This window comes from Nostoc sp. (genome assembly GCF_036917235.1).
Lineage (GTDB): Bacteria > Cyanobacteriota > Cyanobacteriia > Cyanobacteriales > Nostocaceae > Nostoc.
On the sequence record NZ_JBALDU010000021.1, the window covers coordinates 115,343 to 173,013 of the forward strand.

Genomic DNA, 57,671 nt, shown 5'->3' on the forward strand with positions numbered 1-57,671 from the left:
AATATGTCCATCCCCATTTTCGTCAGCAGCACTAAAAACTCTTTCGGGAGATAACCAACGACTTTCTAATAAATCATGAAGGCGTAAGAGAGACAGCTCTAGCTCTTTATTTTGGTTTGACATTGCAATGTTATACCTAAGATAACTATGTATTTTGAATGGCTTTACTTGTGACAAGTGAGACTAAATCAATAGCAAAAGTGCTATGTCTTTTATAAGGAGACATTTTCTTAGAATTATGGCGAAGATGCAAGGACAGTTAATACAGTTAAGAAAGTTAAGCAAACATTTAATAAATGCTTAATAATTAATTGGTTTTTAAACTCTTGAATTTTTTGAGTTGTCTGGGACTATCTTTGACCATCCTTGACAGGTTAGGAAAAAGTATATTTTGTCAATCAACTATTTAGATTCCAGTTTTGGGACAATGGAAGAATCTGTTATTTGGGAAAAAGATGAAGTTGTTGAGCGGGTATAAAAATGCGTATTGCTAATCGTTTCATTCTTCCTGTTTTCCCAAATATACTTCAATCACACGAGAGTCATTTTGCACTTCTTCAAAATTACCTTCACACAATACCGAACCTTCGTGTAATACTGTTACTTTCTTGGCAATTTGACGCACAAATTCCATATCATGTTCAATTACTAAAATTGAATGACTCTGCGCTAGTGCTAAAAGTAATTCGCCGATGTTGTATGTTTCTTCATCTGTTAAACCAGCAACAGGTTCATCAACAAGTAATAAATCTGGAGACTGTGCTACTAACATCCCAATTTCTAAACGTTGCTTTTCTCCGTGAGAAAGTAAAGCTGCTCTGATATCTGCCTTTGGCGTTAAACCAATAGTTTCTAATAATCCTTTAATATTATTTTTTTCAATAGCATTAGAATGTTCAAACAAAGTAGAAAAGACATTTTTCTTCTTGTTACTGGTAATTTCTAAATTTTCACGGGGTGTTAAGTTCAGGTAAATTCGGGGTGTTTGAAACTTGCGCCCAATTCCTAATCGGGCAATTTTATATTCAGGTAAAGAACGCAGATTTCTTCCTTTGAATAAAACTCGCCCCACCGTTGGCTGAACTTTCCCCGTAATCACATCCAGAAAGGTTGTCTTTCCCGCACCATTGGGGCCAATTACTACTCGTAATTCACCCACATCCATACTAAAGTTAAGCTGGTTTAAAGCCTTAAAACCGTCAAAACTAACAGTTACATTTTCAGTTTCCAATATTTTCGCGTTCATGTTGCACTTCCGGGTCTTCTTCCAAGGTGGGATATGTAGAAATTTCTTGACGGCGGTTGAAAACAGAAATATTCTGACTACGCAACCATCCCACGATGCCGTCGGGAAGGACTGTGACGACTATCAAAAATAATGCGCCTTGGAAAAATAGCCAGATTTCGGCAAATTGTTCGCTTAGAAAAGTGCGGGCATAATTTACTAACAAAGTTCCGACAATCGCCCCAATTAAAGTAGCGCGTCCGCCTACAGCTACCCAAATCACCATTTCAATGGAAAAGGCAATATCCATTGCTCTGGGTGATACTGAACCACTCTGAATGGTGTAGAATGCTCCTGCTATACCTGCGATCGCACCTGAAACTGCGAACACTAACACCTTAAAATCTGTAGGGTCATAGCCAGAAAATCTTACCCGACTTTCATCATCCCGAATCGCTATCAACAACCTCCCAAAGCGTCCAGTTGTCAACCAGCGACAAATTCCGTAGGTGATTGCGAGAAACACTACCGTCAGCGTATAGAAAATAAACTGTGTTTTGGCATCGCTGACCGTTGCGCCAAACAAAGTTGTAAAATCTATCAGTCCATTCGTACCGTTGAAAAATTGTTGTTGACCATTAAAGAAGTTGAAAAATACAATAGTTCCGGCTTGAGTCAAGATGGAAAAATAAACACCCTTGAGGCGATTTCGGAAAACTAAATATCCCAACAATCCCGCCAATAACCCTGGAATTAGTACCACCAAAGCTATTGTCAAAGGAAAAGAATAAAAAGGTTGCCAAAAGGCGGGAAGTTCAGTAACCCCATAAAGTCCCATGAAATCAGGCAATTCTCCAGTCGGGACTTGGAGTTTCAGGTACATTGCGATCGCATATCCACCCAAACCAAAGAAAATACCATGTCCCAAACTTAGTAAACCAGTATAACCCCAAATCAGATCGATACCCAAAGCTGCGATCGCCAGCGATAAAAATCGCCCCAACAAATTCAGGCGAAACTCCGACAGTACCAGTGGCATAATAATTATAAGGAAAAGTGCGATCGCGATCGCCACCCCCACCTCAATTAATAACCCTCCTCCCTTCTTCCTCATTCTTTCTTCGCGTCCTTTGCGTCTTTGCGGTTCGTTTTAAACATCAACAGTACGTCCCTTCTGCGGAAAAATCCCCCCAGGCTTCCACTGCAAAAACACAATAATTAGCGCAAACACCATCACCTTAGCCATACTTGTCGTGGCAAAAAAAGTAAACAAATCTGCCAAAGGTTTAACAGGAGTCAACAACAAAGCCAGAGTTCCAGAACCAATTAAAAAATTAGCTGTACCAATACCTAAAGCAGCCACAATCGTCCCGGCTAAATTGCCCACACCTCCAACGACAACCACCATAAAAGTATCAATAATATAGTTTTGTCCCGTATTTGGCCCTACAGAACCAAGCAAACTAATCGCACATCCAGCCACACCAGCTAAACCAGAACCAAGTGCAAAAGTAATCGCATCAACCTTTTGAGTTGGGATACCTAAACAAGCACTCATACTCCGATTTTGCGTCACAGCCCGAATTCTTAAACCCCAGCTAGAACGTTGTAAAAATAAGTAAATTCCTGCCACACAGATTATTGTTAAAGCAATAATAAATAATCTGGCAAAGGGCAATTGCACACCACCTAAAGATATCCCTGCTTGTAACCAACTCGGTGCTGTAACATCCACATTTTGAGCGCCAAACCAAGGTTGAGTTACTGCTAACTGATAAGTTTGACTCAATAAATTGCCTGTTGTAATTGTCACCCCCAGCGATAATAAAAATATCACCGCCACAATCCAGTTACGAACCCTTCCCAAATCTGTGCGAGAATTTAAAATCCATAAACCTCCAAAAAACAGCAGAGAAAATAAGCCGATACCAATTATCAATACCCAATTCACACTGCGAACAAACTGCTGAAAAATTAAACTTACCCCCCAAGTTGCCAATAGAGTTTCTAATGGGCGTCCATAGAGATAACGAATCACGCCTTTTTCTAGAATTAATCCCACACCAGCCGTGAATATAAACGCGATAATCAAAGCCAAAAATATATAGACTTCAAACCACACCCCACCCAATTGTTTGCAGACATTTTGCACAACATAAGTTGTATAAGCGCCGAACATCATCAATTCACCATGCGCCATGTTTATAACGCCCATCAATCCAAATATAATGGCTAGTCCCAACGCGGCAATCAATAATACAGCGCCAATACTAATACCATTAAATACAGCTTCTAAGAATCCTGCTAACACTTATTTCTCCACATACTAATTCGTAATTAGGTATAAACTGTGTTACAGCGCAAGTCACTAAACATAGTGACAATAAACATTTTTGTCGTAACGCACCGAGATAAATGGTGCGTTGCACTTCGCCATAACACACCATACAAAGTTAAGATTGACTAATTCGTAATTGGTAATTAATTACGAATTACGTTAGCGTAGCGGGGCGAAGCCCATTACAAATTACGAATTATTTAGGTTTTCTTGTACTTACCACCCTTAGCAGGGTCACTCCAATCACAAGCAAATCCTTTAGTTTCTTTCACAAATTGATTCCAAGGAACTGGCTCAACTGCTGTTGGAGTAGCATAGACAATATCAAATAAACCATCTTGTCTAACTTGACCAATCCGCACAATTTTGGATATGTGATGATTGGCATCCATTGTCACTTTACCTTCAGGCGCATCTAGAGTTTGACCATAAGCCGCAGCACTTACCTTAGCTATATCTGTAGTACCAGCTTTTTGGACTGCTTGTTTCCACAAATAAACTGCAATGTATGCTGCTTCCATTGGGTCATTTGTCACCCGATTTTCACCGTATTCTTTTTTGAAAGCTGCTACAAACTTCTTATTAGCAGGTGTGTCTACTGTTTGGAAATAGTTCCAAGCTGCATAATGACCTTTGAGATACTCTACACCAATTGCTTTAACTTCTTCTTCGGCAATACTTACAGACATAGAGGGATATTTATCTGGTGTCAATCCAGCCCCTTTCAATTGTTTGAAGAAAGCAACATTACTATCACCATTTAAGGTGTTGTAAATCACGCCACCATTAGGCAAAGCTTGCTTTATTTTAGTGATAATTGGTGTAACTTCTGTGTTACCAAGAGGTAAATAATCTTCACCAACTGTTTTTCCGCCTAAAGCTTCTAGTTGAGCTTTAATGATGGTATTAGCTGTTCGGGGAAAAACGTAGTCAGAGCCAACTAAGAAGAATTCTTTGCCCTTATTTTTTAACAGCCAATCAACAGATGGTTCAATTTGTTGATTTGGCGCCGCGCCAGTGTAGAAAATATTTTTAGAACACTCTTGACCTTCGTATTGCACAGGATACCAGAGCATGTGATTTTTGCTCTCGAATACTGGCTTAACATTCTTGCGGCTAGCAGAAGTCCAACAACCAAAGACTACAGCTACTTTATCTTGGTCAATTAGCTTAGTTGCCTTTTCTCTAAAAGTATCCCAGTTAGAAGCACCATCTTCAGTAATTGCTTCAATTTGTTTACCTAAGACACCACCAGCAGCGTTAATTTCTTTGATTGCTAATTTTTCAGCATCGACAACGCTTTTTTCACTAATAGACATCGTACCACTCAGAGAGTGCAAAATACCTACTTTGATGGTGCCACCAGCAGTAGCCGCCGCTGGGGAAGCAGCTGGAGGCGCGGCTGGACTTTCTGTAGCAGTTGGAGGATTATTCGCGCAAGCCTTCAAAAAAAAGCTGCTTCCAAAAGTTAAAGAACCGTAGATTATAAACTTGCGTCGGTTAAATTGTCTTCTCATCTTTTTATGAATTTTCCTCTTGATGAATCAGCTAACTGATTGGAAGCTGACAATATCAATCTTTAAAGTGTGATATTAGTGCGATAGTTTACTAGTAAAAAGTGACGCCTTATACAAAAAAGTTTGTTTTCGTAATAAAAAACAAACTTTTTAATATTAAAGTTTGTTAACTTTATAAAGATTCTCATATCTATGCAATACGTTATGGAGAAGAAAAATTTTTCTCATCCACGAACATCTGATATTGTAAAATGTTAAAAACAGTTATATTTTTTCAAAATCTAGTCGGCGCTGAACAGATAGCTGGTTAATACAACAATAGTTTTAAATATTAAGTCAGGTCATGCTACTACTCAGATATTCCTGGCTCAATCCGTGCTCCAAGTTGAAGAACCCGTCCAAGATCGTCAGCGTTTCGCCAGGTTTCGACGATCTTACCATCAACAATATAATGAATGAACGTAGCGGTGAATGTCTGCTGACGACCGCGACCAGGTATGCCAAGAAAACTCTCTTGGATGCAGGTATTAGTCGCACGCACAACAACTTTATCACCTTCAGCGATTACGTCTTCAATTGTCCATTTCTGATCGATAGGGCCAAATGAACCAAAGAGTTTACGTACCCCTTCAGGACCAAGGGGAAGTCCTGGTAAACCACCATGCATTTTCCAAGTGGGCGCAGTTATCTGGCAAATATCTTCAATCTTATGCTCGCTAATAAATTCAAACCACTGTTGAGCAATTATTTTATTGTCCTCAATGGAAGACATTGCTGTTGTTCCTTTACTGAAAATTAGGCGAACTCTAATTATTTATTTAGACAGACAAGATGCACAATTGTCAATTAACCAAGTATGAGATTGAATTAAAATCAGCGCACCACATATCCCTCTCCTGTCACTTTCCGAATATTATAAATAAAAGAATCAAAAGATGAAACTCTACAAGGTAAGTAGGGCAATGGATGTAGAATTACAAATCCTGAGACATTTGGCAAGAGATGCCTACCCAACAGTTGCGCTCGTAGATGGATATTGTGCAGAGTATAAAGACTTATTCAAAGAAGTAAGAAATTATGATTTTAATTTTCTGTATAGTTTATTTTCTGGAAGTCCCTTAGCGCATCTTTTGCTCAAGGAACTCTAGAAAGACCTTGACTTTCGTGGGAATATATTTTCGGCTAGGATAAAGTGCGTTAATTGGGACTGGAGCCAGTGACCATTGAGGCAAGACGTTTACTATATCCCCACCCTGTAACTCCTGCTGAAACAGAAATTCCGGCAGCAGCCCAATTCCTACTCCAGCAACGATTGCTTGATAAATGGGGGCAACGTCATTGCTGAGTAGTCGTGGACGAAAGGAGAGCGTTACTGTTTCCTGCTGTTCATTGTGCAATGTCCAGGTCACATTGTTCTGACGATGAGCCATACAAAGCAGCGCATGACTGGTCAAATCAGCAATTGCTGTTGGTTCGCCAGCGGTTTTGAGATAGGTCGCGCTGGCAAAGAGTTTCATGCGATCTGTGCTAATCCGCCGCACGATCAGGGATGAATCGTGCAATTCCCCAATCCGAATCGCTAGATCATACCCTTCTTTCACAATATCTTTGTATTCAGTCGTGGCATGGAGAATCACTTGAATATCGGGGTAGGTCAGCAGAAACTCCGGCAAATTGGGTGCGAGAAAAGACTGCACAAACAACACGGTGGCTGTCACTCGCATAATACCCTGCGGATGCTCCTGTAAGCTAGCGATCGCATCATCACCGTCATGTAACGCATCGAGAATGGGTAAACAGTTTTCGTAATACAGCCGTCCTTCTTCAGTTAGAGAAACCCGCCGCGTGGTGCGATGAAATAATCGGACTTTTAGCCGTTGCTCGAGCTCATTGACCTTCACACTGACGGTAGATTTAGGCAAGTCCAGCGATCGTGCTGCTGCGACAAATCCTCCTAGTTCCGCGACTTTGAGAAATACTAAAACAGCATTCAAATCGTCCATAACCTGCACTCACTGCGATGAGAGTATCTGCACTCTGCTATTGTCCAATATTACAAACAATCAATTCATAAAAACCCCCTTTATCTATACAGGTTGATTAATCATACTAAAAGATGTCAAGTACAGAGAAAACTTTAAATCGAAGCGATCGCACGTTATGAAATCAAGCCTTGAATGAAAAATACTACGGTGGGTTCACATTGTTTTGAGCATCCCAGCGGACACTCAGTCGCCACCGAAATGAAAGCCCGTTTGAAAAACACCTTCCGTGTTACCCTTTGGACCTCCGATTCGATCGGAGTTTACAAGCAAGCTAAATAGAGGTTTTATATGCAATATCTTGTTATCTTCACGCCCAAACAGAAATTCGGAAGCGATGAAATGCCCTCTGACTTCCCGCAACTGTTACTTGAGGAAGAGGCGCGAGCGAAACATCTCTACATGCAGGGACTTCTGCGGCAATCGTGGGTGCTGGGCAAGAGGGATCATGGCGCAGCCGTTCTCTTTGAAGCGGAGTCACCGAAGCATATGCAAGAGATAATCGACAGCTTTCCACTGATCGAGGCTGACTACTCTAACACCCAGGTCTTCCCTCTCGCCCCAGATCCTGCATTTGCAGAGAAGTCTTGATCGAGACCGCATTTCTATGACCGAAAAATCCACTAAGCGTTACATAGGAGAGTTAAAACATGAAAGTCTTAGTCATAGGAGCCGCTGGCAAGACCGGTAGAGCTGTAGTCGAACAGGCTGTGGTCGCTGGTCATCAGGTCACGGCCTTCGTTCACAAAGCTGACGAATACGAGGTCTCGAACGTTCGCATCATCGAAGGTGACGCCACCGACAGTACCACGATGGACGCAGCAGTCCTTGGTCAAGACGCTGTTCTTGACACGATTGGCGGCAAAAAGCCTTACAAGGCAACTACGCTCGAATCGAGCGCCGCCAACACAATCATCGCTTCCATGCAGCGAAACGGTGTGCGCCGTCTGGTGGTAACTTCGATGATTGGCGAAGGGGAGAGTGAAGCGAATGCCACTCTGTATGAGCGTTTACTGATTGCGACCTTTTTGCGCGGCGCGGACAAGGACAAAGCGGCAATGGAGTCTGCTGTCAAGTCGAGCGGTCTGGAGTGGGCGATTCTTCGCCCAACCATCCTCAGCGACGACCCCGCCAAGGGGAACGTTCGAGTCTTCGATCCCGAAACGGGTGAGAAGGCGCATAAGATTACCCGTGCCGACTTGGCTGACTTCATGCTTGCCCAGCTTGACAGTAACGAATACCTTCATCAAGCCGTGACGATCGCAAATAGCTAAGAACTCTTCGGCTTACGCTCTCTTTTTGGGGCCGGCAGCGTGTTTGTTGAGTATCCAGGACAGTTCTGGACAAACAGATGGAAATTAAAGAGTTGAGGCAACACAACCCTTCGTAATGCCCGTTCACTAGAGCCGATGGCGACGATTTGGGTACAGTTCGCTGGTGTTACAAGGCTATTTCCCCAGGTGGCACTCAAGGTGCTGCGCTCCTAAGCGGTAGTTCTTGAATACAAATCATTAGTGAGAACAATCATTATGTCTACAACAGAAACCAGTGCAAAGGATGAAGCGGTAATCAAAGCAATGATGACAACGTTTGCCGAGGCGTGGAACGCTAAAGATGCGGAGCACTTGGCGACGTTGTTTGCCGAGGATGGCGATTTCGTGGACGTCATAGGTCGTTGGTTTAAAGGGCGAACCGAGATCAAACAAGCACACGCGCAGGCGTTGGCGTCGTTCTTAAGCGATAGCCAGATGACTATTACTGACACCCAAATTAAATTCCTCACCCCGAATGTGGCAGTCGCACATACCACTTGGAAAACTACTGGACAGAAGAGTCCTGATGAAGTACATCGAATAGAAAATACAGGTGTCTGGACAGCCGTAACAACCCGCAAGGAGAACACCTGGCAGATTACCGCTTTCCACAACACAGGGACTGTGCCAATTTCTGAATGAAGTTTTTACAACCAAGTAAGCTAAATAGAGGTTTTATATGCAATATCTTGTTATCTTCACACCCAAACAGAAATTCGAGACTGATGGAATGCCCTCTGACTTCCAGGAACGGGAACTCGAAGAGCAGGCGCAAGCGCAAGTCCTTTACGCACAGGGAGGTCTGCGTCAAGTGTGGGCACTGGACACGAAAAATCGCGGCGCAGCCGTTCTCTTTGAAGCGGAGTCACCGGAGCATCTGCAAAAGATGATCGACACCTTTCCGCTGATCAAGGTTGATTACGCTGACTACCAGATTTTGCCGCTCGCGCCGTATCCAGCATTTGCGAAGAAGTCCGTCTAATCGCACCGCCGGAAGCAGTGCGCTCCAGCGAACGGAGGCTGGCGCTTGGGCTTTCTCTGCTTGTCGGCTCTTGTGTTGCCAGTCGCCGTCTCAGAGCCTCGGTTTGGGCGGCTGCGGGCCAGGGCAAACGCACCACACTTAAACAGAATTGTTCGAGACGAAACAATAGCATGAATGATACGAAACTTGAAATTGCCTTCGGGGAATACGACCGGACTCGCATTTTGGCGGATGGCACTGTCAAAATTGATGGAGTGGATGCCATTTTTCACAGCAACCCCATCGTCACCGAAGTTTTTGAAGGCATGATCCGAAAGCGTGCCTTTGACGTGTCAGAACTTGGAATGACGTATTTTCTACGTACGATGGATTTTGAAGAACCGCCTTTCATCGCCATTCCTGTATTCCTGAATCGCTGTTTCCGGCACTCGGCGATTTACATCAACAAGGCGAGCGGCATCAAAACACCGAATGATCTTGTGGGCAAAACCATCGGCGAGTTTGCGGTCTACGGTCACGACGCGGGTGTGTGGTCCAAGGGGATATTGTCGGACGACTATGGCGTGACGCCCGACCAGTGCCGTTGGATCGTTGGCACGCTTGACTGGCCCTTGAAGCCGGTTGACTTCATTCCGCACCCGCACCCTGCGAACGTTGAAGTTGAACAGGCTCCCGAAGAAACGGATTTGGGAGAAATGCTCAAAGAGGGAGAAATTGATGCGCTGATTGCTGCGGATGTACCCAAGTGCGTGCTGGAAAAGTCGCCGAAGGTCGCCCATCTGTTTGAAGACTATGAGGCGATCGAGCGTGCCTATTACCAGCGCACGGGTATTTTTCCAATCATGCACGTGGTCGTCGTTCGCAAGGAACTGGCCTCGGAGCGGCCCGAAATTGTGAAGGCAGTTTACAAAGGCTTCTGCGATGCTAAAGATGCCGTCCGGGAGCAGTATAAAAAGGGCATGATTTTCAACAACATGGCGACCATGATGCCTTGGTTCAGCAAACTTGTGGACGAGGATCGCACCTTGCTGGGTGACGACTGGTGGCCCTACGGCCTGGAGGCGAACCGCAAGGCTGTTGACACTTTCCTGCGATATCATTTTGAGCAGGGCTTGTCAAAGCGGCGGCTCACTTGCGAGGACATTTTCGTACCCGAGCTTCTCGGGACATGACGCTGGTGATGATCTCAAGAAAATCAGAAGCATCACTTCACTAACTATTAGCCGATCTCTGGGGGTGTGGGGGTGGGGCAATCAAAGTTCTGCGTTCCCTCGCGAATCCCCCGCCTAACGACGCGCTCTAGCGAACAGAGGCTAGCGGTGAGCTTTCTCGCGTATTACCACGCTTGACGCCAGCCTCTGTCACTGAGCTTGGGTTCGTTAGCCCGTCTTTACTGGCAACTTAGCACAAACTGCCAAGCGGTGCCCGAACGAATTGTTACCAAGCAATGGAGAAAAAAGATGCAGTCCAACAATGAGAAGCTTGAACACAGCAATGCTTATGCAGCCGAGATCCACCATCCGCTTGCCGAAAAGGATGGTGAAGCCATCGCTGCGATGCGGACGGAGGTTCCTCCCTCCAAAGGCAAGCTGAGTGGATCGGCTGCTCGCGGTGCCTTCGACGAAATCCAGGAGAAAACCCCGGACGCGCCGGGTGTAAGCTACGAACAAGGTGTAGTCGGGGGTGTCGCAGGCGTTTGGTGCCACCCGCAGAACTCACATCCGGGCGTCGCTATCCTTCATCTTCACGGAGGAGCCTATGTGCTAGGTTCGGCGCACGCGTATCGGCATCTCGCCGGTCAGGTTGCCGCGCACACGAGCGCATCCGCGTTCGTCGCAGACTACAGGCTCGCGCCGGAACACCCCTTCCCAGCCGCCTTGGACGATGCGAAGGCGGCTTACCGCGGACTCGTCGAACAGGGTGCTCAGAAAATCGCGATCGTCGGAGACTCAGCCGGTGGCGGTCTTGCTCTCGTCCTGTTGTCAGTCGCACAATCCGATGCTCTTGCACGCGGTGGCGTCGCCCCATCCGCTGCCGTTGTAATGTCACCCTGGACGGATCTGGCCTTGACAGGACTGAGTTTACAGGATCGTGCAGACGACGATCCACTGTTGACGAGGGAGGTGCTGTCAATGGCTGGCGCGAGCTATCTGCAAGGGCACGATCCACACGATCCGCTGGTCTCGCCGCTTTACAGCAGCTTCACTGGCCTGCCCCCGATTCAAATTCACGTCGGAACGAGCGAGGTGCTTCTCGATGACACGCGCCGCTATGCCAAGCGTGCCCATGCCGAGGGGGTTGATGTGACGGTTCATGTGTGGGAGGGAATGACGCACGTCTTTCCGGGGAACGTCGGAACGCTGAATGCAGCGGAGGCGGCTTTGGGCATGATAGCTGCCTTCCTGAAGGGTAAGCTAGGTACCTGCTGAACAAGCACCACATAGTGGAGACGGGTTAATGACTGGAGTTTAGACTAGATTAGTATTTTTGTAATAATTTCATCTTCCTGACTAGTTGCAAAATTAGCAAAGCGCTTCGCCAAAGGTGGTATAAGTACTAAGGGATTACTAAACCCAGAGAAAATATGAACGCCTTCCAATCCTGGAATAGCACCAATCAAGGGAAGTTGATTGCTACTAAATGCTACTAAGCAGTGATACCAAGTCCCTGGTAAATTACCCAATGCTGGCAAAACTTGACCAACACTTCTTCGCAACCATTTTTCGCTTACGTCTGAGTTTACCTTGGCATGAGGATCTGCGATCGCACGGCTAATTTGACCAATGCGGATACTACCATCTTGAAACTGAATTGCACCCACATCTAAAATCGGTGGTACTAACTCATTACCAAGTTCATCCCATAATTCATCAACTTGAGTAGATTCAGCTTCTAGTTGAAACCGTTGCTGATTCGCTGGCATAACTAAGGTGCGTAACTTGACATCAACGGCTGGGGTTTCAATAATTTCTGCGTGGGTAAAATACAGCTTGATGGAAACACCAGCAGACTTGAGAAGCTGGCGGCTGAGTCCACCCGCGCAAACGACAACGTTAGCGCTGTGGAAAGTTGCAGTGGTGGTTTTTACACCATGTTGCAATACTTGCAATACTTCGGTAATCTGCATTTCACCCCCAGCCCGTTCAAAAGCTTGGATGTAAGCAAGTGATGTTTTTTCTGGATGAATATGACCGTGTTTGACAGTTAACGCACCAGATATCGCCTCTCGATTTAGCTGCGGTTCCAACTCACAAGCTTCTTGAATACTGAGTAAACGGGGTGTAATGGCACAATCATTATATGATGCCGCAGTTGTTTCTGGGTCGCTATGGGCTGAAATAGTCAGTAATAAATCTAATTCCCGAAATTGGATATCAGCGTCTAACTCTTGAGATAAGATATGGTAACGTGCGATCGCTTCTTTGCACAATAGCCGAGTTAGTGGTGTAGTACCCGACCAATAGGCAAGCCCACCATAACTATAGCGAGTTGCATTCTCTGGTCTACTGTATTGCTCCAACAAAAGTACAGAAAACCCACTTTTAACCAGTTCATAAGCGAGTGCAGCACCCGTAATTCCGCCGCCAACCACAATCCAGTCGTAGGTTTTCATATTAAATGTCTTTCTTAATTACGTTAGCGTAGCGGTAGCGAGTCCGCGTTCGCTTTTAGCGTCTGTCTTCGACACGCTGCGCGAACGTAGAGAGCGTCATTACGAATTACCATAAGTTGCTTGTAAACGGCTTAAAAGATATTCTCCCGCCAGGATAGGGGGATAAATAGGCGATCGCCCGGCGCTATGGCTGCTACACTATGTTCAATTACTGCTATTAGTTCCTTAGCATTCAAAGTTAATAAAGTCAAGCTATTGTTACCAATGAAGTCCTTGCGCCCCTACTTAACCTGGTGGGACTGCTTCTTCAAAGGGACGGATAATCGCCGGGGCTGGTGTAACTTCTGGTTTAAAGATTCCCTGCAATGCTTGTTCTAAGGTTTGTGCCATGACAATCCGGTTTTCGTAAGCAACTACTACCCGTACCAAAGTTGGCAGACTATTCTGTGTGGCTTCTAGATAGATTGGCTCGACATACAGCAGTGATTGCTCAATGGGAATTACTAGTAGATTGCCTTGAATCGCTCTCGAACCCTGGCGATTCCATAAGGAAATTTGCTGAGAAATTACTGGATCTTGGTTAATCCGCGCCTCGATTTGCTCTGTTCCGTAAATCAGGCGTTCTTTAGGAAAGACATATAGCACCAGCTTACCGTAGTTTTTGCCATCCGATCGCGCCGCTAACCAAGCGATTAAATTAGTCCGCTGTCTGGGAGTATAGGGTAAAAACAGAAGAAATTCTTCAGAGTCTACGGTGGGTAAACTAGTAATCAAATAATATGGCTCTACCGGACGGGGTTCACTGCCATAGATTTCATTAGGAATCTGCCACTGGTCTTCCCGGTTGTAAAATACTTGGGCGTCGGTCATGTGGTAGGTCATCAACCGCTCAGATTGAATTTTGAAGAAGTCCACTGGATACCGGATATGACTGCGGAGAGTCACTGGCATAGTACTGAGCGGTTTGAAGGTGTTGGGAAATATCCTTGACCAAGTGGCAATGATTGGATCGTTGGGATCGGCAATATAAAAATTAACGCTGCCGTTGTAAGCATCAATCACTACCTTGATCGAGTTACGAATGTAGTTGATCCCATCGCTACCAGTGTCTGAGTAAGGATAGCGATCGCTCGTTGTGTAGGCATCAACAATCCAGTAAAGATAACTGGGATTACTGGGGAAATCTTGATTAGCGTTAGTAGCAACTAAATAGGGGTCGCTGTCAAATTTTAGGAAGGGTGCGATCGCTTGAATTCTTTCCTTGACATTTCGCCGCAATAGCACCCTTGTCTCTGGCAAAAAGTCCCGCGTCAGCACCATCTGCCAATCTTTCAAATACGTGGCAAATAGCCAGCGTCGCCATGCTGAACCGATTTCAACACCACCCAGACCATCGTAAGAGTTGTAAACATTGTCACTACCGCTAGGATAGTCTAACTCTCTAACTCTTGTGCCAGTCATTACATAGGCATTGGCGATTTCACCGTAATAAATTCGTGGTTGCCCAATCGGAATACTTTCACGAATGGCTTTACTAGAAGTTGTCAGAGCGCTACTATCACCGCTAATATCTTTGACAAAATATTCTGGTAGACCACCCGCCCCAACTGTATTAACTGGACTAACAGTAAACCCAAAACCGTGGGTATAAATTAAATGGCGGTTAACCCATGTTTGAGCTTCCTGTGGTACGCCAGTATAGTCTAATTCCCGTGCGGCAATCAGTACCTGCCGCCGTTCTGTTGATTCAACTGCTTCCTGCTTAGGTTCTGGTAGCTTTCGTGGGGTAGAGGGTCGGCGTGAAGTTGCATCTGTTTTCAGAGTATATCGATCGATATCGGCATCGGGGAAGCGATAATATGGTCGAATTTGTTGCAGTTGACGGTTAGTTTCTAAGAGTGGTCGTTCATCCCATAGGCGAATATTGCGAATTGTCGAGTCGTTCTTTTGGATGTCAGCTTCAGTCAGTGTTCCTTGCGGGTTGAAGGTTCTAACATCGATCGCCTCTAAATCGAATGCTTGACGAGTTAAGGCAATAGTCCGCTGAATGTAGGGTTGCTCTCGTTGCAACTCATTAGGTTGAACAATTAAATATTGCACCACAGTAGGTAAAACAACATTAGCAGCTACAACTAATACTAAATAAACCCCTAACCCGTAAAAGACAAAGCGACGATACCGAGATTTGGGTTTCCAGAAAAACGTTCGCCAAAGGAGGTAAAAGGCGATCGCTACTGCCACAATGCACAAAACGGTATAAGCTGGCAACTGGGCTGTCACATCGGTATAGCTAGCACCATAACTCACTCCCCGGCTAGAATACACGAGTTCGTAGCGACTCAGCCCATAACTCAAAGCCACTACCAGCATCAACAAGCCACCCATACCGAATAAATGACGCTGCTGCTGGGGCGAAAAACCAGGGAAAATTCCTTGACTCAAACTATCCCCCGACAAGAGATAAGTGAGAGTAACGGCGACGAAGCCATACAAACATAATCCCATCAGCCAGAGTTCTAGCAGTTCCCAAAAGGGTAAGGAAAATACGTAAAAGCTGATATCTCGACCAAATAAAGGCTCAGTGCTGTTGAAAAGGGTAGGGTGCAAATATTGCAGCACCTTGGGCCAGTGTCGGAATATGATGAAGGCAAAAATGGGACTAGAGAGAATTGCGATCGCAGTGAGTAAAAATTGGGGATAGATTAAGATGGCGATCGCTACTCCCCCAATTAAACCGAGATACCAGACTTGAGAGACAATCTGCCTCAAAAGTTGCCAGATTGTCTCCGGTCGAAATAGAGCGGGAATGGGTAGAATAGCCTGATTAACTGGAGAATGCCAATAGAAAAGAGCAATTTGACCATAGTGAGCCAGCATTAACCCAATCAATATAGCGGTTATCAGAGTTAAGGGTAATAACCAGTGCAATTTTAATGCTTGAAAGGTTTGTGGCGCAAGTATCTGGGTTTCGTTGCGTCTTGGATAATTAGGACTGAGAAAATTTGTTAATTCACTATTGAGTTCTGCTTGCTCAATCTTTAGAGACTGGGAATATTTTAGCCGTTGTGCTAAAGCCAGGTTTAACAGTAGATAGGCAGCAGTTATTCCAGCCACGACTACCCACAAAATACCACGAGTCAGCAGCCTCAACAAAAATACTTGCAGATAGCCGACTTCCCGAAACCAAAAAATTTCTGCTCCCAGACGGGAACCCAGATCCAGAAGTAGCCACAGCCCCAAAAATCCGATTAATAGCCTAAAGCCCCATTTCCAATACATTGATATGTAATTTAAGAAGAACGCCAATTCTCTATTTGCAAGCTGCTTACTCTTTGAAATTCTCGAATATTAGATGTTACAACAATATGATTGTGAGTTAGTACTGTTGCTGCGATCAATACATCATAAGAACCGATAGGAGTACCCGCTGTTATGAACTATCCCACAGTTGGCTTGACTTCGTGACGCTCCGCGAACGCCTGAACTGCGGGTTTCTACATCCCTCAGTTCATTACATACCTTATGGTTTTTCAGCTAGTTCGATTTTGCCGTTTTTATAAATTCCTTCAATGGTTCGTAGCATTGTTTTTACCTCCTATCGAAATTCTAGTAGTATTTATTACCGAACTGGTGGTTCATGATGCCTTATCAAACTCAATATAGAGGTGCTTCAGTGTCCGCATGAGTACGTTCGGTAAATATTGGTATCCTTCTTGTGCCAAGCGAATGTCCTTCAACCGTAGCAGCAAACGCTGATATGCGATCTGCATTTCCTTACGAGCAAGCATAGCGCCCAAACAAAAATGAATCCCATGACCAAAAGATAGGTGGTTGCTGGCATTCTGGCGGCGCACATCGAAACGCTCACCCTCAATAAATTTTAGCGAGTCGCGGTTAGCAGCATCGAAGCGGAGCATCACTAAAGACCCAGCTTTGAGATCAACGTCTTGGAGCTTTGTATCTTCCGTCACAACTCGCCACATTCCTGCTGTCGGACTTTGCATTCGTAAAACTTCTTCAACAAAGTTCTCTACCAGAGAAATATCTGTTTGTACCAACTTCGTCTGCTCTTTGTTGTTTGTCAGCAACAACATCCCACCTGCGATCGCACTGGTGACAGTCTCATTTCCTGCCACTAATATTTGCTGAATTATACTCAGCAGTTCAGCAGTGTCAAGCGATCGCTCTCCATCCACTTTTGCTTGTACCAAGTCAGTGATCAAATCATCTTGAGGCTGTTTTTGGCGTGACTCTATGACATCATGAAAATAATGCTGGAAAGCGACAACATCTTTAGCACACTCGATCTCCTGCTCTCTAGAAAGTAAGTTACCTAAACGTGCAATAAAAGAATCAGACCATTGCTTGAACTTTGGCAAATCTGCTTGCGGCACACCTAACTGTTGAGCAATAACTTTGAGCGGTAAGGGTACAGCAAACTCACTGACGAATTCACACTTGCCGCGATCGATAAAGCTGTCAATCAGTTCATCAACAATCTGCTCAATCAAGTCACGCATTTTGTTGATACGCGATGAAGTGAATGCCTTATTCACCAGCGAGCGAAATCGCTCATGTTCTGGTGGATCTGCTGTCAGTAAGGTGTTCATCTGAGGCCAACCTTGAGCAGCAATTTTCTGCAACTCCCCATCATGTTGTTCTTTGCCAGCTAGTAAAGTCGAGAAATTGCTAGAGAATACTCTTGTATCCTTAAGAATTTCGATCGCTAAGTCATAGCGAGTAACGAGAAAGAGTTTTGCTTCTGTTGTGGGACTTGGTAGCTCCATAATTGGTGCTTGCTCCTGTGCCAGCTTGTAGAATTCATAAGGGCACACAAGCACTTCTGGATCGAAGAAGTTGTAGTCTGACAGATGCTTCATGCTTCTAATGGTGGTCAGTGATGGTTTGCTTTGACTCAAAATGAATCAACATCATCTTAACAAGTTACTCACCGTCGGCTCATTGGCGATCGCAGTTTAGGTGCAACGAAAACTGCAACGGTCATCAATGCAAATTCTGATGCAGTCGTAGCGCGATGCCTGCGGCGGGCGCAGCGATCGCAACTCCTAACTTCCAACTCCTAACTTCCACCAACTAGCTGGTGAAGTTGTAAATTGAAGTCGGAAGTTACTGCAACGCTTTCTCGCAGCTAAGAGCCATCTTAGATCGATCGCCTATTCATGTTGAACACAATTTTTTTGAAGCCATTCGGCTATTGATTCTTGAGTTTCTTTACCAGTTGCAAGTCGTTCCATCATTAAGACAACTTCCGTCTCTGGAATATTCAGTGAATATCCATTTAATTCAAGAAAGGTAGCCATCGTTACGAAAGCTACCCGTTTATTACCGTCCACAAATGCATGGTTTTTAGCAAACCCATAGCCATAAGCAGCAGCTAAATCAACTATCGTGGGTGTTGGCTCACCAAAGATGAGCAAATTCTTCGGTCTATCTAAACTAGCTAAAAACAAATTGTTATCTCTTATACCAGTAAGACCGCCGTGCTGTGCTAATTGGTCTTCATGCATAGCTCTAACAATTGTTTCATCTAGCCAGAAAGGCTCGTTCACTTCGCTAACTCATGAAGTGCATTCCTGTATTTAGTACTCACTTTTCTGTAAGCTTCCATCGCCTTTTCAAAATCAGGGTTACAGGCACTTAGGTGAACACCAGAGGGAGTTTCAGTGACAAACACGTTGTCCCCTTCTTTAACTCTAAGTTTTTGTAGAGCTTCTTTAGGTAGTGTTACACCCAAGGAGTTTCCAACTCTACGAATTTTTAAGGTGTACATAAATCAATAGGCTCTTTAAAGGAGTAATACTTTTGTAATAACACATTTTTGTAAACAGTTTACAGAAATTTTCTAATATCCTTACAAAATCAAAAATCATTGCAGCGCGTCCCTTTAGGTGAGAGACTTTCGTTAAAAAGAATCAATTACCGACAAGTGTTCTGTTGTGTGGGGATTCTAGCCAGTTGCCCTCGCCTGACAAGCGTGCTATACCAATCTTGTAGCCACTACAGCACTCTCATAACTGGCCCACGCCAGGACAATGGAACGACGATGAATTCACTTGGATCTCAGTCGAGGGTTGAACTACAAGATCGAGGGATGTCTCCTTTGAACAACCCCAAGGATTGGTCATGGCCATTCTGGGCTGCTGTCCCACTTTACCCCTACGGCACACGGCGGACACTTCGTCAGGAAATAGTTAAGGATACTATCTGGACATTCGATCAGCTTCACGGCATTCTCTACACCATCGTGCCGATTCGCATGACTATCGTCAAACTCGCTGCTGGAGGACTTCTGGTCTATGCACCTGTTGCTCCAACAACTGAGTGTGTCCGCTTGGTTAATGAGTTGGTAGCAAAGCACGGTGAAGTTAAGTACATATTACTGCCAACCAGTTCTGGTTTGGAGCATAAAGTCTTCGTTGGCCCTTTTGCTCGTCGCTTTCCTCAAGCACAAGTCTTTGTTGCCCCGCACCAGTGGAGTTTCCCGTTCAACCTGCCGCTTAGTTGGCTAGGCTTTCCCCAAAAACGAACTCAAGAACTCCCAGAAGACTCAAGCCTTGCTCCCTTCGCTCTGGAGTTTGACTATGCAATATTGGACATCAACTTGGGACGAGGATCTTTTGCAGAAGTTGCATTGTTTCACAAGCGATCGCGCACTCTGCTTGTAACTGATTCTATCCTTTCCGTGCCAGTTGACCCACCAGAAATCCTCCAATTAGATCCTTATCCCTTACTGTTTCATGCCAGGGACAATGCCTGGGAGACTATCGAGGACAATGAAGACAACCGCCGCAAGGGATGGCAACGCATTTCACTATTTGCACTTTACTTCCGTCCAAGTGCCTTAGAAGTTGCTTTAATCGGACAGATGTTTCGTGATGCTCTCAAAGCACCACAGCGATCGCTAAAAACGTACTTTGGTTTATTTCCTTTTCGCTGGCAAGAAACCTGGAAGCACGCATTCGATGCTCTACGAGGTCAGGGACGACCATTTGTCGCACCGATTTTGCAAATCCTCATTCTTCCTCAAGCTCCAAAACAAGTCCTCAAATGGGCTGATACAGTTGCAAGTTGGGATTTTCAGCAGATTATTCCCTGTCATTTTGACTCACTAATTAAAGCAAATCCGCGTCAATTCCGGCAAGCATTTGCTTTTCTGGAAAAAAATCTTTGTTCTAGCGAAAGCCAGCTTTTATTGGAGGAAGACTTAAAATTCATAAAGGAACTAGAAGCGGATCTAGTTAAACGCGGTATCGCAACGCCAGCTAAAGAGAAGTTGTAATCAACTAGCTGAATTATTTAAAACCTCAGCGATCGCCTGGGAAATCGGTAAGCCAGGACAGCGTTCCAGCCAGAAGAACTCACCAACTGGGTTAACTACCAGAGTTACTTAAATTAGCCTGGAGTTGGAGTGCGATCGGAAACTTATCAGTATCAAGACGAAATGGCTGTGCGCCTAGTTTTGATACTGCTTCTGCAACTCTATCTATTGTAAAGTAATCACCACTATGGGTGATTAATAAAACTACATCACGATTGAGGTGCATAAAATATTTTTATTAGTTTTTGCATTTTCAGTATTGTCAACTCTTGAGAAAGCAAAATATTAAAAAATTGACATCCTCACCGACCTAAAGGCGCGGTGATTCTGGAGTAATGAGTAATGAGTAATAAGTAATGAGTAAATACCCATTTTTCATCCACTCATTACTCCTTACTCATTACTTTAAAGCATTGCGTGAAGCACGGGGCTTCAGACCCAATTCTTTGGTGAAATTAATTTTAATGGGAAGCCAACCCCTAAATGAAGTTGGCACTAAATGTATTTTTATTCTGACAATAGTTCTAAAACCGCATCTCTGGTGTAGTCAAAAGTATGCAGCTATGAAGGTCAAGACGGCGAACTGTCATCACCATCTCAAGGATACTTCTGAGTAACAGCGTAGTCATCATACAGCGGATTGGTTCCTGTAGTGCCATCTTCTTGATCGGATGGAAACTTCAGAGTTTGGACAAGTTCATCATTATTCTTGTTTGTGGCATTATTGCATCCACCGATAATCGCTTTTGATTGTTCATCAGAAAGGTCTTCAAGGCTTTGCTCTTCCAAGAATCGAGCAAAGAATGGTACTGCTTGTGAATTCAACTTTTCTGGTTTTTTTTCAGACACAATCTTCCTCCTATAACAAGTGAATCTAAATTTATACTGTACCTGTATGATATGACATAATACTTACCAATATCTTTGCCAAAATAAGAGTTTATACATCAACTCACCCTCGGAAAGTGGCAAAGATATTGACTTACCAAAACAAGTATTAATTCATCCTTTATAAATATTTACTTTTGCGGGATTATGCTTGTATAAAGTTAAAAATATAATAATTTTTCTTAAGCAAGTATGTACGGGGCGATCTTTAAAAGCGCGATATTTCCAAGAATTATTCACTTCAAAATAATTCAAAATATTCTCTTTGCTCCCAGTTAGTCACCTGTTTTAAATAGTCTTCTGGTGGCTGATCGGCGACGGACTGCAAAAAGCGATTGATTTCACTCTGTTTCATCTTAATGATGAAGTTGATGAACTGCTGCCCCATTTTTTGAGCAAAAAGTTCGCTTTGGCTCAAATATGAAATCGCCTCTGGCAAACTTTTGGGTAAGGTGGGACTTTCTGTAGCGTAAGGTGACTCTGTTGGGGAGCCAGGGTCAAGTTTACGATCTACACCATCTAGCCCAGAAATCAATTGCGATGCCATATACAAATAAGGATTGGCTGCTGGTTCTCCAACTCGGTTTTCAATGTGGGTGGTGGGGTCATCATAACCGCCTTGTAATCTAATCATTGCCCCTCGATTTTCCAATCCCCATCCGGCACGGTCAGGAGCTAGAGAATAAGGCCTAAATCTTTTGTAGCCGTTAATTGTTGGGGTTGTGAACACAGAAGCAGGATTGGCGTGTTTAAGAAGACCACCAACGAAATGTTTACCTAAATCTGACATTAGGGTTTTAGAAGTTGCAGACATGAAAGCGTTCTCGCCTGTGCTTCGGTTTACCAGGGATTGGTGCAAATGCCAGCCATTGGAAGAAGAACCTTGTAATCCTGGACGACACATAAATGATGCGATGTAACCTTGTTGACGGCAGATTTGCTTGGTCGCCATTCGGAATATCATCATTGTATCCGCAGCTTGCAACGCCGGAATCGGGTCAAAGGTAAATTCAAATTGACCGGCACCTCCTTCGTTTTCTACACTCCTTAAAGGCAATCCCATTTCAACTAAGTTTTCTGCCAGAATACGCAGCAAATCGTGAATCTCTGGATTGTGCGATTCTAAAAGATATTGGAAGCTATGCTCTACAGCGCTAACTTTGGCAGGTTCACCAGGTTTTCCAGAAGTACCAACATTAGCGATCGCTAACATCGGATCTTCCAACTTTGCCAGATACCACTCAACTTCTAAGCCGACAATATGCTCCAATCCTCTTTGATGTAACTCTACCAATGATTGGCGCAAAATACCGCGACTGGAAAAGGGCATCGCCTGACCATTTTGAAAGTACTCGTCACAGAGAATAAAGCCAGTACGTTTTGCCCAAGGCACAATTTTGAAGGTATTAGGGTCAGGAACAGCCACAAGATTTGGCGCACCTGTCATCAAAGGCATATCTAAACTACCGCCAGGAACAAACGGGTTAAATACTATTGCACCACCAGTATCAAACAGGAATGTCCCTGTGCTGATTTGCATACCGTTTTCTAAGGCACTGAAAAATGTCTGAGGTAAGAGCGATTTACTGCGAACAATCCCATGCTGGTCTGACCAAGCGGTACGAATTAATAATAGATCCCGCTCTTTGACAACAGCCTCGATCTTTTCAGATGCTTGTTTTTGGATTTCTGTCCACAGGTGATGACGCTCAATAAATCCAGGTCTTTTCATTTGGATTGCCTAATCATGTTCAACTGCTTGTGCGGTTAGTTTGAAATTAGCTTTCTTCAGGCGCTTCCATTCTTAGCGATAACCGCGAATTGCTAACTCATATCATGTCCGCTTGATTGCTTATTAAACCCGAAGAACCCCACCCCGCCAAAGCTACGCTTTGTCTCCCCTCTCGAAGAGCGGGGAGGGGTTGGGGTGGGGAGTAATGACTGTGGTTAGCATAACTAATTATGCGGACATGATATCATCTGTCACAGTCCCGGCGATCGTACCATCAACATCTACATGATGGCGATCGCTAATGCCAAACCCGCACATAATAGGAATCTCGTGAACGTATCCTGTGTTGGTTTCTGTATCAGTGATTGTGTAGTTGATACTACTCTCTAGCTAAGGGATTGTACCACTGATCCTTTGGCAAGAGCAGTCGATCTGACTCAGGTGGCCCCCATGTATTTGGTTCATACTCATAAACAGGTGTGACGTTATCGAGAATTGGCTGGACAATCCGCCATTCCTCTTCTACAGTATCTTCCCGTACAAACAAGGTGGGATCGCCCCGCATAGCATCAGCTAACAGGCGTTCATAGGGTTCCATCTCGTCGCCACCTCCATAAAAGGCCAGGAGTTCAACCCCAGAGCCGATCATATCTTCTCCAGGAATTTTAGTGCGAGCGCCCAATCCCACAATTACCTCTGGATCTAGTAAAAAACGAACATAATTAGCGTTTTCTTTTGCTCCCTCTTGGAACACATCTAAAGGTGGACACTTGAACTTGACCATCACCTCAGTACTTTTAACAGGCAATTTCTTCCCAGCCCGGATGTAGATGGGAACTCCTGACCACCGCCATGTATTAATAAATAACCGCACGGCAACAAAAGTTTCTACTTGGGAGTCAGGTGAAACACCTTCTTCGTTGCGGTAATCAGAAAATTGACCGCGAATAATATCATCGGGTTGCACTGAAGGTATAGCTTTGAGAATACGCTCTTTTTCATCCCGAATGGAATCGGTAGCAGTACTGGCGGGAGCATCCATGCACACTGAAGCCAATACTTGCAGCATATGGTTTTCCACCACATCTCGAATTGCACCAGTCTCCTCATAGAAGCGCCCCCTTCCTTGAATGCCAAAGTCCTCAGCCATCACAATCTGGATGCTTTCAACATAGTTGCGATTCCAGATGGGTTCGAGAAAAGAGTTGGCAAACCGAAAATAGAGTAAATTCAGCAGTGGTTCTTTGCCCAGGTAATGGTCGATGCGATAGATGGCTGATTCGGGAAAAACTGATGCCAGAATTTGATTTAACTCGCGTGCTGATTTCAAATCCCGTCCAAATGGTTTTTCAATTACCACCCGCGCATTTTTAGCACACCCTGATTCGCCCAATCCTGACACTACTTGTGCAAACAAGCTCGGTGGAATTGCCAAATAGTACAAGGGATGAGTGGCATCACCAAGGGCTTGACGTAATTTTTCGTAAGTTTCTGGTTTGTTGTAGTCACCAGCAACGTATTGGAGTAGTCCAGAAAGTTTCTCAAATGCGGCTTCATCTATACCACCATGATGTTCTAGGCTATCACGTGCCCTTTCTCTAAGTTGCTCCGTCGTCCAAGGTCGTCCGGCAACCCCAATCACTGGGACATTGAGATTGCCCCGTCGTCCCATTGCCTGAAGGCTGGGGAAGATTTTCTTGTAGGCCAAGTCACCTGTTGCCCCAAAAAATACCAGTGCGTCTGAATCAGGAGTTCCCATGACTAACCTCTTTAGGAATTAGCTTTTTTATGATACCCGCTAAACTGATAGCGTATGGCTGACAAAAGTTTGTTGGTCTGGAATGATTTTTTCCAAATCCGCGATTATTTAGCAAAATCATGGAGTTAAACTCAACATTACCAGATCCTCGTTTGCAACTAATTGCCACTGCTCGGTATTTTTACCAACAAGCTTGGATGATAGGAACTGCCGGCAACCTCTCGGCTCAATTAGCTGATGGTAGTTTTTGGACTACAGCTAGTGGTAAATCTAAGGGTGAGTTATTACTCAACGATTTTGTTCTGATTGCTCCAGATGGCAAAATTAGACGGGTCTTGATCTCGTCGATGCTTAGTGGGAATGGGGGCTGGCTGCCCATCACCTGCAAGGGCTGCGGTTTTTTCCAGGGATTCTCTCAATCGCTTTGCTGCGTAGATAGACATATCTCGTGGTACATTAATGCGATCGCGCAAATATCGGAGAGCGACATCAGATCCCGATGGAGGTACACAGTCTTCCCCTGTCATCATGTGTGTTAAAGCACAACGTAGCGCTCGATCGAACAATTTATCATCTAAGGGGTTGACTCGGATAATATTGATCCGGTGCTTGATAGTTCGTTTAAGAGCTTCCATGCGGGAGTTTTCGGGTTCTGGATAAGTAACATCTGGTAGCCCGAACCAGGGGCCGTTATCCACCCGCGCTTTATTGAGAAGCATCTGGGTTTCGCCGTTTTCCCAACAGCCTCCCATCTGGGGCGGCAAATCATGTGCGTGGGTGTGAAAGTCGCTTTGGGTACCGCAGTAGGTCGGTCGGCTTTCCATTGCCGCAAACCATGCGCTCAAACGAGGGTTTTCCTCCCGCAGTGAGTAGCCCTTGTAGTAGTAAAGGCTCGCATTCATCCGTTCGAGATATGGCGTAAAAATGACATCGACGATGCCGAAACTATCTAGAAAGTAAGGGCTTGGGGTGCTACCCAGAGCCAACTCTACCCTAGCCACCACTGTGATAAATTGTTCTCGGTTGCGTTGTTCTTGTTGAGAGGAATCGGTTCTAGAGCATAGCCAAGCGCACCAAGCTCTAAATAAAAGTCGTTCTAATTGACGTAAAGGAAGCACCGTGCGGTCTTCCATCCCTTGGTTCAATGGAGCAAATACCTTTTCCAAAGCGATCAAAATATCATCGCTTTCCTTAATAATCCGTCCATCTAGCTCGATCGCGGGGAGCATTCCTGATGGTACCTTACGTTTGTACCAACTTTCTTTCTCCCCATAGCAGAACATTGTCACTTTTTCGATGCGGTAGGGGATCTGTTTTTCCTCTAGCCATAACCAAACTTTTTGACAGTAAGGACACCAAGCGTGGTTATCGCGGTACAGCGTTACCCGCACATCAGATTCCGCCTGACCAAACAAGCGCAACCTGGCTCTAGCATTGGTGAGACCATTAACGGTATCTATTTGATAGTCCGTGAGGGTTTCTAGTTCTTCCCAGCTTAAGGGTGCGGTAGTCATAGAGGGAGTTGCGTAGGGCAATACTTAGGGCAATTCTATACTCTACAATATTTTCAATTACACCAAGGCTGAATTTAACCGATAGGTTCGCCCATCAATTATTTCCATTTCTCTTTTAAGAAAAAGTTGAAGTGACGATACCGCGTTCAAAGGTTTTGGCAATTTGGCATAACTTGTTTCTGAATTGCCGTTTAAATGAGATATCAACAGAACAGACGCAAATCGCCAGTTGTTGACCCAACGCTGTAGAAGAACTCAGCAGCCCACCCACAGCGCTCGGTCATCGCTTCTCTACAACTGGCTAGTAATGTACTAGAAAATACATACTGAATGTACAATGGCAATGCCTATGGCCATAAAGTACGCTCTTTTCCTACTTAAATTTGGCTGAATTTTTGAGAGTAAAGTTCATCAGACACTTTTTTTAGTTCTGGTTCAACTACTGTCAAATGTTGCTCCAAAATTGCCAAATTCCGAATGTTGGACTTATAGAACGCATCAAACAAATCACCCACTAAAGGCACAGTACCAACAACTGTTTCCAAACCTACATTAAAAATCATTTTGGCTAAGTCTTGACGCGGGATGCCAAACCGAGTAGCTAAAAATATTATGTAAGCTGAAAACGCTGTACTGATTAAATCACCAGCACCTGGAACTAGACCAATGATTGGGTCTATGCCAATGCGAAAACCTGTCAAAGGAATACGTATTGATGTATCCATCAGACGGCTGAGTTTGCGGATGCGATTTAGAGTAGCAAGGCGTTTGGCAGCGTCCATAATTGACCATATTTACACTACTTTTAAATTGCACCATTTTTAGTTCTTTGTCTTGTACCGTTAGAAATAACAAGTATGAATAAAAATCCTGAATACTACCTAAAAAAGCATTATAACTAATTAGCCAGACATGATATAGGACTAATACAGGAATCATATTTGATTTTTGAAAAAAACTAAGAGATAATACTTAGAGAGTTTACAAGTATAACGAAGAACAATAATAAGTCAGCACTTACAATATGCGATCGCTGAACTAGAGGAATTTATAGTTCAAAACCCAAATACCCGTGAGGTGAGAAAAGGATTAGCAGTAAAGCTGGTTTATCAAGGTTACTTATATGAGGAAATCCAGAGAATTCTTGGTGTTTCACTCGGTTCAATAACAGGTTGGAAACAAATCTATAAGGAAAATGGAAAATTAGAAATTTCTTAGATTGCTGGGATTCAATCAATTAATTAGTGAAATGAATCAATTTAAACCCTATTATACTTCAGGGAGTTTTACCAATAACCTGTGTAAAATCATCGTTCCAGCTAAAATGCTCTGACCAAAGCTGCTGACGAAGATGAAGTTTTTCGTCTTCTTTGCCCTCCCTGAACGCTTACGCCATTTGTCGTGCCATCAGATTAGCAAATAAGCCCTTTTGATTCACTAATTCTTCAAACTTACCTTGCTGAACAACTCGACCAGCTTCAATCACATAAATTCGGTCGGCGTTGCGAATAGTGCTGAGGCGATGGGCGATAATTATGCGTGTTACTCCTAACTGGTCTAAGCTGGTACTAACTATCGCTTGAGTACGATTATCTAAAGCACTGGTAGCTTCATCAAAAATTATAATTCTCGGTTTTAAGACTAAAGCACGAGCAATTAGCAGCCTTTGACGTTGCCCACCAGAGAGATTTGTACCCCCCTCCGAAATGACTGTGTGCATCTCCATTGGCATTGATTTAATATCATCGGCAAACCCAGCCATACGTACTGCTTCCCAGGCTTCTTCCATTGTCACCAATGCGCCACTAGAAATATTTTCAAAAATTGAGGCGCTATTGATGCGACCATTTTGCAGTACTACACCAATCTGTCTACGCACGGACGATATATCTAACCCTGATAAGTCCTGACCATCATAGTAAATTGTGCCATCTTTTGGCGTTTCAAATCCCAATAACAGCCTAATAATCGTTGATTTGCCGCTACCAGAAGGCCCTACCAAAGCAATCAACTCTCCTGGTTCTGCCTGAATTGTCAGATCGTCTAAATTCAGGGGGCCATCTTCGCGGTAGCGGAAAGTCACATGATCGACTTTTACTTTACCCGTTAACCGTCCTGGATCGCTTTTGCTCAAGTCGATTTCTGGTTGAGCCTGAAAGATGGGCTTGGCACGTTCCCAGAAAATGCTGATATCTAATATGCTGACTATGGTGTTACTCAGCTGAGTTGCCCCAGCGATAAATATGGCAAAGGCAGCATTAAATGCTAAAAATGTACCTGTAGATAATCCTATTCCGCTTTCAGATGGGGCTTGGGCGATTAATGTAACTGCTAGCCAAAAGATAATTATTGAGCTGACAGTTGGCATCGCAGTGTTAAATATCGCTAAAACATCTTCAATTACCTCTGTACTCAGCTTGAGTTGTAGCTGCTGACTATACTTTTTTGCCCAGTAGGCAAAAGCGCGGTCTTCTGCATTGGTGACTCGAAGTTTGGATACGCCAGCAACCATCTGTACAGTAAAACCAAAAATTTCTCCCTCTATTTCTTCTAAAGAACGCAACTTTTGGCGGCTAAGTAAACCTGAGATCGTAGTAAAGGCGATCGCTATCAACGCTACTGCTACTACAACTAAAGCTAGACTGGAACTGTAGATAAACAATAGTCCCAGATTTAGTAGAGAAAAAAAGCTGGTAAAAACAGTGCGTAGCACTGTGTCGTTAAGTTTCTGGCGGATTTGAGTGATTGCAGAAACACGAGATTGCAAATCCCCAATTGAATATTCACGAAAGAAAGATACCCGCAGATTAAACAATCTATCCCATAAGGCTGCTTGGGAGTCTAAACTAGCTTTACTTTCTAATCTCAGACCGGCAAAACCTTGGGCGATTTGAAAAATTATCGTCCCAAAGCTGGCGGCTATCAAACCCAAGCCGATTTGGACTAATAACCCTCTATCTGCATCGGGAATGACGGAATCGATGAGGATAGCAGTTGCTAAGGGGGTTAACATTCCCAACAATGCACCCACAACGCCAGTGAGGAAGATAACAATGAGTTCTCGAATTTTCCCCTTAAAGGCAAATAGAAGTAAGGCGATCGCACTTAAATTGTTTTCGGGTATGGGACGATAAAATACATAGGCAAAGGGAGCTAGTTGTTGAGCAGTACGATTGTTTACAGGTATGCGAACGTGCTTCTCTGGGTCAAAGATTTCGTACTTTCCTGACCCTGCTGGTAGCAGTGCAACAGGAAAATTATCTTGATTAGTATATGCTAATAAAGGACCGCTATCTTTTTGCCACCATCGGTCATTGAGCAATACCCGTCGGATGCGAATTCGGGATGCACGGGCGATCGCTTCTAATGGTTCTTTAATCCGCTTCATGTCTTCAGAACGCACAGGTGGCAGGATCTTAATTCCTAATGCCCTTCCAACTGCACCTGCGGCAATCAGCAACGGTGTACCTGACTGCATCAGTTCGGCTTGCTTAGGTTTGAGGACTGAGGCTAACTCTCCTAAAGCATTAACTTTTACCTGAGAGTTAAGTTGTTGCCGTGCTTGGAATTGAGTCCATTTTGCTGCCAAATCTTCCTGTTCTGTTTGAGTCAGAATTTCGCAAAAATCGCTGTGTAGTTTGCTCAGAGTAACTTGGATCTCGTTCCAGTTAGTAAGTTTTTCAGTGTTAGAAAAAACTGGCACAATAGAAGATTGATCGCCTACACAACTTTGAATATTTTTCTCCCAAGTCTGCACTAACTTAATAAAACTTTCTGCCTCGTCTTTTTCCTGACTTATCCATTGTTCGCATTCTTGTGCAGGTATTTGTAACAACACAGTATCTTCTATCGATACCGCCAAAAGTTTATGATTATCAGCAGATATCCCAAACAATGCTTCTCCCGCATTGACACTGAATAGATAACGGCGAGTCCCCTCAATACCTTCGTCAATCAGAATAGCAAAAATAGCGATCGCACCGGATTCAATTTGCCAAACTGTTAGGGGATTATCTAATACTAGGGATTGATTATCTGTGAGCAGTAACTTGGAATTACTCATCTGGAGTTAGAGGTGCAATGGTTCTTTGGCGGAGGCGTAGGGCATTAAATTGCCCTTCCACTTCAAGGGGAATGTTAGTAAAACGAATATAAAAACTATCTGGTTCTGCCGTTTTTTCTAAGACTTTAGCATAGATATCTTCACTAATTTTGGCATTACCCTGCATCAATAAGTTCAATTTCAGATTAGTAAAGGGCTGTAAAACCAGATAATTTACTCTAGAGTCATAACATACTTGCGCTCCCTTAGCTGAAAGCTTTACTAACTTTCCCTCAATCACAATGTCATTTACATCTTTTCCATCTAAAACTGTATATTTTAAGGGAATTGCTTCTGGCAGTTCCCAGAATACTTTATCTTCGTCTTCAGCAAGATATAAATTGTATTTTCCAGTAATTCCACCTACTTCATAAATTTTTATGGGTTGCTTCACCCCTTTTGCTTGTACTTCTTTGTGTCCAATAATTTTGACAATGGAACTAGTCTCATTAATCGTTGATTGCGAAGCAAAAATTTGTCCGCCGACTGTATACGATTCAATCCGATAGGTTAAATTAACTTGATCGCCGATAATTCCATATTTAGTCCGTTTTTCCGAACCAATATTACCGACAACTACTTCTGCTGTATTAATACCAATCCCCATTTCCAGCTTTGGAAATCCCATTTGCTGGAGTTTTTTGTTCACTGGTTCCATTGCTAGTTGCATTTCCACAGCACAAGCAATCGCTCTTGTAGAATCATCTTTTCTAGTGATGGGAGCGCCAAACAAAACTAAAATTCCATCACCCATAAATTCATCAATTGTGCCTTGATACTGAGTAATTACATCTGCCATATATCCTAAATAAAGGTTAATTATTTTAATTACTTCTTCAGCAGATAATCTCTCAGAAATAGCTGTAAAACCTCTTAAATCAGAAGTAAGAATAGTAATCTTTTTACGTTCACCACCAAGTTTTAAACCTTCTGCGTTTTCTAATAAATTAGCGACGACTTCATCGGTGAGATAACGACCAAAGGTTTTACGAATTGCTCCCGCAGTCCTGGCAATATAGGCAGTAACAGCAATTGCCGAACCAATTAATGTCAGTAATGGTGGGACAACAGGAATCCACCAACCTGCTATAAACGCTAGATAACTACTACCCACAACACAGCATCCAGCTAGCAAAATACTAATCAAAGGTAATAATGATTTTATTTTATAACTGCCGCTATATCTTTGTTGCCATATTAATATTGCACCAATCACTGACCAAACAAAAATCCACAACCATTCCTCTAATTTAGCCCATGTTCTGATTAACGGGCGGTCATCTAAAGTAGCACTTAAAATTTGACTGAGGGCATTAGCGTGAATAGTTACACCAGCCATTCGTTTAGGTGCTGTTAATATAGTACTGCTGTATGGTGTATAGAATAGGTCTTTGAGACTTTCGGCTGTGGGGCCAATCAACACAATGCGCCCTTTTACTAAGTCCTTGGGTATCCGCTTATCTAACACATCCATAATAGATATGTGTTGAAATTTTTCTTTAGAACTACGATAATTTATTAGTACTTGATAACCTTGGTCTTCAGCCCGAATATAACCACCATCATTACCTTGAAATAATGGGTAAACAACATTACCTGTTTTTACCAAATAATCTTTTGTTTGTCCGACATCAATTTGGCGATCGCTCAAATAAAGATAGGCAAGTTTAAAAGCAAAACTAAACACATTTTCGCCATTTTTATCTGCCAAATACATCAAACTGCGGCGAATTTTTCCATCCCCATCTAAGGGGAAATCATTTGCACCCACTCGATCGAGTTTTTTCAGCGCTGGTGGTGGTGCTACCGCCGAGCTATCTTCACTCTGGGCTACTTTTTGTACGCCAACTAAATTTGGTGTAGACTCAAACACCTTAACTAACGATTGATGTCCAAAACCTACTGGTAAATCTCGATATAAATCCAAACCAATAGCACTGGGTTTTTGTTGTTTTAAATTCTCTAAAACTTGTGTCAGCAAACCGTCAGGTAAAGGCCAATAACCGCGCTTACCAAGTTTTTGCACATCAGATTCATTAATTTCTACAATGACAATTCGCGTATCAACAGGTTCTGGAGAACGTAACAAAAACATTTGATCCAGCGCTGCCAATTCCAACATTTGCAATAACCCACTCAAGCGCAGGATAAACACTAATGCTGCCGCACTGGGAGCAGCAATGAAGATACCGCGATATTGCCAAAGTTGTTGCTTGATATGACTCCACATAAATTATTTAGTCTTGGGATTCAAGATATCTACTTAAAGGTTTGGAAACTAAATCTTTTAACCCCACTGACTCCAATAATTCTTGCCAATTAGCTATGACTGTGCGTTCGCTCGGATCGCTAAGACGTTGCTGTACTAATGTATGTAGCACTTCATACCAAATTCCAGATGCGGCATACACTTGGGAAAGTTGCTTAGGATTTGTTCTCGCTAGCTGCTTTGATAAATCAGTAGTAGGTTCGATTCGTTCTACCCAACCATCGACAGTGATTCCCTCTCCTACTTCCTCTGAACTGGAAGCGATTGAGAGATACCAGTGATATTTCTTACCTACTTTCAGACTTGGCGCTTTTGACGGGAGAGTAAAACCAATAATTCCTAATTGTTTAGGAAGTTTAAAAGTCGTCTCGTAAACTATATCGTCACCATCTAAAAGTGAAAAGCGAGCAGTTTCTACTGGTATCTGCGGTATAAACCAGTAAAATGTTGGACGTTCTGCAAGAGTTAAACCTGATTTATTTAGAGGCATTAAGGCAGTTAAAGTTTCTTTACCCTCTAAATAGTAAGAAGCGCCACGAGTTGCCCCACCAGAAGTAGTCTGTGGTGCATTTCGATTTGGTGGGATAAACTTCTGACTAATTTGCCAACTCTGGAATCTTGGGAATTTAAGTGCTACTGGTGATTCAGCTATCACGATTTTGGGCAAACTAGAGATTACCAATACTGTCATAGATATAGGAACTGCTGTCATGTTTATAAATTTTTGTATCCAACTCATATTAAGTCCTATTAATTTTCAAGTATCTAACAAAGATAAATATTTGTGATAGCACAAAGACGTGATATTTAGTTAAACTACCAATGATAAAATCTCTATTAACTTTTGTCTAAAAGTTTTGTTAAAGATTTTGCCAAAAAGAACGAACTAAGTATAACTTAGCACATTATTGTCTTAAATGAAGCGAAACAAGCTTCGCGCTCCTCTGCCCTCAACTCTGCGCCGCTACCCTATGGGAAGTCCTTTGCGTACCGTCTCGTAGAGAAGCGCCTATGGGTTTTTTCAATTTCAAACCTTAAATTGACTACGAATTTACGAACTTGTGTACTTAGTATAAGCAAGAAGTTAGTTGTCTGGTAATTCTAGCTTCTCATGCAATTCCATCCCTTTTCTAAAAAACCTTGTTTTTACTGACTTTTTACTACTTCTTTCACCTAGGTTTAAAACTTCCATAAAACTAACAATAAGCTGTGTTTTACTGCAACAAATGATTTAGTTCCACTCCTAATCAAGTTTAAATCCTATGCTTAGACAAATGCTGGTTAATACTCCTAATTTCGGTGACTTTAGGGAAACTGATATCGATTGGATGCTCAGTGTAGGCACATTTAGAGAGTATCGTCCTAATCAAGTTCTTATTCAAGAAGGTAAAGAAATTATTGATACAGTAGAAATTTTGTTAGAGGGAGCATTAAGCATTTGTGTCTCTCCCACAGGCGATATCAAAGATGTACAAGAAATCGATCGCGTATCGCCAGGGGAAATTGTAGAAACTTTATCTTTTATAGATAATCGTCCTTCATCTACTACTTTTATAGCTCTGGAATCCTCACGGGTATTAGCACTGCCGAGAGAATCATTACTCAATAAACTTGAGCAAGATACAGAATTTGCCGCGCATTTTTATCAAATAATGGCTATTTTGCTGTCACAGCAGTTGCGGGGACTCACTGATTTTCTTGCCAAGAACAAAGTAGTTCCAGGAGAATCACTGCGAAAAGTTTTGTTTGTGTTTGCTATTTTGAACGATAGCGATATTGATTGGATGATTTCCCAAGGAGTAAGAACTAAAGTTAATCCAGGTAAAGTAATAATTGAAGAAGGGAAACCTGTTGAAGCATTATATATATTGTTAGATGGAAAGTTAGGGATTTTTGTTTCCACCCCACAGAATCAAGTTGCCGAAAAAGAAATTGCCCAATCCGTCAAAGGCGAAATTTTAGGGGAAATGTCCTTTGTAGAAGCAACAACTGCCTCTGCCACAGTCAAGGCGATAGAATCTTCTATATTACTAGCTTTACCACAACAGAAACTAGCTAAACAATTAAAGCAAAATACAGGATTCACAGCCCGTTTTTATCGAGCGATCGCTGTAGTTTTAGTAGATCGGATTCGCGATCGCCTCTTCCGCCGTGGATTTGGGAAATTGGCTTATCAACTAGACCAACTCTTAGCAGAAGATATCGAAGTTGAAGATGAACTCAACTTCGATACATTAGACAACACCGCCCTAGCAGGTGCTAGATTTGACTGGATGATTAAACGTCTAAATCGGGAATCTTAAAGAAGACAGGAGAAGAGGACGCAAAGAGGAGACGCACTGAAAGAACTTTCTGTACGCCCCAATCCCCAGTCCCCAATCCCCAATCCCCAATCCCTAATCCGAATGGCTGAAGAGCAAGATAGTATATTTCGCAAAGAATCACTGGAGCGTTTATCTTCTCCAGAAAGATTGGATCAGTTAATGCAGGTAGTCAATCCCGTAGATTGGCTACCTTTGGCGACGCTGGGTACTTTTGTCTTATTGGGGTTAATTTGGAGTATTTTTGGACGTATTCCCGTCACAGTCACGGGAAAGGGAATACTTATTCAACCCAATCAAGTTGTCACTTTTGAGTCGCCAATCTCAGGACAGTTAAAAAATCTGAATGTGAAAACAGGACAATGTATAGATCGAGGATATGTCATAGCAACGATCGATCCGACGGATCTCAAACAGCAATTGCAACTGCAACGCTCAAAACTGGGGCAATTACAAACACAAGAACAAAATTCATCCCTGCTTCAGCGACAACGTACCGCTAAAGAAAAAGAGGCGATCGCTTCTTCTAAAGCTAGTTATATTCAACGTTTGCGGGATACTCAAACTCTCACGCCTGCGTTTTATGAAAAAGGTTTAAATGCCATTAGCGAACAGCGCCTTAGTTTGCAGCAACGGCTCAATGATGCTGTAACTGTCGTACCTATACTGAAAGATAGATTGGAAAAGCGCCAGCAACTCGTAGATGCGGGAGCCATTGCCAAAGATACATACTTACAAGCAGAGCAAGAATATAAACAGGCAACGCAAACCGTCTCTGATATCAAAGTGCAGCTCAAGCAATTAGATGTACAAGAAACAGAAGCCCAGCAGAGATACTTACAAAATTTGAGTTCTGTAGGCGAACTGCAAGCGCAGTTAAAAGACTTAGAGACTAAGAGCCAACGTATCGATCAAGAAAATGTAGAAACTCTGAATACCAAAATTAATCAGATTCAAGAAGTTAATCGAGCGATCGCTCAACTAGAAAAACAAATATTAGAAAATAGCCAAATCATTAGTCCTAGTAGCGGTTGTGTATTAGAAGTGACTGCTTTTGTGGGGCAAGTTACTAGTCCGAAAACTCCGCTTGTCACCTTAAACGTCGGTGACAAAAAGACTTCACTAATCGCCCTCTCCTACTTTCATGTCCAAGATGGTAAACAAATTCAACCAGGAATGATCGTGCAAATCACGCCCACTTCCGTCAAAAGAGAACGCTTTGGCGGTATTGTCGGCAAAGTTACCTCTGTTTCCCCCTTACCTGTGACTAAAGAAGGTGCAAAGTCTGTGATTGGCAACGCCGATTTAGTCACAAACATCTTGTCAACTGGCGGTGGAGACATAGAAGTGCGAACAGAAATGGAACTAGCTCCATCCAACTTTAGCGGTTATCGCTGGTCTTCTTCCCAAGGGCCAAAATTAAACATTTCTGCCGGTACAACTACCAGCGTTCGGGTTAAAGTATCAGAGCAAGCACCAATTACTTATGTCTTGCCTATTCTCAGAGAATTTACTGGCATTAACTAAAGTTTTAGGGGAATGCTCTTGTGCAATTGATTCAGCAGTTAATATCCTTAATTCAAAACCTTAATCCCTTACGCCAAAAAGCCCCATTATTAGATTTAGAAACGGCAGCAAGTCACATTAATTCTCGCGTCAAAACTCCCACTTTATTGCAAATGGAAGCAGTGGAATGTGGAGCCGCAGCTTTCGGGATTATTTTAGCCTACCATCGTAAAATTGTGCCTTTAGCAGAATTGCGGCAAAATTGCGGTGTTTCTCGTGATGGCAGCAAAGCCTCTAACATGATTAAAGCTGCGAGAAACTATGGAATGCAAGCCAAGGGTTTTAAAAAGCAATTGGTGCAATTACAACAACTTCCTCCGCCATACATTGTATTTTGGAATTTTAATCATTTTCTAGTAGTAGAGGGATTTAAAAAAGATTGGGTTTATCTCAATGACCCAGCTACCGGGCCGAGGCGAGTCTCCTTAAAAGAATTTGATGAAGCCTATACAGGGGTTGTTCTAGTAATGGAACCAGGCCCAGAATTCCAACGTGGGGGTCGCAAACCGAGCTTAATCGGCGCACTCTTTGACCGGTTGCGGGGTTCTTGGGGAGCCATTCTCTATTGTTTCCTAGCAGGATTTTTTCTAGTCATTCCAGGGCTAATTTTACCAGTCTTTAATCAAGTTTTTGTTGATAACATTTTGGTAGAAAATCGCACAGACTGGTTGCGTCCATTGCTTTTGGGAATGACAATCACAGTCATTATTCAGGTGTTACTGACATTACTACAAAGACGTTTTCTGAGAAAACTAAATATTAAATTATCGGTGGAAATGTCCGGGCAATTCATCCACCATATTCTTCGCTTGCCAGTGGCGTTTTATGCCCAAAGATTTGCCGGAGAAATTAGCAGTCGAATCAATATCAATACTAAAGTTGCCGAAGTGCTATCGGGACAATTAGCCAGAACTGTAATTGATACTGTCATGGTGGTATTTTATGCCTTAGTCATGTTTGCTTATGATGGAGTGCTGACTGCGATCGGTATCTGTTTTGCTGCGATTAATATTTTAACTTTGCAGTGGATTTCCCGACAGCGCACAGATATTTATATGCGAATCATCCAAGACCGGGGCAAAGTTGCAGGGACAGAAATTGCTGCCCTTCAGAGTATGGAAACTCTCAAAGCATCAGCGTTGGAATCTGATTTTTTCTCCCGTTGGTCAGGCTACTATACAAAATTTATTAACGGTCAGCAAGAGTTAGGTATTACTAATCAAGTACTAGGCGTTTTACCTGTTTTCTTAACTAGTTTAAGCTCCTTAGCAGTTTTAGTTATTGGTGGTCTACGAGTCATGGATGGGCATCTCAGCATTGGGATGTTGATTGCTTTCCAAAGTTTAATGACTAGCTTTTTGACTCCAGTCAACTCTCTAGTCAATTTCGGCAGTACCTTACAGGAACTAGAAGGAGACTTAAATCGCCTGGATGATGTGTTGCAAAACTCAACCGATGCAGAATTGGATAATCATAATTTACATACCTCACAATATGCTTCAGCCTGCAAACTTAAGGGATATGTCGAATTAAAAAATGTCACATTTGGCTACTCACGGACAGATGGGCCTCTAATTCAAGACCTGAGTTTTCAACTGAAACCAGGGCAGAGAGTAGCTCTAGTTGGTAGTAGTGGTTCTGGTAAATCAACAGTTGCCAAATTGGTAGCGGGGCTGTATCAACCTTGGTCGGGAGAAATTCTCTTTGATGGTATCCCCAGAGAGCAAATTACTAGGGCGATACTTTCTAATTCCTTGGGAATGGTAGAACAGGAAATTTTTCTGTTTGCTGGCAGTGTTCGAGATAATTTGACTTTGTGGGATGATACAGTGTCTAATTCTCAATTAGTCCGAGCTTGTAAAGATGCTGTTATTCATGAAGTGATTTTAGCTTTACCTGGAGGGTATGAAGGTAACTTACTTGAGGGTGCTGCTAATTTCAGTGGTGGACAGCGCCAGCGTTTAGAAATTGCGCGTGCATTAGTCAACGATCCGACAATTCTGATCATGGACGAAGCAACCAGTGCTTTAGATGCTGATACGGAAAAAATTATTGACAGAAATCTGCGCTATCGAGGCTGTTCTTGCATTATTGTGGCTCACCGTCTCAGTACCATCCGCGACTGTGATGAAATTATTGTTCTAGAAAAAGGTAAAGTAGTGCAACGCGGTACTCACAAAGAAATGTTGCAGCTTGATGGTTCCTATGCACGGTTGATTAAATCAGAACAGGCAAGTGTTTAGCATGGCTTCACGTCTTCTCAACTCTCGAATATTCTTGATCGGCTCAAGACCAAGATATTGCCCCCGAATTCTTAGGGAAAGGTAGTTTAAAGTGTCTCTGCGATCGCTTTCACTCCCCGACCATGAATCGCTTACAGCTTCTAGTTTATTTAACCATTCTAGATGATGCGATCGCGCTTCTGTCTCATCTTGCAGCAACAGCGATAGGGACTGAACATCAACCGAGGGGGCTGGAAAAAGTTTAGCCAATCGCTGATTATAAGCGTTGCGTCCCAAACGATAAGCAATTGACATAGCTGGTTCCAAGTACTCGATGTAGTGCCAGATCATCATCGGCATGAAAATAGTTTCACCAGGATAAAGTACCCCATCATAAGCGTTGGTATATCGGAGAAAATCCGTTTTCTCGGCTTCTAACATATTTTCCAGGAAGATGCCACTGGTACGGCAGAGATTAGGCTGAGCGATCGCATCTAGCTTTTGAGTTTCACGCGGGTGAATCAATACAAATCGCTTTGTGCCAAAAACTTGAAACAACAAAACATTACGTTGATCGGCATCATAGTGCAAATGAGCATAATTATTGCTGGCAGCGACAAACATATTGGAGTATAGATCGCTTTCATCATTTAAATGTTGATATAAATTCAGAGGCAATAACTGAAGTAACTTTTGGGGCGTAGGATACTCAACACAGATATCAAGAGTTGTGGGTTGTGCTTCTAGAAAATCAAGATATTCACCTAAATTCATCATGCGGGGAACATCAGCTGATGTCGAATTTAGCAGATCCGCGATGTAATTTGGACATATTTGAACTGGGATGTCAGTCAGCCCTGTTTTTACCTTTTCAAGGGTATCCATCGGGCGCAGTGGTGAATTTTCAAAGAGATTGGTAATAATCGCTGGACGCTGGGGCAGAATATACTCTCGGTAAAAGACATCTGCTGGAGGTGCTTCGATACGGTCGATGTTGTCGAGAACCACGTTTTTTGATTGCTAACATCCCGTAATGCTGCTTTAAGTGAGCTTCTATTGTCAACCTTTCTTTTCTTGATTTAACATCAGTGAACTGTGGTAAAAAACATTTCATGACCGACGAATTAACTTCAACTACACAATGTAGTAGTCAGGACTGGGAAAACGCGGATTGGGTGCAACTTAATGTGGGACTCGTCAGGGATGAGGGTAATGCACTATCGAGTGCCCGTGCCCTTTTTGCCCGACTCGAACCGTTAGTTACTCACTGGCGGAGTAACGATTTGTTGCGCTGTTTCTTCTTTATGAGAAAACCCCCAGATGTCCGGGCGCGCTTTTTTATCACAGTGGATCGGCAACAAGCGATCGCTGATATCTCCGATCTCATGTATGCACTTCGGCGTGAGAATTTGATTAATTTATTTTTCTTTAGTGACTACGAGCCTGAAACTGACCGATTTGGGGGGCTGGAAGCCATGAAGTTGGTTCATCAGCACTTTGACGCAGACACTTCATTGTGGCTCATGCTTGACTATCTCGATCGACATAACCTTGGTGTTGTCTCCAAAGACTTACTTGTGGCAACTGTGTTGCACGATCTATTTACCCGTACTCTGTCAGATCGGGCATCTATTCTCGCAACCTGGCACAGTTTAGCAGCTTTGATTTCCACACCTCCTGAAGCCACAATTCCAACAGTTGAACTACTTTCTCTCGAAACTTCGTATGAGTCTCCAGAAGCAGAGATATTGCAAAAATATGCCACAGCTAACGACATACTTGCAAAAGAATTACTTAATCTCCAGCATCTTGGTCAATTGACTCAGGATCTAGTTGACATATTGGCCGCAATTGCGATGTTCAATTTTCACCGCCACGGGTTTGATTCGCATCGTTCAGGAAGGCTAATTGAAGCGATAATCCGAACCCTTGAAGGAAAGAATGCAGAAGGTTAAAGATTTTTAGACGACGATTATGGAACATTATTCAAGCAGCACTAAATTGTCAATTTTAATATTAATTTTTGTATAACTTTATACAAAAACAATGTGATATTAGTTACAAAATTTCACCAAAACGATCTGGACACTAGAGCATTTTTCAAGCAATTATTGTATTGAACAATACTAAAATTTGGGTGATTGTTCTGTTCTTTTGCCTAGCGATTGGGGAACAATACTGTTGAAGTTAATCACCTGGTTTCAGATTTAGTTATCTATTCAAGGTAAAGGCTAAGTATCTTATCTTAAGGAGAGTTCAAAATGTCTCAGCAAAGTTTTGTCGAATACTATGAAAGTTTTTTAGCTCAACCAACCAATTCGCCGCTACGTGAAGCGTTGGATGCTACTGAAGCAGGTGAGTTTGCAAGAATTGCTGTTGAACAAGGCCAGACAAACGGTTTTGATTTTAACGCTGATGATGTGAAAGCCGTGATGGTTTCTGCTGAAAGAAAGGTTCTAGGTTTGTCAACTGCTTCTCCATCTGTGAATATCCGGTCTATTAATAGCGTTAACGGTATTAAAGCAAGACCAGCTAACCGAGAATTGTCAGAAGATGAGTTAGAAAGTGTAGCTGGTGGAATGGCTTCATCCACAGTTAAAGAGACAGTTATGTGTTGCTGGTAGCCTTGATTTAAGGCTTGCGGTATCTGTGAAGGGAAGGCGTTGCTAAATTGCAACGCCAATTTTTTACTGTAATGATTTTGATATCGCAATTTTCAAAGGCGTAACTATAATGTAATGTGTTGTGTGCTTAATACAACACATTAAAAAATATTTATATGCGCTCAAGCGGGAGTATTTATTGTTACTCTCATTAATAGTTGGAAAAAAATAAGCGAATGTGGCAAACTCTGAATGCTCCTAAGCTGAATCTTAATGGCACGTTTCGGACAGAAGAACCCAATTCTACTTGGGAGAAGCTAGAAGAACTTCTGACTGCTTTTGGCATCACGCGTGTTGCAGACATTACTGGTCTTGACTGCATTGGTATTCCTGTTGCTCAAGCGATTCGTCCCAACGGAAAAGCCTTTTCTGGTTCTCAAGGTAAGGGAATTTCACTTCTGCTAGCGATGATCTCGGCGGTGATGGAATCTGTGGAGTCTTATCATGCAGAAAACCTGCCAGAACCAGAGATGGTTGCCTCTTATGAGGAAGTCTGCCGACATCACCAGGCAATCGATCCTAGCGTTTTAGAGGCAGGTAAGCGATCGCAGTCTTATCATTCTGCTATACCGCTAGATTGGATTTGTGGAACCGATCTATTTACGAATGAACCTGTTTACGTACCACAGGCGTATCTTGATTTAGACACCACAACAGAAAAACGTGATACTTCTCTGTTCAGCACTTCTAGTAATGGACTAGCATCAGGAAACCATTTACTAGAGGCGATCGCTCATGGATTGTTTGAAGTCATTGAACGCGAGGCGGAGTGGCGTTGGTGGCGCTTACCTCTGGAGGAACGGATTAACTGTTTGGTTGATAGTCAAACTATCCAGTCTCCGCTTTTGCAATCTTTACTCTATCAAGTTGAACTTGCCGGGGCAACAGCCGTGATTACTGATTTAAGCTCGACTATAGGAATACCTACTTATAAATGCTTGATTAGCGATCGGGAAAACTGGCATGGACGACCGACAGCAGCAGGGTGGGGATGCCACAGTTCCAAAGAAATTGCCCTAGCACGAGCGATTACTGAAGCGGCTCAATCACGAGTAACGGTGATTGCAGGTAGCCGAGATGACATTCATCCAGAGAGTTATGCCCTTGGACGCATCAGGATGCCAGGTGGCCCAGCGATGAAGTCTAGCAGCAAAAGACCGATCGCTACCCTGATTGATTTTGAAACTCAGCCTGAGCTAGCCTTTACCCCAACGTTTGCAGAAGAAATTCAACAAATTCTCAGTTGTCTGAGTACTCAGGGATTTAAGCAAGCTGTCTTTGTCAATCATACGCGACCAGAGTATGGTATTCCAGTGGTGCATGTGATTGTACCGGGTATGCATCTCCCTTCGTCTTTGTAAAATTCAATATGCACTCGAATTCTTTGGAACCTAGTCAAATTCTCATCTTTCTTGGCCCCACCCTAGCCGTTACCCAAGCCAGTCAAATTTTACCGGCCCGTTACCTCGATCCTGTCCGTTGTGGTGATATTCTTGCCTGTCTGCGGTTACAGCCGCGTGTAATTGCCATTATTGACGGTTTTTTTGACCGCAGCGCTTCAGTTTGGCATAAAGAGATTCTCTGGGCATTAGAAGCAGGAGTGCGAGTATTTGGGGCAAGTAGTATGGGTGCGCTTCGAGCCGCTGAACTGGAAGCCTTTGGCATGGAGGGATTTGGAGCTATTTTTGCAGCCTACCGAGACAGACGGTACATCGGGGATGATGAAGTGGCAATATTGCATAGCAACCCTCAATTTCAATACCAACCCTTAACTGATGCTTTAGTAAACATCCGCGCTACAGTTCAGCTGGCGGTAGACAAAAATATTATCGATCGGGCGATCGCTAGTTTAATTATCAGTTGTGCCAAACGGCAGTTCTTCACTCAACGACATTTGAGCCAAGCAGTGGCTGATGCTGAGGAACAGGGGGGCGATCGCCATATGCTAGCCCAGTTTTTGGAATTTGTGCAAAATGGCGGGTATGTGGATCAGAAACAGTCAGATGCCATTGAACTGCTGAAACATCTGGCCGCTATGGTTGGAGAAAGTGGTAGTACTGCTGCCAATAACCAGATAAAGTTTCAACTCAACAAGTCCATTTTCATAGAAGAACTTCAAGCTAGAGTTGCTATCCGTCCATTACGGACAGCATATTCCTGGTTGCCTCTGACTGAAAAATTAAGCCAAGAAGCCCGATTTCTCGGCAGAGTTTACATTCAATTGCGTAATCTCGCTGGGCTAATTCGTTGGTGTGATGCTGTAGCCCAACAACAGAACCTGCCTCCTGCCTCCTTCAGGTTGCAGGAGGTAGTGGGTTCGAGTTCTGATGCTAATGAACTAGAGCTAGATATGGATGCATCAGCAATACCAGTCTTAGTTGAACGTTTGGGTCGTATTCAGGCATTGCTCAAACTTCATAGTGCAAACGATACCTTTGCCAAACAGGTTGAGCAATTACATCAATTTATCTTGATGGTTGTTGGTAAGGATATCTCCTCAGTTGAAGAAGAGACAACTAACGCAGATGCAGATATGATTACTGCATTAGCGAGTTGTGAACGTAGATTGTATCGTCAGGTTGCTATTCTCTGGGCTTTAGCCGAACAGACAAACAGCCAATCGGAAGCGAGTTTGAGAATTAGCATTACTCAAAAAATTACGCAACATTTTTTCCAAGAAAGGGGAGTTACTAGCGAGGCTGAATTTCCTGCTTGGCTATCAAGCAATTCTTTGACTCCAGGTGAATTTTCTCAGATGATGGAAGCGATCGCGCGGCTAGAGGGATTTGTCAATGTACCCCGATGGTGGGGGCGAGGCATGAGCAACTATTTCTCAGTCACTGACTGCTTTTTTCCCGATGCCTTAAGGCTGTCTGGATTTTATCCAATTTTAAGTAAAAGAGTTCAGTTCTCTGAACAAACACAAAGCTGGGAAACCGATCTGAGAAACTGGTGTCAGGTAAATGCCTTTCCCCAGGGATGTAACATTACCCAAGTGGCTTTTTGGCTAGATTTTAGCGAACCAGAAGAATTTGTGAAAGAACTAAGTATAAGGCAGAATTCAATTTAAAATTCAAAATTCAAAATTAAAGAAATTTTCATCCGTTTTCGAGGGAACTCCATAAATGTTTAGCACTAACTTTGATTTTGAGAAATTAATTCAGCCTATCGATACCGTAACTTTCTTCAAAGAATACTGGGAGCGGCAGTGCCTTGTTGTTTCACGAGGAGAACCAGATTACTATTCAGGTCTGTTTTCCATGAATGATGTTGACTCGCTCATTCGCTTTAGTGGCATTCGCTATTGTGACTTTAATGTATCGAAAGTGGCAGATGATTTGTCCAATCAAGCGAATAAATTAGGAGGGAAAGGCTCTATAGATCCCAATGCATCTCCTAGTATTTATCAATTTTATGATGCCTATAATCAAGGCAATACCTTATGTATATTTCATCTACAACAGCATTGGGAAGCGATCGCCACACTTTGCAGAAATCTGGAAAAATATCTCAATCATCCAGCGAATGTCAATCTTTACCTAACCCCTAAAACTGCTCAAGGATTCCCTCCCCACTTTGATACACACGATGTTTTCGTTCTCCAGCTTTCGGGAACTAAACTCTGGCGCACCTATGATTCCTACTGGGATTTGCCAATGCCTGAAGATGCTCGGCGATTACCACAAGAAGTACTACGGGAGCAACTGAAGGCACCCACTCATGAAGTTGAACTCAAGCCAGGTGATATGTTATATATCCCGCGTGGTTTTGTGCATGAAGCCAAGACATTGGATACTTCTTCACTTCATATCACCGTCGGTATCCCTGTTTATCGCTGGGTTGACCTGATTCAGGAAGCTCTCACATCGATTGTGCAGCAAAATGTCGAATTTCGCAAAGCAGTTCCCGTTAGCTTTGTGCGTGACGATGATGCCAAGACGCAGACCAAAAATCAATTGAAAGATTTACTCAAAACCTTCGCTAGTAGCGTCGATATTGACGATGCGGTTGAACGACTGACCATTAAGTTCATTGGCTCACTGTCTCCACTAGCAGATAGCCATTTCAGTAAATTGGACGACTTGCAACAGATTGACTTGAATACTCACGTTGTCAAACGCCAAGGAATGATTTGTACAACCGTCAGAAAAGGGGATGTAGTGATGATTCAATTTCCCCAAAACAGAGTTGAAGCGCCAGCATACGTCGAGCCAGCTTTCCGCTTCATTGCTGAGTCGGAAGCTGCATTTGAGATCAAATCGCTGCCCGATTTTGCCAGCGACAATAGCAAGATTGTGTTAGTACGCCGTTTGCTCAAAGAAGGATTGTTAACGATTGTTTGAAAAGGCTGCTAGATCCCCGACTTCTTGAAGAAGTCGGGGATCTGAACATCACTAACTTTTCAACACTTTTGGGACAGACTACTAGGCAGGAAGCCAGGTGTGTAACCAACTATCTCGGCGCTTTGCGAAATCGTAAAGCAAATCTTGCCGTTGCTCGCGCAAGCAGGAGAGGGCTTGATGTTGGGGTATCGCAGTGCTAGCTAGCCCTTTGAGAATTGCGAGTTGGCGTTGCCAAGTAGCTAAATCTTCGACGGGTTCCACAAAGCGGGCGGATACCTGTTGCCCAGCTAATAATGTGTCATAGGAGTGATCGTCAGAGAAAAATTCTGGCGGATGCAGTGTATAAAACATCGAATTTCGATAAGATAAGGGGGCCCGCTCGCTAAACAATGCTAATCGCTCTACTGCGCCAGAGATATCTGTGTCTCTATTGGCTGCTTGCCAGAAGGGAGTAGATAGACGGTGATTGAACTTGTAGTGAATTCCGAGAAACCAACGCAGGGCATCCCAACGATCGCTAATTTTGCGGTTGAGTACAGATTTCACGCCCTCATCTTGCTTTGATGCTGGAAAGTTGGTAAGTAGGAGTTCCAATTCGAGAACGATCATGTGGATAGCTGTGGATTCTAAGGGTTCCACAAACCCATAGGAATTGCCGATCGCTACAACGTTGCCTTTCCAAAAATCCTCATGCCGCCCGGAACGAAACTTCACAAGCCAAGGATCGCCCATTCCCGGATTTTTGCCACGCATTTCCTCTAGGGCTTGATCGGCACTACAAAATGCTGAAGAAAACACATACCCCCGATGATCGGCATCCTCAAAAGGAATATTCCAACACCAACCATTGTTCATGGTTTCGGCGAGAGTGTAAGGTTTAATAGTGCCATTATGAGGGACGGTAGCAGCGATCGCTTGATCGGTGCTGAGGGTATCTTGGTAACTCACGAATTTGGAGCCAAGTTTTTGCTCTAGCAACATCGAGCGAAAGCCGGAACAATCAATATATAAATCGTAAGTTAGTTTACGCCCATCCTCAGCGATCAGATGGCTAATGGTTTCACCATCGGCAGATATCAGGGCATCAGAAATTTGCACATCAATATGCTGTATCCCGGCAGCGATCGCTTCTTCTTTTAGGTAACGAACAAACCGCCGATTATCGAGGTGATACGCCCAGCGAATCTGGTGAAGTAGAGATAACGGCGTCCCATCGCCCCGATCAAAAATCGGAGCGCGATCGCCACTCATCAGCATTGCCCCTAATGACTGATTGTTCAGCGTTGAATCATAGAGAAGCGATTCTAGCAAGCGTCCGCGCTGAAACGGAAATGTAAATTCATAGTCACCGGGCAGTCCCCACTGAAACTTAATCCCCAACTTCCATGTAGGAAGCACACGTTGATAAAAATCAACGATGTCTAGTCCTAAAAAGCGGGGACTATGAAGAAACTTAACGAGTTCTGGAGTAGTTGCTTCGCCCACACCAATCACTGGGATGGCACTCGATTCTAGCAAAGTCACCTTGATGTCTGGTCTGAGAGCGCGAAAGGCTAAAGCTGTGAGATAACCAGCCGTGCCGCCACCCAAAATGCCCACTGTTTGGTAAGGATCGGCTGCTGCACGGATTGTAGCATTGGGTGAGTTCGGCCAGATCCGACCGATTTCTTGGGCAGCCGCAGCGATCGCATTTCGTTGCAGCACTCCCAATGGTTCATCTAATTGCGATGTACACTCCTGACATTCACCACTAGGAAGCAGTCGTTTGACGGTGCGATTGCCTTGCCGATTAATTTTTACAACGCTGGTGGCGCGAGTTGCTGTTAAGTTCAAACCTAAGATGGAAATCGCTTCTTCAATACAAGCCTGCGCTATGGAAGGCAAAAGTGGACTATCTGCCTGGGCAAGGATGGGGGTTGACAGTTGCGGCAAAATATCCTGTAAAACTGATGGAATAGCTTCCAAGGCGATAACTCGACAACCAAAACAAGCCGTTCCCCGAATGACTGTTGGGCCGATGAGTGCTGTTTCTGGGGAAGCAGTGACAAATAAACACGGTGTGCCACTGGCTAGGGCTGACTTGTTGACATCGAATAGGGCTTGATATGGTACAGCTTCCAAAGCACAGATTACAAAGTCGAATTCTTGAAAGAGTTCACATAAACCAGAAACACTCACAGCGTCTAGACTATTTTCAGACACTTTGAAAGAGCCATTGAGAAGTATCCGTTCTTGCTGGAGAGCGAGAAATTCTGGCGTTTGACAGGAAGCAAAATCTGTGAAGGAGAAAGTGCGGTGATTTTGAAAACCTGCGTTAGCAAAGGTTTGATTGAGAGTATCGAGTAACTGGTGATTGCCTAAAATAGCGATCGCCTTTTGCCGTACTTGCTCAGGAACTATTGGCAATTGAGAGTGAGAATTTGGGGGTGCAGTTTCAGTTACTACTTCCTCTAAGACATGCAGCTGAGTTAAAGCTAAGACGATCTCATGTAAGTAATTGCGATCGTCAGAATCTGCAAGTTCAGCATAAATTGCCTCAAGCGATCGCACCCCATCTATCAGCGCCAGCAGTCTGCGGATGGTGCTGGGTTCAATGCCTTCGAGGGCGAACACTTCGCCGCCCACCCAGCTACAAACCTCACCCGTTTCACTGAGGATTAAATGGGCATTAGGGTTAACGCGAGGCACCTGGGGAATAGTATTTATGAAGTCAGCCATTGACATTTTCTTTCTTTAACAACCTGAATCGCCTCATGGATTGATAAGGCGTTAGCGCACTGCTTTGTGAAATAGTTTTGGATTTGTCGCCAACGATCTAAATCTAAAGTGTCATTGTGGCTTTGATACTTCGTAGCCACTCGTTGACCCATGAGTAGATTCAGATAACCGTTGTATCCAAAAACACTATTGGGGCGGAGCAGAATTTGACCAAGGCTTGATGGGCCATTGTGTTGAAAAAAGTCTACTATTGCTTCTGCATCACCAATATCAGTTTGATGCCAGCAGTGTTGCCAGAATTCTGATTCTACTCGGTGATTGAATTTAAAGTGAATCGATAAAAAATCACGAATATCATCCCACTTTTGGGCGATCGCTCGATTCGCAAGATTAATTAATGCTGGGGTGGGTTGCTGGTCTGAATCAATCAACACATCGCATACAGATTTGATGGTTTCACCAATCATGTGTAACCCTGTTGATTCTAAAGGTTCTACGAAACCGGAAGCGTTGCCCACAGCAACTACATTATTTACCCAAAATCGTTGATGTCGCCCTGACTTGAACCTAATAAGACTATGTTTATCACTCATCAAAGGATTGTGGCGTTTCATCTCTTGCAAAGCATCGTCATCATTGATAAAAGCGGATGAATATACATAGCCACGGTTGACTTTATCCGGCAAATCAATTTGCCAACACCACCCATTCTGCATGGTTTGGGCAGTTGTGAAAGGGTTGATTCCATCATCTCGCATCCATATGCCTGTGACAGCAGAATCACAAAATAAGCTGCTGGCAAAACTGCAAAAGGGTTCTTGCAGAATCTCTCCTAGCAACGCCGACCGAAAACCAGAACAATCGACGAACAGATCGCCAGCCTGCATTGTGCCATCATCAAACTTTAGTTGGCGAATATACCCATTTTCGGCGACTTCAATATTTACAACAGGTTTATCAATAATCTTTATACCAATTTCTGCTGCTCTTCTTTCTAAATAAGAAACAAAACTAACATTTTCAATATGGTATCCAAAGCGTTCATCAACTACGAAATCGCCATTTTCTCTACGGAAGCAAGGCGACTTGTACTGCTCCATCAACAGTGAGTAAAGACTGGATTCTGTGGTGGAATCAAGACAATAGTAAGCAGTACTTTTGCTCAAAACACTGAGTTTATCTGCTAGATGAGTCACAAAAGGATAGTTGAAGTGCGACTGACTAGAATCTCCCCAAATAAACTTAATTCCTAGTTTCCAAATAGGTTGTGTTTCTTCATAAAATTGCTCTCGATTTAATTCTAGATACTTATGCAGAAACCAAGGTATCCAAGCGGTAGTCGCTTCACCTACTCCAATAATGGGGATGGTTGTGGAATGGACTACAATCACGTTCAAAGCTGGCATCTTCACCTTCAACGCTAAGGCAGAGAGAAATCCAGCACTACCTCCGCCAAAAACTACAACATTGTGTATTGTCTTATCCACACGTGTGACCAGAAATGTTAATGGTAACTATGTAATCTCAGTAACGGTCTATATTACAGTATGCAAGCCTAATGGAATTTAGGAATTATTTGCTACCAATCTTAGCAATTGATATTTAGTTTTTAAATTCTTTAAACATTTCTATCTTTTGCTGTTTAAATCGGCTAGGATTTTTTGACAGTACCAGCTACGGAAACAATTCTCATGCGTGTCACCATCTGTGGTCATGCTGCTTTATACATCGAAACTACCGATCAACGCATCTTGCTCGATCCATGCTTTTCGGATACACTCGTCGGGGGCACGCTTACGTACTATCCGGGTCGGGTATTTGAGTTAGACAAACTGCCAAACTTAACAGCTTTGGTGGTAACTCATGGACACTTCGATCACTTTCATCTAGAAACGCTCCAGAAACTGCCGCGCGAACTGCCCGTAATTACTGCGGATGAACCGGCACTAGTCGAGCAGTTGCAAAAGATTGGGTTCTCAAAAATAATTATCTGTCAGCCTTGGCAAGCGATCGCTCTTGGACAAACTTACTTGCTCCCCACGCCTTCAGACCACGAAGAACCGGAGTTTGGGCTGTTAGTTCGAGATGCAACGGGGACATTTTGGCACATGGCAGATGCAGAAGTGACGGCGAAAATTGGCGAACGAATCACCCAAGAATACGGTGCCATCGATCTAATTTCAACCAAGTATCAGCCAGTAGTGCGTGCCAGCATGGGCTATCAGCACGGTATGGGAGCAACCTTTGACAGACAAGGGGTAGTTAGTTGGTTGGAAGCAGCCTGTGCTTGCAACCCTGCTTTGGTTTTCCCTTACGCTTCCGGTCTGTGCTTTAGTGGTCGCCACGCCTGGTTTAACCGCTATGCGTTTCCCTTAAGTTCAGAGGAAACAGTTCGTTTGTTGCAACGTCGGCTTGGTTCCTCAGAGCGAGCGATAACGGTGCGTCCCGGTGATGCGATCGAGCTGCGATCTGGGCAGTCCCCGCAGCGACATGAACAGTCATGCGATTTTGTTCGGGAAAAGCCTTCTCCTAAGTTGCGTTGGGAACCAATCGATATCAGCACTCTTACGGGATTGTCCACACCTGAAGAGCGGTGTACCTTGCAAGAAAAACTGGATGCATTGCTAGCAGGAGCTTTTATTTCGTGGCTTAAACAAAAGGTCAAACAAGCTGATAGCAGTTGGACTAGTTTCCGTGCCGAGCAAGTTGTTTGGCAGTTGGTGGTTCATGCTGGAGATGGAGAACGGCTAAATTATGCCATTGATTTTCGCTTACAGGATTTTTCCGTGTTAGCGGGTGAGCATCCAGAAGCAAACTTCTTTACCCACATCGCCGGACAAGCTCTTGACGATGTGATGACGGGTAAAATGCCGGGGCTAATTTTTTGGCTGGCGGGTGAGGCTCGTAGTTATGAAAAGGTCATTTGTGTACGCAATAATCGTTTCGAGTCGCCTAAGTGGCCAAAAACACCCGAAGATTTCCCATCAGACCCACTTACTTACTATCTTCGTCATTTTGGGACTGGAGAAACTTCTCTCGTTCAGCCGGAATTGGCTGATGGTGAGTTGGAGAAAGCATCAAATTCCCCTGAAAGTACCAATGAGATTCAAATTCTCACCCGCTTAGGTGAGAACGAAGAAGTGATGAGTAAGAAAGTCCTACTGGCTTATTTGGCAGTTCAAGAAGCAGAGCGCTTGGGGCTGAAGATTTCTGATGCGGAAATTCAAACAATGTCTGACTCCTTTCGAGAGCAGTTTAATTTGCTTGATGGCGAAGATACAGAGCAATGGTTAAGGGAAGCAGGATTGAGTCTTGAGGGATACTCAGCTGTGATGCGAGATTTCACCGCAGTAGTGAAGTTGGAACAACATTACACTAAGGCGATCGAGCCACTGCTCACCAATCATCGCCGCGTGGCTACAGCTCGCTCACGGAATTTTAGATTTTAAATTTTGGATTTTGGATTGAATGATTCAAAATCTAAAATCCAAAATTCTTGTCAGAGCAAGGTAATTTAAACGCGAGAACAAATCTAAAATCCAAAACTTGTACTGAGCGAAGTCGAAGTATCTAAAATCCAAAATTCTTGATTGATGAATCATCCTAGCAAAGAATTTGAGCTTGCTCCCGTTGGCATCTTGCGGGCTGCTGCTTGGCCAATTGAGACTATTCAAGGTTTTGGCAATCAAGGACTCGCAAGCCTAGCGTTAGCAGCCAGCCGTACAAACGATGCTGATACCTGGAAAGAATATGCAACAGCATATCAGCAGGTACATGAAGAAAATCGCCAGCAGCTTTGGCAGATGACGGCAGCAGATTCATGGTTTATGAAAGCGCTGCTGTTATCTAATCCGGCGCTGGTCACGGAGGTGCAGCGTGTAGCTTTCCAAAGGCAGGGAAAACGGACTAAAAAAATTCGCCATCTGGAGACAGCGCTGTATCGTTATCTAGCGCGGGCTGCGGGACGAACGACACCTTATGGTTTATGGGCTGGTGTGAGTTTAGTCGAGTTTACTAAGACGGCGCAGCATAATCAGGCAGAAGCTCAGTATTCATTTACACCTGACCTCCGTCCTTTTCAAACAATATTGCGATCGCTAGCTCAACGTTCAATTTATCGTCAAAGTGCAACTTGGCGATTGAATCCTACCTTAAAGCGACAAGCGGATGGTTCCTGGCGCTTTTGGGGACGCACTCCAGAGGGGTTAGTTGAGCAGCGTGAAATCGAGTCTCAGGAAATTGTAGACATCCTCTTGGAAGAACTGACTAAATTGGAGCTAGGGACATTAGACGAACTAACCAAAGCAGTGTCAGCCTCACCTCGCTGGAACAATGCAGCAGGAATACAGGATATTCTGTATCTCTTCATTGATGGAGGTGTGCTTTTAGGGGGACTTGACTTACCCCAGCGATTTGAAAATTGTTGGGAAGCATTAGCAGTTGTGGCAGACAAGCTGATTGAGCCGGATCGCTGTCTTTGGAACAGCGCGATCCAAGAACTGCATTGCCTTTGCGATACTCTGGCGGCAAAGCTTGATTTCATGTCTTTGGATGCACTTGCGAACGCTCTACAACAAGCAAAAACCTATATTCAAGAACTCGCCCAAGCCCTTAATGTTTCACTCGTTCAGCTATCGGATCTAGTGCTGCACTGTGATTTGGGGCTACCGTTTCGCATTGGCATCGATGAGGCGCAGCAAAACATTTTGCTGCAAACACTCGCAGACTATGAACGCTGCTGGATTCAGGGTGCAAGTCCAGCTTCGGCAATGCGGATGGCGTTTCGGGAGCAGCTGAAACAGGAATTTGCGGCGGGTATTGCACTTGGCGATCTCAAATCTACCCTAGTTTCCGAAATGAGAACAGCTCATCGCCATCCTGAAGTCATTACCCGGTTGGAGGCGTGGGAGCGATCGCTATCGCAAAATCAAGAGGTAGTCGTTCTCGAAAGCACCACTAATTCGCCAAAGTCGGCTTTGTCCACAGCCCCTTTCGGTTGCTTGTTCGCAGGTGTCTTTGAGTCTTTCCAACTGATAGTTCACGGGATTAGTGATGATCCGGTGCCAATCTTTGCCCGATTTCAAGACTTATTCAATGGAAATAATTTATTATATTCTTGGTTTCAACAGAGGCTTGACTGTTTAGCAAGCCAATATCAAATTCAGGTTGCAGAATTACAAAGTCCCTTTGAGCCAAACCCAAATGTTTTAGCTCGTCCCAATTTCAACATTCTTCCTATTGAGTTGTGGGGCGCGAATAAAGATAGTTTATCCCTAGTCGATGCAGAAATCTTTCTAGATCCCAAAACACAGCTGCCCTTTTTAAAATTGCGATCGGCTTCGCTAAAACCTGTTGCAGTATTTTGGTTTTCTATGGCTGCGGTTAATGCCCGTGACCCCATCTCTGAACAGTTACTTTGGACTACTTTTCAAGATAATCCGATGGCAATCTTTCGCGCTGCCACAGTGCCGATGCAGATTGAACTGACTGTACCTCGTTTTACTCCTCGTATTCAGTTACCAAAAGAAGCGATCGTCCGTCCTCGGCGGACAGTTTTGAGTGGGCAAGTCTTAGCAGAACTCGCCCAATTGGATGGAGTAGAGCGCTTTGCCAGATGGCAGCAATTAGCTGCTGAGTATGGCTGGCCGATGCTGCTGAATTTGCAAATACAGGATAAGCCTTCACTGCTTTTACATCGGGACAGCCCTTTAGCCCTGGAGTCCTTTTTCAAAAAAGACTTACATAAACACACGCGATGGCTAATTGTAGAAGAGTTAGTCAATCAACCTTGGCTAGTTGATTCCAAAGGGCAGCATTATATGGCAGAACTTGCCTTACCCTTTGCCCGTGCCGAACATGGGTGGTCGCTGCGTAGAGATTAAACGCCGATTATGAAGGTGGCTGGCTGAAAAAGAAACAGGACTTAGGAAAATCGAACCACAGAGGACGCAGAGGATACGGAGGAGAATAAGAGTTTCAGAGATGTCTTGCGTAAGTTCTAAGAAAGGAGGAACAGGCGTACAGAAACCTATTCCGTGCTTTAGACCTACCGTGTACACACAAATCTTTTAGAGTTACTGTGTAACGTAGGGTAAATTAATTTTTGCAGGGCGATGCAACTAAGGTGCAGAGCAATGCAACTAAGGTGCAGGACAATGCAACTAAGGTGCAGGGCAATGCAACTAAGGTGCAGGGCAATGCAACTAAGGTACAGGGCGATGCAACTAAGGTGCAGGGCAATGCAACTAAGGTACAGGGCAATGCAACTAAGGTGCAGGACAATGCAACTAAGGTGCAGGGCAATGCAACTAAGGTACAGGTCGATGCAACTAAGGTACAGGTCGATGCCAATACAGTTCGGTTAAGGTTTTTTGATGAAAATTTTACATGACAAAGACGCGATTTATCGCGTCTCTTGCTCTTGCTTAACCGAACAGTTATTGAGGTCGATGCAACTAAGGTACAGGTCAAAAGACTTGTGTGTACAACTTAGGTGCTTTAGACCAGGGATAACGTTAAATTGTAGACTTTTAATAACTTGCTTATGATACGTCAAAGATTAAGCAGCAGCATTAAATTTCAACTTATCTATCAGGACGAAACCAAGTTTGGTAGTGCTGTGACTGGACAATGTGACACCACCATTCGTCGCTACTGCGCCAGCATCACAGCACACCGCAATCGATATGGTCTTGCAAATGTTGTGGCTCATGCGCGTGAATTACTGGCATCAACAATGGTTCCGGGTGGTCTAGCAGATTTGTATCAGCGTCCTAATATTCTCTTAGAAGATTGGCTATATCCCGATCCCAAAGCTGTTAAACCCGTTGCCCTTGAGCTAGAACGCAATATTGGCGAAACTATTGTCATCCAAAAATTATCTCCCAATCTCCTATCTGAGCTTGCTTTGTATCTAGGAGAATGGCAAGAAGGAAGTAATGCTCCAACTACAACCATTGCTCGTGAGTTATGGAACGCATTAGATGATTATGGTGCACTGGTTGAAGTCAACGAATTATCCGTCAAACCGCAACTAGGCCATGCCACTTTTGTCGGTCACTCCAGCCTCCGGCTCAGTGATGGCAACTTTAGCATTCTCTTCGATCCATTTCTGTTGCCCAAGTCTGAAGTTTATCCGCCAAACTACCAACCCCTCAGCTTAGAGGAAATGGGACAACCCGATGCAGTATTTATCACCCATTCTCACCCCGATCATTTTGATTTAGGAACCTTGTTGCGAGTTATTGCTAGCACACCAATCTTCGTTCCCGAAGTTAAGCGAGAATCTGTACTGGCAATTGATATGGCGTTGCGGCTGCGTCAGCTTGGGTTTGAGAATATTCATACACTACGCTGGTTTGACGAAACTCGAATTGGTGGAATGCGAGTGATTGCCCTGCCCTTCTACGGGGAACAGCCAACGGTTGCCCAAGCCCTGCACCCAGAGATTCGCAATGAGGGCAACACCTATTTAATTGAGTATTGCGATCGCCGCGTTGCGCTCACAGCAGATTCAGGGAGTGACTGCCTTGGAGATGTCAAAAAACTCGCAGCCGTAGCCTTAGAGCGTTATGGTTCCCTTGATACTTTATTTGGTGGATATCGAGGTTTCGGACTGTATCCGATTCAGTATCTCTTTTCATCAGTCGCTCGCTATCTTCCTTTTGTGCCAGAGAACAGCTGGCAAGTCCGCCAAAAGATGATGTGCGATGCCGATGATTTAATTGATGTAGCGGAAATTTGGAATGCCAAACAAATTGTACCGTACTCCGATGGGGGTGCGCCTTGGTATTGGCAGCGCGGCCTTGGCCCTTGTCTTGATGGATCGCAAGCACATATTATGGCAGTCGATCCAACCCCAGAGCATGTTTGCCAGGTAGGAACTGTGCGCTCTGGAACCCGCAAAGATGGAGCGATCGCCTCTCCTGTATCAATTTGCTTGCTTCGCCCTGGAGATGCCCTTGCGTTTGCTCAAGAGGATAAAAGGAGGCAGGAAGAAGGGAGCAGGCTTGCCGTGAGCGTAGCCGAACGGGAGCAGGGGGGACTTGTGTTTGCCCAAGAGGATACGCAAGTAATTCAAAACCAATCTTGGCCATACTCTATACCACGCTTGCCCCAAGTCTGCAATGACTCCGATTGAAAATTCTGTTCAACATAGCTCAAATCGTCATTATCCGCCGCTGACAACAGCGGAATGTTAGCGATAGCCCAGACGAGGTTTCACGTTTTCTTAGTGCCATTCCCCACTATAAAGTAGAGCCATTCCCTACAACACCCATACCCCACTCTCTCACCCAAATGTGACTGACGGTCAACAGTTTCCCTCAGCCGTGCCAAGCACCACCAGCCGCCTACTTCAATGTGCTGGTACTTCTTTAAATCGCGATCGCGTAATTAATTGTCCATCGTTGCGACGGGAGATTTTGGAACTGTAGAGCAGATATTCATAAGGTGTTGTGCCGTGGAGCGATCGCTTTGTGATGATGATGAACCGAGGAGACTTAAGTCAACGCAACATTGTTGAACGCGCTATCAACATAACTCTTGCAATTTCGCCGCATTGCTACCCGATATGAAAAACTTGCTGTAAATTATACAGCCATGATAACGATCGCCTCCATTCTGTTGTGGTTATAGTTTGAATTGATTAAGAAAAAATGCTTGAGAGACAGCTAACCAAATAATTACTAATTCATAATGGGCTACGTCTTGCTGCGCTAACCTCATTCATAATTAGGCGTAAGTCACGTAATTTTATACAATCCCGAAAATGCGAGCGAAAATAAGAGATACAGAGATTTTCTTTGATGTGGAAGGTTCTGCATTAGTGGTGGATGGCGTGAACATCTGCTCTAAACCTGTCGCCTTTCTAATTCACGGTGGGCCTGGTGCAGATCATACTTCCTTCAAACCAACCTTCTCGACTTTAAGCCAAAAACTTCAACTAGTCTATTTTGACCATCGCGGTCAAGGAAGGTCTGCTCGTGGGCTTAAAGAAACCTATACTCTAGACAATAATGTTGAAGATATGGAAGCGTTGCGCCAACACCTTGGTCTGGACAAAATCGTTGTGATTGGCGGTTCTTACGGTGGTATGGTGGCTCTGACTTATGCAGTCCGCTATCCTCAGAATGTCTCTCATCTGATTGTGATTGCCACGGCAGCCCATAGTGGCTTTTTAGAACGGGCTAAGGAAATCCTCGCA

45 protein-coding genes and 5 pseudogenes (2 of these 50 running past the window's edge) are annotated in these 57,671 nt (G+C 43.8%); 25 read left to right on the forward strand and 25 right to left on the reverse strand.

Annotated elements, in window-relative coordinates; translation table 11 throughout:
* The 6 genes from V7K44_RS06700 to V7K44_RS06725 form a co-directional block, all read right to left on the reverse strand.
* Positions 1-123: the start of a methylglyoxal synthase gene (locus V7K44_RS06700; protein WP_334929821.1), read on the reverse strand. 681 nt of this gene lie to the left of the window's left edge; only the first 123 of its 804 coding nucleotides appear in the window; its start codon is at positions 121-123; its stop codon lies off the left edge, out of view.
* Positions 124-499: 376 nt separating this feature from the next.
* Positions 500-1,246 (reverse strand): urea ABC transporter ATP-binding protein UrtD, encoded by a 747-nt coding sequence (urtD, locus tag V7K44_RS06705; protein WP_334929823.1) that lies wholly within the window; start codon positions 1,244-1,246, stop codon positions 500-502.
* On the reverse strand, positions 1,221-2,339 hold the full coding sequence (urtC, locus tag V7K44_RS06710; RefSeq protein ID WP_334929825.1) for an urea ABC transporter permease subunit UrtC: 1,119 nt from the start codon (positions 2,337-2,339) through the stop codon (positions 1,221-1,223). Before urtC ends, urtD begins: the two co-directional genes overlap by 26 nt.
* A gap of 36 nt (positions 2,340-2,375) precedes the next feature.
* On the reverse strand, positions 2,376-3,536 hold the full coding sequence (gene urtB, locus V7K44_RS06715) for an urea ABC transporter permease subunit UrtB (RefSeq protein ID WP_334929827.1): 1,161 nt from the start codon (positions 3,534-3,536) through the stop codon (positions 2,376-2,378).
* A 227-nt stretch (positions 3,537-3,763) separates the two neighbouring features.
* Positions 3,764-5,080: an urea ABC transporter substrate-binding protein gene (urtA, locus tag V7K44_RS06720; protein WP_334929830.1), complete on the reverse strand. Its 1,317-nt coding sequence runs from the start codon at positions 5,078-5,080 to the stop codon at positions 3,764-3,766.
* Between the two features lie 349 nt (positions 5,081-5,429).
* On the reverse strand, positions 5,430-5,852 hold the full coding sequence (locus tag V7K44_RS06725) for an ester cyclase (protein WP_334929832.1): 423 nt from the start codon (positions 5,850-5,852) through the stop codon (positions 5,430-5,432).
* Positions 5,853-6,042: 190 nt separating this feature from the next.
* Here V7K44_RS06725 and V7K44_RS06730 point away from each other — a divergent pair.
* A pseudogene (locus tag V7K44_RS06730) lies at positions 6,043-6,177 on the forward strand (IS701 family transposase); the annotation flags it as partial.
* Positions 6,178-6,198: 21 nt separating this feature from the next.
* Here the strand turns inward: V7K44_RS06730 and V7K44_RS06735 are convergent.
* Positions 6,199-7,083: a LysR family transcriptional regulator gene (locus V7K44_RS06735; protein WP_334929834.1), complete on the reverse strand. Its 885-nt coding sequence runs from the start codon at positions 7,081-7,083 to the stop codon at positions 6,199-6,201.
* A gap of 330 nt (positions 7,084-7,413) precedes the next feature.
* Here V7K44_RS06735 and V7K44_RS06740 point away from each other — a divergent pair, with 330 nt between their 5' ends.
* From V7K44_RS06740 to V7K44_RS06765, 6 genes are all read left to right on the forward strand, one after another.
* Entirely contained in the window at positions 7,414-7,713 is a 300-nt protein-coding gene (locus V7K44_RS06740) for a muconolactone Delta-isomerase family protein (protein ID WP_334929836.1), read from the forward strand.
* A 59-nt stretch (positions 7,714-7,772) separates the two neighbouring features.
* Positions 7,773-8,396, forward strand: coding sequence for an NAD(P)-dependent oxidoreductase (locus V7K44_RS06745; protein WP_334929839.1), 624 nt, complete (start codon positions 7,773-7,775; stop codon positions 8,394-8,396).
* 255 nt (positions 8,397-8,651) lie between these two features.
* Positions 8,652-9,077 (forward strand): SgcJ/EcaC family oxidoreductase, encoded by a 426-nt coding sequence (locus V7K44_RS06750; protein ID WP_334929841.1) that lies wholly within the window; start codon positions 8,652-8,654, stop codon positions 9,075-9,077.
* A 37-nt stretch (positions 9,078-9,114) separates the two neighbouring features.
* A complete protein-coding gene (locus V7K44_RS06755; protein WP_334929843.1) occupies positions 9,115-9,417 on the forward strand; it encodes a muconolactone Delta-isomerase family protein in 303 nt (100 codons plus the stop codon).
* A 170-nt stretch (positions 9,418-9,587) separates the two neighbouring features.
* On the forward strand, positions 9,588-10,589 hold the full coding sequence (locus V7K44_RS06760) for a hypothetical protein (protein ID WP_334929845.1): 1,002 nt from the start codon (positions 9,588-9,590) through the stop codon (positions 10,587-10,589).
* 288 nt (positions 10,590-10,877) lie between these two features.
* On the forward strand, positions 10,878-11,846 hold the full coding sequence (locus V7K44_RS06765; protein ID WP_334929847.1) for an alpha/beta hydrolase: 969 nt from the start codon (positions 10,878-10,880) through the stop codon (positions 11,844-11,846).
* 44 nt (positions 11,847-11,890) lie between these two features.
* Here the strand turns inward: V7K44_RS06765 and V7K44_RS06770 are convergent, their stop codons facing one another.
* The 6 genes from V7K44_RS06770 to V7K44_RS06800 all read right to left on the reverse strand — a co-directional run bounded on the left by V7K44_RS06770 (position 11,891) and on the right by V7K44_RS06800 (position 18,821).
* The gene (locus V7K44_RS06770; protein ID WP_334929849.1) at positions 11,891-13,030 is read right to left on the reverse strand and encodes an NAD(P)/FAD-dependent oxidoreductase; all 1,140 of its coding nucleotides are present in this window, start codon (positions 13,028-13,030) and stop codon (positions 11,891-11,893) included.
* A 285-nt stretch (positions 13,031-13,315) separates the two neighbouring features.
* Positions 13,316-16,309 (reverse strand): UPF0182 family protein, encoded by a 2,994-nt coding sequence (locus V7K44_RS06775; protein WP_334929851.1) that lies wholly within the window; start codon positions 16,307-16,309, stop codon positions 13,316-13,318.
* A gap of 356 nt (positions 16,310-16,665) precedes the next feature.
* Positions 16,666-17,910: a cytochrome P450 gene (locus V7K44_RS06785; RefSeq protein ID WP_334929853.1), complete on the reverse strand. Its 1,245-nt coding sequence runs from the start codon at positions 17,908-17,910 to the stop codon at positions 16,666-16,668.
* Positions 17,911-17,978: 68 nt separating this feature from the next.
* A complete protein-coding gene (locus V7K44_RS06790; RefSeq protein WP_334929855.1) occupies positions 17,979-18,107 on the reverse strand; it encodes a hypothetical protein in 129 nt (42 codons plus the stop codon).
* Between the two features lie 97 nt (positions 18,108-18,204).
* Positions 18,205-18,600, reverse strand: coding sequence for a type II toxin-antitoxin system death-on-curing family toxin (locus V7K44_RS06795; RefSeq protein ID WP_334929857.1), 396 nt, complete (start codon positions 18,598-18,600; stop codon positions 18,205-18,207).
* Positions 18,597-18,821, reverse strand: coding sequence for an AbrB/MazE/SpoVT family DNA-binding domain-containing protein (locus V7K44_RS06800; RefSeq protein WP_334929858.1), 225 nt, complete (start codon positions 18,819-18,821; stop codon positions 18,597-18,599). The genes V7K44_RS06795 and V7K44_RS06800 overlap by 4 nt, the downstream gene beginning before the upstream one ends.
* Before the next feature lie 273 nt (positions 18,822-19,094).
* Between V7K44_RS06800 and V7K44_RS06805 the strand changes: the two genes are divergently transcribed.
* Positions 19,095-20,330: a DUF4336 domain-containing protein gene (locus V7K44_RS06805; protein WP_442940665.1), complete on the forward strand. Its 1,236-nt coding sequence runs from the start codon at positions 19,095-19,097 to the stop codon at positions 20,328-20,330.
* 94 nt (positions 20,331-20,424) lie between these two features.
* Here the strand turns inward: V7K44_RS06805 and V7K44_RS06810 are convergent.
* From V7K44_RS06810 to zwf, 4 genes and pseudogenes are all read right to left on the reverse strand, one after another.
* Positions 20,425-20,595: pseudogene (locus tag V7K44_RS06810) on the reverse strand (MvdC/MvdD family ATP grasp protein); the annotation flags it as partial.
* A 371-nt stretch (positions 20,596-20,966) separates the two neighbouring features.
* Positions 20,967-21,218: a microviridin/marinostatin family tricyclic proteinase inhibitor gene (locus V7K44_RS06815; protein ID WP_334929860.1), complete on the reverse strand. Its 252-nt coding sequence runs from the start codon at positions 21,216-21,218 to the stop codon at positions 20,967-20,969.
* A 280-nt stretch (positions 21,219-21,498) separates the two neighbouring features.
* Entirely contained in the window at positions 21,499-22,989 is a 1,491-nt protein-coding gene (locus V7K44_RS06820; protein WP_334929862.1) for a glutamine synthetase family protein, read from the reverse strand.
* A 379-nt stretch (positions 22,990-23,368) separates the two neighbouring features.
* The gene (gene zwf, locus V7K44_RS06825; RefSeq protein WP_334929864.1) at positions 23,369-24,748 is read right to left on the reverse strand and encodes a glucose-6-phosphate dehydrogenase; all 1,380 of its coding nucleotides are present in this window, start codon (positions 24,746-24,748) and stop codon (positions 23,369-23,371) included.
* A gap of 119 nt (positions 24,749-24,867) precedes the next feature.
* Here zwf and V7K44_RS06830 point away from each other — a divergent pair.
* Positions 24,868-25,080, forward strand: a pseudogene (locus V7K44_RS06830) (class II aldolase/adducin family protein); the annotation flags it as partial.
* On the opposite strand, the gene V7K44_RS06835 reads toward V7K44_RS06830, so the two are convergent.
* Together V7K44_RS06835 and V7K44_RS06840 are read right to left on the reverse strand one after the other, a co-directional pair.
* Positions 25,033-26,262, reverse strand: coding sequence for a glutathione S-transferase family protein (locus V7K44_RS06835; RefSeq protein WP_334929866.1), 1,230 nt, complete (start codon positions 26,260-26,262; stop codon positions 25,033-25,035). The pseudogene V7K44_RS06830 and the gene V7K44_RS06835 sit on opposite strands and share 48 nt — an antisense overlap.
* 377 nt (positions 26,263-26,639) lie before the next feature.
* Positions 26,640-27,044: a DUF4112 domain-containing protein gene (locus V7K44_RS06840; RefSeq protein WP_334929868.1), complete on the reverse strand. Its 405-nt coding sequence runs from the start codon at positions 27,042-27,044 to the stop codon at positions 26,640-26,642.
* A 244-nt stretch (positions 27,045-27,288) separates the two neighbouring features.
* On the opposite strand from V7K44_RS06840, the pseudogene V7K44_RS06845 reads away from it, so the two are divergent.
* A pseudogene (locus V7K44_RS06845) lies at positions 27,289-27,462 on the forward strand (helix-turn-helix domain-containing protein); the annotation flags it as partial.
* 187 nt (positions 27,463-27,649) lie between these two features.
* Here V7K44_RS06845 and V7K44_RS06850 read toward each other — a convergent pair.
* Genes V7K44_RS06850 through V7K44_RS06860 form a run of 3 tightly spaced genes read right to left on the reverse strand, consistent with a single transcriptional unit; the run spans position 27,650 to position 33,345 of the window.
* Positions 27,650-30,325: an NHLP bacteriocin export ABC transporter permease/ATPase subunit gene (locus tag V7K44_RS06850; protein ID WP_334929870.1), complete on the reverse strand. Its 2,676-nt coding sequence runs from the start codon at positions 30,323-30,325 to the stop codon at positions 27,650-27,652.
* Positions 30,318-32,594 carry a CHASE2 domain-containing protein gene (locus tag V7K44_RS06855; protein ID WP_334929872.1) on the reverse strand — a complete coding sequence of 759 codons (2,277 nt, stop codon included), beginning with the start codon at positions 32,592-32,594 and terminating at the stop codon, positions 30,318-30,320. Before V7K44_RS06855 ends, V7K44_RS06850 begins: the two co-directional genes overlap by 8 nt.
* 7 nt (positions 32,595-32,601) lie before the next feature.
* A complete protein-coding gene (locus tag V7K44_RS06860; protein WP_334929874.1) occupies positions 32,602-33,345 on the reverse strand; it encodes a DUF928 domain-containing protein in 744 nt (247 codons plus the stop codon).
* A 550-nt stretch (positions 33,346-33,895) separates the two neighbouring features.
* Here V7K44_RS06860 and V7K44_RS06865 point away from each other — a divergent pair.
* From V7K44_RS06865 to V7K44_RS06875, 3 genes are all read left to right on the forward strand, one after another.
* Positions 33,896-34,936, forward strand: coding sequence for a cyclic nucleotide-binding domain-containing protein (locus V7K44_RS06865; protein WP_334929876.1), 1,041 nt, complete (start codon positions 33,896-33,898; stop codon positions 34,934-34,936).
* A gap of 102 nt (positions 34,937-35,038) precedes the next feature.
* Entirely contained in the window at positions 35,039-36,481 is a 1,443-nt protein-coding gene (locus V7K44_RS06870) for an NHLP bacteriocin system secretion protein (protein WP_334929878.1), read from the forward strand.
* Between the two features lie 152 nt (positions 36,482-36,633).
* Entirely contained in the window at positions 36,634-38,763 is a 2,130-nt protein-coding gene (locus V7K44_RS06875; protein ID WP_442940667.1) for an NHLP family bacteriocin export ABC transporter peptidase/permease/ATPase subunit, read from the forward strand.
* On the opposite strand, the gene V7K44_RS06880 is transcribed toward V7K44_RS06875, so the two are convergent.
* On the reverse strand, positions 38,743-39,750 hold the full coding sequence (locus V7K44_RS06880) for a cupin-like domain-containing protein (RefSeq protein ID WP_334929880.1): 1,008 nt from the start codon (positions 39,748-39,750) through the stop codon (positions 38,743-38,745). The genes V7K44_RS06875 and V7K44_RS06880 overlap by 21 nt on opposite strands.
* Before the next feature lie 104 nt (positions 39,751-39,854).
* Between V7K44_RS06880 and V7K44_RS06885 the strand changes: the two genes are divergently transcribed.
* From V7K44_RS06885 to V7K44_RS06905, 5 genes are all read left to right on the forward strand, one after another.
* Complete coding sequence (locus V7K44_RS06885) at positions 39,855-40,697, forward strand: thiopeptide-type bacteriocin biosynthesis protein (protein ID WP_334929882.1); 843 nt, start codon at positions 39,855-39,857, stop codon at positions 40,695-40,697.
* A gap of 306 nt (positions 40,698-41,003) precedes the next feature.
* Positions 41,004-41,366 (forward strand): hypothetical protein, encoded by a 363-nt coding sequence (locus tag V7K44_RS06890; RefSeq protein ID WP_334929884.1) that lies wholly within the window; start codon positions 41,004-41,006, stop codon positions 41,364-41,366.
* A gap of 215 nt (positions 41,367-41,581) precedes the next feature.
* Positions 41,582-42,766, forward strand: coding sequence for a YcaO-like family protein (locus V7K44_RS06895; RefSeq protein WP_334929886.1), 1,185 nt, complete (start codon positions 41,582-41,584; stop codon positions 42,764-42,766).
* An 8-nt stretch (positions 42,767-42,774) separates the two neighbouring features.
* Positions 42,775-44,475: a TfuA-like protein gene (locus tag V7K44_RS06900; RefSeq protein ID WP_334929888.1), complete on the forward strand. Its 1,701-nt coding sequence runs from the start codon at positions 42,775-42,777 to the stop codon at positions 44,473-44,475.
* Positions 44,476-44,530: 55 nt separating this feature from the next.
* A complete protein-coding gene (locus V7K44_RS06905; protein WP_334929890.1) occupies positions 44,531-45,748 on the forward strand; it encodes a cupin domain-containing protein in 1,218 nt (405 codons plus the stop codon).
* A gap of 81 nt (positions 45,749-45,829) precedes the next feature.
* Here V7K44_RS06905 and V7K44_RS06910 read toward each other — a convergent pair whose 3' ends face one another.
* The gene (locus V7K44_RS06910; protein WP_334929892.1) at positions 45,830-48,466 is read right to left on the reverse strand and encodes a tryptophan halogenase family protein; all 2,637 of its coding nucleotides are present in this window, start codon (positions 48,464-48,466) and stop codon (positions 45,830-45,832) included.
* Entirely contained in the window at positions 48,451-49,953 is a 1,503-nt protein-coding gene (locus V7K44_RS06915; RefSeq protein WP_334929894.1) for a tryptophan 7-halogenase, read from the reverse strand. The genes V7K44_RS06910 and V7K44_RS06915 overlap by 16 nt, the downstream gene beginning before the upstream one ends.
* 174 nt (positions 49,954-50,127) lie before the next feature.
* Here V7K44_RS06915 and V7K44_RS06920 point away from each other — a divergent pair, with 174 nt between their 5' ends.
* The 7 genes and pseudogenes from V7K44_RS06920 to V7K44_RS06950 form a co-directional block, all read left to right on the forward strand.
* A complete protein-coding gene (locus V7K44_RS06920; protein WP_334929896.1) occupies positions 50,128-51,915 on the forward strand; it encodes an MBL fold metallo-hydrolase in 1,788 nt (595 codons plus the stop codon).
* 144 nt (positions 51,916-52,059) lie between these two features.
* Positions 52,060-54,348, forward strand: coding sequence for a lantibiotic dehydratase (locus V7K44_RS06925; RefSeq protein WP_334929898.1), 2,289 nt, complete (start codon positions 52,060-52,062; stop codon positions 54,346-54,348).
* 221 nt (positions 54,349-54,569) lie between these two features.
* On the forward strand, positions 54,570-54,857 hold the full coding sequence (locus V7K44_RS06930) for a hypothetical protein (protein ID WP_334929900.1): 288 nt from the start codon (positions 54,570-54,572) through the stop codon (positions 54,855-54,857).
* Between the two features lie 153 nt (positions 54,858-55,010).
* The gene (locus tag V7K44_RS06935; protein ID WP_334929902.1) at positions 55,011-56,606 is read left to right on the forward strand and encodes an MBL fold metallo-hydrolase; all 1,596 of its coding nucleotides are present in this window, start codon (positions 55,011-55,013) and stop codon (positions 56,604-56,606) included.
* 160 nt (positions 56,607-56,766) lie between these two features.
* The gene (locus V7K44_RS06940) at positions 56,767-56,901 is read left to right on the forward strand and encodes a hypothetical protein (protein ID WP_334929904.1); all 135 of its coding nucleotides are present in this window, start codon (positions 56,767-56,769) and stop codon (positions 56,899-56,901) included.
* Positions 56,902-56,973: 72 nt separating this feature from the next.
* Positions 56,974-57,103 (forward strand): annotated as a pseudogene (locus tag V7K44_RS06945) (IS5-like element ISMra2 family transposase); the annotation flags it as partial.
* 133 nt (positions 57,104-57,236) lie between these two features.
* Positions 57,237-57,671, forward strand: the 5' portion of a protein-coding gene (locus tag V7K44_RS06950; RefSeq protein WP_334929906.1) for an alpha/beta fold hydrolase. Its footprint extends 426 nt past the window's final position; 435 of the gene's 861 nt are visible here — the first part of the coding sequence; its start codon is at positions 57,237-57,239; the stop codon falls past the right edge of the window.

Excerpts from the sequence above, each read along its gene's own strand:
- urtD (WP_334929823.1), bottom strand. The coding sequence starts at position 1,246 with ATGAACGCGAAAATATTGGAAACTGAAAATGTAACTGTTAGTTTTGAC.
- V7K44_RS06835 (WP_334929866.1), bottom strand. The coding sequence starts at position 26,262 with ATGACTACCGCACCCTTAAGCTGGGAAGAACTAGAAACCCTCACGGAC.
- V7K44_RS06885 (WP_334929882.1), top strand. The coding sequence starts at position 39,855 with ATGACCGACGAATTAACTTCAACTACACAATGTAGTAGTCAGGACTGG.
- V7K44_RS06850 (WP_334929870.1), bottom strand. The coding sequence starts at position 30,325 with ATGAGTAATTCCAAGTTACTGCTCACAGATAATCAATCCCTAGTATTA.
- V7K44_RS06905 (WP_334929890.1), top strand. The coding sequence starts at position 44,531 with ATGTTTAGCACTAACTTTGATTTTGAGAAATTAATTCAGCCTATCGAT.
- V7K44_RS06770 (WP_334929849.1), bottom strand. The coding sequence starts at position 13,030 with ATGAAAACCTACGACTGGATTGTGGTTGGCGGCGGAATTACGGGTGCT.
- V7K44_RS06870 (WP_334929878.1), top strand. The coding sequence starts at position 35,039 with ATGGCTGAAGAGCAAGATAGTATATTTCGCAAAGAATCACTGGAGCGT.
- urtA (WP_334929830.1), bottom strand. The coding sequence starts at position 5,080 with ATGAGAAGACAATTTAACCGACGCAAGTTTATAATCTACGGTTCTTTA.
- V7K44_RS06745 (WP_334929839.1), top strand. The coding sequence starts at position 7,773 with ATGAAAGTCTTAGTCATAGGAGCCGCTGGCAAGACCGGTAGAGCTGTA.
- V7K44_RS06725 (WP_334929832.1), bottom strand. The coding sequence starts at position 5,852 with ATGTCTTCCATTGAGGACAATAAAATAATTGCTCAACAGTGGTTTGAA.
- V7K44_RS06820 (WP_334929862.1), bottom strand. The coding sequence starts at position 22,989 with ATGAAAAGACCTGGATTTATTGAGCGTCATCACCTGTGGACAGAAATC.
- urtC (WP_334929825.1), bottom strand. The coding sequence starts at position 2,339 with ATGAGGAAGAAGGGAGGAGGGTTATTAATTGAGGTGGGGGTGGCGATC.
- zwf (WP_334929864.1), bottom strand. The coding sequence starts at position 24,748 with ATGGGAACTCCTGATTCAGACGCACTGGTATTTTTTGGGGCAACAGGT.
- V7K44_RS06840 (WP_334929868.1), bottom strand. The coding sequence starts at position 27,044 with ATGGACGCTGCCAAACGCCTTGCTACTCTAAATCGCATCCGCAAACTC.
- V7K44_RS06775 (WP_334929851.1), bottom strand. The coding sequence starts at position 16,309 with ATGTATTGGAAATGGGGCTTTAGGCTATTAATCGGATTTTTGGGGCTG.
- V7K44_RS06765 (WP_334929847.1), top strand. The coding sequence starts at position 10,878 with ATGCAGTCCAACAATGAGAAGCTTGAACACAGCAATGCTTATGCAGCC.
- V7K44_RS06750 (WP_334929841.1), top strand. The coding sequence starts at position 8,652 with ATGTCTACAACAGAAACCAGTGCAAAGGATGAAGCGGTAATCAAAGCA.
- V7K44_RS06755 (WP_334929843.1), top strand. The coding sequence starts at position 9,115 with ATGCAATATCTTGTTATCTTCACACCCAAACAGAAATTCGAGACTGAT.
- V7K44_RS06785 (WP_334929853.1), bottom strand. The coding sequence starts at position 17,910 with ATGAAGCATCTGTCAGACTACAACTTCTTCGATCCAGAAGTGCTTGTG.
- V7K44_RS06890 (WP_334929884.1), top strand. The coding sequence starts at position 41,004 with ATGTCTCAGCAAAGTTTTGTCGAATACTATGAAAGTTTTTTAGCTCAA.
- V7K44_RS06935 (WP_334929902.1), top strand. The coding sequence starts at position 55,011 with ATGATACGTCAAAGATTAAGCAGCAGCATTAAATTTCAACTTATCTAT.
- V7K44_RS06900 (WP_334929888.1), top strand. The coding sequence starts at position 42,775 with ATGCACTCGAATTCTTTGGAACCTAGTCAAATTCTCATCTTTCTTGGC.
- V7K44_RS06875 (WP_442940667.1), top strand. The coding sequence starts at position 36,634 with ATGGAAGCAGTGGAATGTGGAGCCGCAGCTTTCGGGATTATTTTAGCC.
- V7K44_RS06855 (WP_334929872.1), bottom strand. The coding sequence starts at position 32,594 with ATGTGGAGTCATATCAAGCAACAACTTTGGCAATATCGCGGTATCTTC.
- V7K44_RS06895 (WP_334929886.1), top strand. The coding sequence starts at position 41,582 with ATGTGGCAAACTCTGAATGCTCCTAAGCTGAATCTTAATGGCACGTTT.
- V7K44_RS06925 (WP_334929898.1), top strand. The coding sequence starts at position 52,060 with ATGAATCATCCTAGCAAAGAATTTGAGCTTGCTCCCGTTGGCATCTTG.
- V7K44_RS06910 (WP_334929892.1), bottom strand. The coding sequence starts at position 48,466 with ATGGCTGACTTCATAAATACTATTCCCCAGGTGCCTCGCGTTAACCCT.
- V7K44_RS06865 (WP_334929876.1), top strand. The coding sequence starts at position 33,896 with ATGCTTAGACAAATGCTGGTTAATACTCCTAATTTCGGTGACTTTAGG.
- V7K44_RS06860 (WP_334929874.1), bottom strand. The coding sequence starts at position 33,345 with ATGACAGCAGTTCCTATATCTATGACAGTATTGGTAATCTCTAGTTTG.
- V7K44_RS06760 (WP_334929845.1), top strand. The coding sequence starts at position 9,588 with ATGAATGATACGAAACTTGAAATTGCCTTCGGGGAATACGACCGGACT.
- V7K44_RS06735 (WP_334929834.1), bottom strand. The coding sequence starts at position 7,083 with ATGGACGATTTGAATGCTGTTTTAGTATTTCTCAAAGTCGCGGAACTA.
- V7K44_RS06800 (WP_334929858.1), bottom strand. The coding sequence starts at position 18,821 with ATGTACACCTTAAAAATTCGTAGAGTTGGAAACTCCTTGGGTGTAACA.
- V7K44_RS06740 (WP_334929836.1), top strand. The coding sequence starts at position 7,414 with ATGCAATATCTTGTTATCTTCACGCCCAAACAGAAATTCGGAAGCGAT.
- V7K44_RS06805 (WP_442940665.1), top strand. The coding sequence starts at position 19,095 with ATGAATTCACTTGGATCTCAGTCGAGGGTTGAACTACAAGATCGAGGG.